This is a genomic window from Helicobacter valdiviensis (assembly GCF_003245365.1).
Taxonomy (GTDB): Bacteria; Campylobacterota; Campylobacteria; order Campylobacterales; family Helicobacteraceae; genus Helicobacter_D; species Helicobacter_D valdiviensis.
Map to the genome: position 1 here is coordinate 1 of NZ_NBIU01000001.1, position 57,671 is coordinate 57,671.

At 31.6% G+C, this 57,671-nt stretch carries 50 protein-coding genes (1 of these 50 running past the window's edge); 29 read left to right on the top strand and 21 right to left on the bottom strand.

The genetic code is table 11. The features are described 5' to 3' along the window. Positions 1–2,603: hypothetical protein (locus B6S12_RS10970; protein WP_111228767.1), on the top strand; the 2,603-nt coding region annotated here is incomplete at its 5' end. Between the two features lie 1,196 nt (positions 2,604–3,799). Here B6S12_RS10970 and B6S12_RS00010 read toward each other — a convergent pair. After that, entirely contained in the window at positions 3,800–5,356 is a 1,557-nt protein-coding gene (locus B6S12_RS00010) for a multicopper oxidase family protein (RefSeq protein WP_111228768.1), read from the bottom strand. Positions 5,357–5,542: 186 nt separating this feature from the next. Between B6S12_RS00010 and B6S12_RS00015 the strand changes: the two genes are divergently transcribed. Next, complete coding sequence (locus tag B6S12_RS00015) at positions 5,543–6,826, top strand: coproporphyrinogen III oxidase family protein (protein ID WP_111228917.1); 1,284 nt, start codon at positions 5,543–5,545, stop codon at positions 6,824–6,826. A gap of 12 nt (positions 6,827–6,838) precedes the next feature. On the opposite strand, the gene B6S12_RS00020 is transcribed toward B6S12_RS00015, so the two are convergent. Continuing rightward, a complete protein-coding gene (locus B6S12_RS00020; protein WP_111228769.1) occupies positions 6,839–7,135 on the bottom strand; it encodes a hypothetical protein in 297 nt (98 codons plus the stop codon). Positions 7,136–7,210: 75 nt separating this feature from the next. On the opposite strand from B6S12_RS00020, the gene pseI reads away from it, so the two are divergent. The 3 genes from pseI to B6S12_RS00030 all read left to right on the top strand — a co-directional run bounded on the left by pseI (position 7,211) and on the right by B6S12_RS00030 (position 8,580). Further along, on the top strand, positions 7,211–8,233 hold the full coding sequence (gene pseI / locus B6S12_RS00025) for a pseudaminic acid synthase (protein WP_111228770.1): 1,023 nt from the start codon (positions 7,211–7,213) through the stop codon (positions 8,231–8,233). A 76-nt stretch (positions 8,234–8,309) separates the two neighbouring features. Next, a complete protein-coding gene (locus tag B6S12_RS11370; protein ID WP_245892429.1) occupies positions 8,310–8,399 on the top strand; it encodes a Rha family transcriptional regulator in 90 nt (29 codons plus the stop codon). Then, positions 8,377–8,580, top strand: a complete 204-nt coding sequence (locus B6S12_RS00030) for a hypothetical protein (RefSeq protein WP_111228771.1) — start codon at positions 8,377–8,379, stop codon at positions 8,578–8,580. Before B6S12_RS11370 ends, B6S12_RS00030 begins: the two co-directional genes overlap by 23 nt. A gap of 1,178 nt (positions 8,581–9,758) precedes the next feature. On the opposite strand, the gene mnmE is transcribed toward B6S12_RS00030, so the two are convergent. From mnmE to B6S12_RS00065, 7 genes are all read right to left on the bottom strand, one after another. Then, on the bottom strand, positions 9,759–11,132 hold the full coding sequence (gene mnmE / locus B6S12_RS00035; protein ID WP_111228772.1) for a tRNA uridine-5-carboxymethylaminomethyl(34) synthesis GTPase MnmE: 1,374 nt from the start codon (positions 11,130–11,132) through the stop codon (positions 9,759–9,761). Next, positions 11,129–11,869: a Jag N-terminal domain-containing protein gene (locus B6S12_RS00040; protein WP_111228773.1), complete on the bottom strand. Its 741-nt coding sequence runs from the start codon at positions 11,867–11,869 to the stop codon at positions 11,129–11,131. The genes mnmE and B6S12_RS00040 overlap by 4 nt, the downstream gene beginning before the upstream one ends. Before the next feature lies 1 nt (position 11,870). Next, the gene (yidC, locus tag B6S12_RS00045) at positions 11,871–13,481 is read right to left on the bottom strand and encodes a membrane protein insertase YidC (protein WP_111228774.1); all 1,611 of its coding nucleotides are present in this window, start codon (positions 13,479–13,481) and stop codon (positions 11,871–11,873) included. Then, the gene (gene yidD, locus B6S12_RS11785; RefSeq protein WP_111228775.1) at positions 13,475–13,870 is read right to left on the bottom strand and encodes a membrane protein insertion efficiency factor YidD; all 396 of its coding nucleotides are present in this window, start codon (positions 13,868–13,870) and stop codon (positions 13,475–13,477) included. Before yidD ends, yidC begins: the two co-directional genes overlap by 7 nt. After that, positions 13,863–14,192, bottom strand: a complete 330-nt coding sequence (rnpA, locus tag B6S12_RS00055) for a ribonuclease P protein component (RefSeq protein ID WP_111228776.1) — start codon at positions 14,190–14,192, stop codon at positions 13,863–13,865. Before rnpA ends, yidD begins: the two co-directional genes overlap by 8 nt. Positions 14,193–14,201: 9 nt before the next feature. Beyond that, positions 14,202–14,336 carry a 50S ribosomal protein L34 gene (rpmH, locus tag B6S12_RS00060; RefSeq protein WP_111228777.1) on the bottom strand — a complete coding sequence of 45 codons (135 nt, stop codon included), beginning with the start codon at positions 14,334–14,336 and terminating at the stop codon, positions 14,202–14,204. Positions 14,337–14,406: 70 nt separating this feature from the next. Beyond that, a complete protein-coding gene (locus tag B6S12_RS00065; protein ID WP_111228778.1) occupies positions 14,407–15,831 on the bottom strand; it encodes an acetyl-CoA carboxylase subunit A in 1,425 nt (474 codons plus the stop codon). 146 nt (positions 15,832–15,977) lie between these two features. Between B6S12_RS00065 and B6S12_RS00070 the strand changes: the two genes are divergently transcribed. Continuing rightward, complete coding sequence (locus B6S12_RS00070; protein WP_111228779.1) at positions 15,978–16,757, top strand: undecaprenyl-diphosphate phosphatase; 780 nt, start codon at positions 15,978–15,980, stop codon at positions 16,755–16,757. Between the two features lies 1 nt (position 16,758). Here the strand turns inward: B6S12_RS00070 and dxr are convergent, their stop codons facing one another. From dxr to B6S12_RS00085, 3 genes are read right to left on the bottom strand one after another with little or no spacing between them, the layout of a single operon-like run. Then, on the bottom strand, positions 16,759–17,871 hold the full coding sequence (dxr, locus tag B6S12_RS00075) for a 1-deoxy-D-xylulose-5-phosphate reductoisomerase (protein WP_111228780.1): 1,113 nt from the start codon (positions 17,869–17,871) through the stop codon (positions 16,759–16,761). After that, positions 17,871–18,662, bottom strand: coding sequence for a phosphatidate cytidylyltransferase (locus B6S12_RS00080; protein WP_111228781.1), 792 nt, complete (start codon positions 18,660–18,662; stop codon positions 17,871–17,873). The genes dxr and B6S12_RS00080 overlap by 1 nt, the downstream gene beginning before the upstream one ends. A gap of 46 nt (positions 18,663–18,708) precedes the next feature. Further along, positions 18,709–19,215 (bottom strand): metal-dependent hydrolase, encoded by a 507-nt coding sequence (locus B6S12_RS00085; protein ID WP_111228782.1) that lies wholly within the window; start codon positions 19,213–19,215, stop codon positions 18,709–18,711. Between the two features lie 111 nt (positions 19,216–19,326). On the opposite strand from B6S12_RS00085, the gene B6S12_RS00090 reads away from it, so the two are divergent. Continuing rightward, positions 19,327–20,220 carry a DMT family transporter gene (locus B6S12_RS00090; RefSeq protein WP_111228918.1) on the top strand — a complete coding sequence of 298 codons (894 nt, stop codon included), beginning with the start codon at positions 19,327–19,329 and terminating at the stop codon, positions 20,218–20,220. A gap of 99 nt (positions 20,221–20,319) precedes the next feature. Here the strand turns inward: B6S12_RS00090 and B6S12_RS11620 are convergent, their stop codons facing one another. The 4 genes from B6S12_RS11620 to zupT all read right to left on the bottom strand — a co-directional run bounded on the left by B6S12_RS11620 (position 20,320) and on the right by zupT (position 24,547). Continuing rightward, positions 20,320–20,448, bottom strand: coding sequence for a hypothetical protein (locus tag B6S12_RS11620; protein ID WP_281267870.1), 129 nt, complete (start codon positions 20,446–20,448; stop codon positions 20,320–20,322). Positions 20,449–20,880: 432 nt separating this feature from the next. After that, positions 20,881–21,837, bottom strand: a complete 957-nt coding sequence (corA, locus tag B6S12_RS00095) for a magnesium/cobalt transporter CorA (RefSeq protein WP_111228783.1) — start codon at positions 21,835–21,837, stop codon at positions 20,881–20,883. A 79-nt stretch (positions 21,838–21,916) separates the two neighbouring features. After that, positions 21,917–23,125 (bottom strand): phosphoglycerate kinase, encoded by a 1,209-nt coding sequence (locus tag B6S12_RS00100; protein WP_111228784.1) that lies wholly within the window; start codon positions 23,123–23,125, stop codon positions 21,917–21,919. Positions 23,126–23,671: 546 nt separating this feature from the next. Continuing rightward, the gene (gene zupT, locus B6S12_RS00105; RefSeq protein WP_111228785.1) at positions 23,672–24,547 is read right to left on the bottom strand and encodes a zinc transporter ZupT; all 876 of its coding nucleotides are present in this window, start codon (positions 24,545–24,547) and stop codon (positions 23,672–23,674) included. A 162-nt stretch (positions 24,548–24,709) separates the two neighbouring features. On the opposite strand from zupT, the gene B6S12_RS00110 reads away from it, so the two are divergent. Further along, the gene (locus tag B6S12_RS00110) at positions 24,710–24,937 is read left to right on the top strand and encodes a flagellar basal body rod C-terminal domain-containing protein (RefSeq protein ID WP_111228786.1); all 228 of its coding nucleotides are present in this window, start codon (positions 24,710–24,712) and stop codon (positions 24,935–24,937) included. A gap of 203 nt (positions 24,938–25,140) precedes the next feature. Then, positions 25,141–26,160 carry a cytochrome-c peroxidase gene (locus B6S12_RS00115; protein ID WP_425454647.1) on the top strand — a complete coding sequence of 340 codons (1,020 nt, stop codon included), beginning with the start codon at positions 25,141–25,143 and terminating at the stop codon, positions 26,158–26,160. Positions 26,161–27,148: 988 nt separating this feature from the next. Here the strand turns inward: B6S12_RS00115 and B6S12_RS00120 are convergent. Continuing rightward, the gene (locus B6S12_RS00120; protein WP_484083245.1) at positions 27,149–27,445 is read right to left on the bottom strand and encodes a phBC6A51 family helix-turn-helix protein; all 297 of its coding nucleotides are present in this window, start codon (positions 27,443–27,445) and stop codon (positions 27,149–27,151) included. Positions 27,446–27,552: 107 nt separating this feature from the next. On the opposite strand from B6S12_RS00120, the gene B6S12_RS00125 reads away from it, so the two are divergent. The 19 genes from B6S12_RS00125 to B6S12_RS00215 all read left to right on the top strand — a co-directional run bounded on the left by B6S12_RS00125 (position 27,553) and on the right by B6S12_RS00215 (position 50,325). Continuing rightward, entirely contained in the window at positions 27,553–29,769 is a 2,217-nt protein-coding gene (locus B6S12_RS00125; protein WP_146239337.1) for a capsular polysaccharide export protein, LipB/KpsS family, read from the top strand. A gap of 10 nt (positions 29,770–29,779) precedes the next feature. Continuing rightward, entirely contained in the window at positions 29,780–30,340 is a 561-nt protein-coding gene (locus B6S12_RS00130; protein ID WP_111228790.1) for a glycosyltransferase, read from the top strand. A gap of 65 nt (positions 30,341–30,405) precedes the next feature. After that, entirely contained in the window at positions 30,406–31,113 is a 708-nt protein-coding gene (locus B6S12_RS00135) for a hypothetical protein (protein ID WP_111228791.1), read from the top strand. Positions 31,114–31,224: 111 nt separating this feature from the next. Further along, on the top strand, positions 31,225–33,078 hold the full coding sequence (locus B6S12_RS00140; RefSeq protein ID WP_111228792.1) for a menaquinone biosynthesis decarboxylase: 1,854 nt from the start codon (positions 31,225–31,227) through the stop codon (positions 33,076–33,078). 80 nt (positions 33,079–33,158) lie between these two features. Beyond that, complete coding sequence (locus B6S12_RS00145) at positions 33,159–33,710, top strand: hypothetical protein (RefSeq protein ID WP_111228793.1); 552 nt, start codon at positions 33,159–33,161, stop codon at positions 33,708–33,710. Further along, the gene (locus B6S12_RS00150; RefSeq protein ID WP_245892431.1) at positions 33,703–34,524 is read left to right on the top strand and encodes a CvfB family protein; all 822 of its coding nucleotides are present in this window, start codon (positions 33,703–33,705) and stop codon (positions 34,522–34,524) included. The genes B6S12_RS00145 and B6S12_RS00150 overlap by 8 nt, the downstream gene beginning before the upstream one ends. A 182-nt stretch (positions 34,525–34,706) precedes the next feature. Continuing rightward, a complete protein-coding gene (locus B6S12_RS00155; RefSeq protein ID WP_181450906.1) occupies positions 34,707–35,921 on the top strand; it encodes a tetratricopeptide repeat protein in 1,215 nt (404 codons plus the stop codon). Between the two features lie 131 nt (positions 35,922–36,052). Further along, the gene (locus B6S12_RS00160; protein ID WP_111228795.1) at positions 36,053–37,144 is read left to right on the top strand and encodes a polysaccharide deacetylase family protein; all 1,092 of its coding nucleotides are present in this window, start codon (positions 36,053–36,055) and stop codon (positions 37,142–37,144) included. Positions 37,145–37,948: 804 nt separating this feature from the next. Further along, entirely contained in the window at positions 37,949–38,653 is a 705-nt protein-coding gene (locus B6S12_RS00165; protein ID WP_111228796.1) for a response regulator transcription factor, read from the top strand. 96 nt (positions 38,654–38,749) lie between these two features. After that, entirely contained in the window at positions 38,750–40,684 is a 1,935-nt protein-coding gene (locus B6S12_RS00170) for a transglycosylase domain-containing protein (protein ID WP_111228797.1), read from the top strand. A gap of 13 nt (positions 40,685–40,697) precedes the next feature. Beyond that, positions 40,698–42,404 (top strand): ABC transporter ATP-binding protein, encoded by a 1,707-nt coding sequence (locus B6S12_RS00175; RefSeq protein ID WP_111228798.1) that lies wholly within the window; start codon positions 40,698–40,700, stop codon positions 42,402–42,404. Positions 42,405–42,452: 48 nt separating this feature from the next. Next, positions 42,453–43,412 carry a chemotaxis protein gene (locus B6S12_RS00180; RefSeq protein WP_111228799.1) on the top strand — a complete coding sequence of 320 codons (960 nt, stop codon included), beginning with the start codon at positions 42,453–42,455 and terminating at the stop codon, positions 43,410–43,412. A gap of 189 nt (positions 43,413–43,601) precedes the next feature. Further along, complete coding sequence (napA, locus tag B6S12_RS00185; RefSeq protein WP_111228800.1) at positions 43,602–46,382, top strand: nitrate reductase catalytic subunit NapA; 2,781 nt, start codon at positions 43,602–43,604, stop codon at positions 46,380–46,382. A 3-nt stretch (positions 46,383–46,385) separates the two neighbouring features. Continuing rightward, complete coding sequence (gene napG, locus B6S12_RS00190) at positions 46,386–47,159, top strand: ferredoxin-type protein NapG (RefSeq protein ID WP_111228801.1); 774 nt, start codon at positions 46,386–46,388, stop codon at positions 47,157–47,159. Between the two features lies 1 nt (position 47,160). Next, the gene (gene napH, locus B6S12_RS00195; RefSeq protein ID WP_220083637.1) at positions 47,161–47,976 is read left to right on the top strand and encodes a quinol dehydrogenase ferredoxin subunit NapH; all 816 of its coding nucleotides are present in this window, start codon (positions 47,161–47,163) and stop codon (positions 47,974–47,976) included. Continuing rightward, positions 47,966–48,493 carry a nitrate reductase cytochrome c-type subunit gene (locus B6S12_RS00200; RefSeq protein ID WP_111228803.1) on the top strand — a complete coding sequence of 176 codons (528 nt, stop codon included), beginning with the start codon at positions 47,966–47,968 and terminating at the stop codon, positions 48,491–48,493. The genes napH and B6S12_RS00200 overlap by 11 nt, the downstream gene beginning before the upstream one ends. Next, a complete protein-coding gene (locus B6S12_RS00205) occupies positions 48,493–48,999 on the top strand; it encodes a 4Fe-4S binding protein (RefSeq protein WP_245892433.1) in 507 nt (168 codons plus the stop codon). Before B6S12_RS00200 ends, B6S12_RS00205 begins: the two co-directional genes overlap by 1 nt. Next, complete coding sequence (locus B6S12_RS00210; RefSeq protein ID WP_111228805.1) at positions 48,996–49,958, top strand: WD40 repeat domain-containing protein; 963 nt, start codon at positions 48,996–48,998, stop codon at positions 49,956–49,958. Before B6S12_RS00205 ends, B6S12_RS00210 begins: the two co-directional genes overlap by 4 nt. Position 49,959: 1 nt before the next feature. After that, the gene (locus B6S12_RS00215; protein WP_111228806.1) at positions 49,960–50,325 is read left to right on the top strand and encodes a chaperone NapD; all 366 of its coding nucleotides are present in this window, start codon (positions 49,960–49,962) and stop codon (positions 50,323–50,325) included. Between the two features lie 125 nt (positions 50,326–50,450). Here the strand turns inward: B6S12_RS00215 and B6S12_RS10975 are convergent, their stop codons facing one another. The 4 genes from B6S12_RS10975 to typA form a co-directional block, all read right to left on the bottom strand. Then, positions 50,451–50,615 carry a hypothetical protein gene (locus tag B6S12_RS10975; RefSeq protein ID WP_181450907.1) on the bottom strand — a complete coding sequence of 55 codons (165 nt, stop codon included), beginning with the start codon at positions 50,613–50,615 and terminating at the stop codon, positions 50,451–50,453. A gap of 321 nt (positions 50,616–50,936) precedes the next feature. After that, a complete protein-coding gene (locus tag B6S12_RS00220; RefSeq protein ID WP_245892435.1) occupies positions 50,937–52,346 on the bottom strand; it encodes a PhoH family protein in 1,410 nt (469 codons plus the stop codon). Then, the gene (locus B6S12_RS00225) at positions 52,328–54,691 is read right to left on the bottom strand and encodes a ribonucleoside-diphosphate reductase subunit alpha (RefSeq protein WP_111228807.1); all 2,364 of its coding nucleotides are present in this window, start codon (positions 54,689–54,691) and stop codon (positions 52,328–52,330) included. Before B6S12_RS00225 ends, B6S12_RS00220 begins: the two co-directional genes overlap by 19 nt. A gap of 10 nt (positions 54,692–54,701) precedes the next feature. After that, complete coding sequence (typA, locus tag B6S12_RS00230; RefSeq protein WP_111228808.1) at positions 54,702–56,501, bottom strand: translational GTPase TypA; 1,800 nt, start codon at positions 56,499–56,501, stop codon at positions 54,702–54,704. A 149-nt stretch (positions 56,502–56,650) separates the two neighbouring features. Between typA and fliK the strand changes: the two genes are divergently transcribed. After that, positions 56,651–57,671, top strand: the 5' end (the start) of a protein-coding gene (gene fliK, locus B6S12_RS00235) for a flagellar hook-length control protein FliK (protein ID WP_111228809.1). 1,052 nt of this gene lie beyond the right edge of the window; only the first 1,021 of its 2,073 coding nucleotides appear in the window; it begins with the start codon at positions 56,651–56,653; its stop codon lies beyond the right edge, outside the window.

The following is a 57,671-nucleotide window of genomic DNA, read 5'->3' on the forward strand; positions in this document are numbered from 1 at the left end:
TTATTGTTAATCCTAGTGGGGTAATAGTAACAGAGAGTGGAAGTATTAATGCTAATAAGTTTGGTATTTCTACATCTCCTATTGATACAGATACACTTAATGCTTTTAAAGAAGCTAATAAAGCTAATAATGGTGTAGGTGTATTAGCGCCTTTCTCTCCTGTGTTTAAATCTAATAGCACTAGAGGAGATATTATAAACAAAGGAAGTATTCAAGCTAATGAAGTAGTAATGGTGGGGAATAGAGTAATACTAGAAAAAGCTTTTAATGATAAGGGGGAATTTAATCAAATTAATACAAATAATATTAGTATAGAGGGAAAAGATATTAGTATTGATGTAGCAAGTATTAATGGCAATACTCTAAATTCTTTAAGTGCTAAAGCTTCTAATAAAGCCAAAGCTTATTTAGATGCTACTGGATATTATTATAATACAAGTTCTTGGAATGTATTTGATAAAACAAGTGGAAATAATCTCACAAAAGATAAATATGTAGGAATAGGTAGTGATAGAGATTGGTGGCATTTTGCAAAAGGAACTAATGAAAAAGAAGATTTTAGAAATACTGCAAAGGAATATAGACTTACAAGTGATATAGACTTTGGGGCAAAGCAAGGTAAAAATTATGCTAATTATTGCATTGAAGGACTTGGTTGCACTTCTATGATTGTAGGGGATAGTTATGCCTTTAGCTCTTTTTTTAATGGTAATGGATATACACTGAAAAATATTAATATTGATACGACCAATTTAGTAAATAAACCTCAATATGTAGGGATTTTTGGTAAAGCTAGTAATGCTAATTTTGGTAATATTATTGTAAATTATGGCACTGGAGGAATAGAAGCTGATTTTCAAAGCAGGAAAGAATTTGGAGTAGGTGGTTTTGTGGGGAGTGCTAGGGATTCTGATTTTAATAATATTTCTTTAGCTTTGGAGGGTATTAGAATTTCTAGCATTGAAGATTTTAAAATAGGTGGATTTGCAGGAGAGATAGATGGTGGTAAATATAACTCCATAGAAGTAAGCATTAAAGATGTTATTGGAAATGGAGAAGCGTGGGGATATTCTGGTGGATTTGCAGGAGAGATAGATGGTGGAAAGTTTGAAAATATAAAATTATCTAATATGAATAATATCATTGCTGTTAGTGGTAGTAATGCTCAGACTGGAGGATTTGCAGGAATGATAAGGGAAGGCGAGTTTAGTCAAATTTCTCTAGGAGATATCATCAAAATAGAAGCAAGTAGCAATGCTTTGTTTGTAAGTGTAGGTGGCTTTGCTGGGAAATTTACAGGAGGAGGTATAAAGTTTACAAATATCTCTTTGGGTAATATTCAAGAGATATTAGGCTATTCTAAAAAAGAACAAGTTCATGCAGGAGGTTTTGTGGGCGATGCTTCAGGAGAGATTACATTTGAAAATATTTCTATTGCTGGATTAAATAAAATAAGTGCAACAACGGAAGGTGATAATTCTAGAAATACGGCTGTGGGTGGTTTTTTAGGTTATATTTTTGATGGAGAAGACAAAATAGATTTTAAAAAGATTTATTTATTTTTTGAAGAGGGGACAACAATGAGCGTTTCTAACGATTCTAAAGAAATGGGTAAATTCTATGGAGGCAAAATAGGAGGAGGTAAATTAGCATTTGAAGATATTTATATCTATCATAAACAGGGTGAATTGACAAATGCTACCGAAAATGAAGGCATAGTAACACCATATACCGATAGGGATAATGCTTATAAAGACTTTACAGGAAAAATTAAAGATATACAAAAGCCCATAATTAGTAATATCACTCCTCCAAATAAAGAGCCAGAAGTCCCAGAGAGCGGTTTAGATGAAAATGGGCTAACTAAAATTACACTTAATGAAAATGATTTTAGTAAAGAGTTGGTGGAACAAATTATTAATGAAATTTATTCTATGAATTTTGTTATTGATTTGCAAAAGCATTTTGATAAAGAGGGTAATTACATTTATCCTGAATCTTTAAAGCAAACCCTTTCATTTTTAAGAGCTTTTAATGGAGAAGATGGAGCTTTACAAGAACTCTTGCATGATAAAGACTTTGCAAACTCTCAAAAAGATATTGTCCATATTGATAAAATGGCATATGATTTTGTGGAAGGAATGAAAAAGATAGAAGAAAGGGTAAAGTTTTTAAAAGAATGTGAAGAGCTTATCAAAGAATATAATGAGGTTTTAAAAGAAGAACAGAAAATGAGTATTGCAAAGAAGATTGAAGAAAAATTGGCAAAGATGAAGCAGTATCAGCAAGATTTGCTAGCAATCGTAAATCATGGGGAAAATAAGCAATATGATATTTATAAGGCTAATGGAGATAATGTGGGTGGATATGTGAAATTTACAAATCCATTTAATTTGGTTTGGGAGGAAGATAATAGAAACGATAATCAAACTATAAATGCACCTACTGCAAGCATTGTTTTTAGAAATCAAATCAAAGAGGTTTTTGTAAAACCTGCCGAGGAGGTTGCAATTGATGAGGAAGAGGGGAGGTTAAATAGAAAAACTTGCTATGTTTCAGATAATTTTAAGACAAATAATCCTTGTATGGCACAAAGAATATAGAAGAAATTCGTATTTAAGATATCTAGCATATAGATTTATAAAATTTCAAGAGGCACGGACACTAAGTCCGCTAACCTCTTAAAATTTCATAAAAGCTAAAGCTATATACCGTAACTACTAAAATTTATTTAATTTCTTAGATAGCTAACTTTTAAAAAACCTTTTAAAACTTTTATTCTATTCTTAGCTAATAGAATTTAACACATTGTCATTGCGAGAGTTCGTAGAACTCGTGGCAATCTCTTTTAAAGATTTAAAAATATTCTTCTTTTATTGTAAAGCTTTTTAAAAAACTCAAATATTCTATTGTTTTACCTTTAGATTGTTTTTTTGGACTGCCACATTTCGCTTCGCTTCGTTCGCAGTGACAAAGTTAGAATATCATTATAGGTATTTATCTGTCATTACGAAGCTCTTTAGAGCTGAAGCAATCTGAAAAATAATCAAGAAGCTTAAGTAATTTCATTAGACTGCCACGACTTACTAGCGTAAGTCTCGCAGTGACATTTCACCTTGTTATTATTGCAATAAAAAGTTGTTTTGTTTCGCTCAATATAATAATAAATTTTGTAATAAAAATTTTTAAACTAATCTTTTTATGCTATAACTGCAACGCTTTAAGCTTTGTTTTTATTGTCTTTATAGAAGATGTAAAAAGGAGCTAGTATGGAATTAATAATTTTATTTATAATTTCTTTAATAGTTCTCATTCTAGTTTCAAAAAGAAACTAGAAAAATACAATCTAAAAACTCAATAAGTTTCTAGTTAATACCTGCTTAACTTAGACTTAAAGTATTTTAAAAAATTCTTCTAAAGGCAAAGAGCGAAGCTCCCCGCAAGCGTAGCGTAGTGGGACGGAGGCTTCAGGTAGGTGCAGGGAGTGGAACTCCCGCTCGCGTAATGAGGAATTCACAACCCCAGCAAAGTTAAAATAAGCAGGTTAGAATCTTTTCTTTTTGCCTTTTTTGAAATCTTGCAATATTTATTATGCGGATTATCATAGTTTGATTTTGCCTTTGTGAGTATTGGATTGTCACATTTAAAAATTTGATGGATTGCTTAGAATGTATAATAAGAATATAAATAATAAAAATAAAGTCTATTTTTAGACAAAATAAAAGATAAATTCTTTGTAAAATACTATAAAGATATGGAAAAAGCATTGAGAAAGTTTATGAAAACTAAAAGTGGAAAACTATTCCACTTTTAGTGTAGCCATCATTCCTAAATCTTCATGCTCTAGAATATGACAATGATACATTCTAAGTCCTTTGAAATCTTGTTTCATTTTAAGTTCTAAAGTTTCATTAGGACGAACATTAATGGTATCTCTTAAAGCTCTAAAAGGAGCTTTGGTTTTTTTGCCTTTAAAGGTGGAATTAAGCACTTCAAATTGTGTGCCATGGATGTGGAATGGATGATCCATATGGGATTTATTGGTAATTTTCCATATTTCTACTTCGCCTAGTTTTGAGGTAAGTTGGGCTTTATCCATTGAGAAAATCTCTCCATTTAACAAAAACATACTAGCAAGTGCATTTTTAATCTCTTTATTGCTTTTTTTGCCTATGCCATGCATTTTAGAATGATCCTCACTCATCACCACTTCTTTAAAGGCGACAGGCTGTCCCAAGTCTTCTAATTTTCTTAATGAATTTGGAATTTCTTGTTGTATGTTTTTAATATCTAAAGTTGCTAAGAGAGTGTCTAGCTTTTCTTCTTGAACCATCATTTTATCTCTATCATAATAAGTGCTAATGAGTTTAAAATCGCCAATTTTGCTTGGTTTTATGATAACTTCAGCGCGCATTGCAGGAGCTAAAAAGAGTTCTTTTAGCACAACAGGTTTTTCTATTAGCCCTCCATCAGTGCCAACAAGAATAAATTCTGCGTTTTCTATTTTTAAATTTAAATATCTAGCAGAGCAAAAATTATAGATTCTAATTCTTTGGGCTTTGTCTATGGTGATTTGTGGCTTATGCTCTCCATTTATTAAAAGTGTATTGCCTTCTCTTCCATTGAGCCAATCAATAAGGTTATTTGCAGGAATTTGAGCGGATTTGTCAAGTTTAATATCGCTAATCACCCAATCTTGCTCTTTTAAATGAGAGAGTGCATCATTTTTAGATTTAACAACAAAAACACCCGCTAATCCCATATATACTTGTTTTCCTGTGATGTAGTGAGGATGTGGATGGTACCAATAAGTTCCAGCAGAATTTAAAGGAAGCTTAAAGCTATAAATTCTCTCTTCTCCTGCTAAAATGGGATCATGTGGATTGCCATCTTGTTCAGGTGGGACAGGTAAGCCATGCCAATGAATGGTTGTGGGTTCTTTAAGGTTATTTTGGACTTTGATTTCTACAAAATCGCCCTCATAAACTTCAATTTTAGGAGCGGGAATAGAGTGGTTATAAGCATATACACGCGTTTTTTTCTCATCAATAATATTCAATTCCACTTCATCAATGCTTAAAGTTGCTTGGAAAGTATTTTTTTCTTTGCTTGTATTTTTTAAGAGTGGTAAGGGCTTTAAAGCTTTGTTTTGTGGAAATTTACTAGAATCTAGCAAAGGCAGATTAATATCTTCTAGAGTAATGAAACTTGTGTCTATATTAGTGTGATTGCTCATATTATGGTGATTTGTGTGGGAGTTATGCATCATTGTGTGTTTGCTGTGATCCATAGCATAAGTGCTACTAATTGCAGCTAATCCTAAAGCATTAAATTGTAAAAATTGTCTTCTATTCATCTTTAATCCTTAAAAATTAGTAAGAAATTGAGGTAAAATTATAAAAATAAAAGAGTAAATGAATAAAAAATGATACGCATTATTATAAAAGAATACTAAAAAACTAAGTTTTTTTAAAAGAAAAAAGATTATAATTCCGATATTTTTTAAAAAGTGAAATTTAATTTCTTAATTTTGGGGATTTTAGTGATACGACAAAATTTTTCTACCAAATTAGTCAATAATCTTATGCGTTATGCTACTAACAATTATTTGCATCTTGAGCCTGCAAATTTAGACAAGTTGCCTCCTCCTTTACCTCATAAAGTTAAAAATAAAAGTTATCTTTTATATATCCATGTTCCTTTTTGTATGACGCTTTGCACTTATTGTTCTTTTAATCGCTTTTTGTTTCAAGAAGATAAGGCGAAAAAATATTTTGAATCTTTGCGTCAAGAAATGCTTAAGGTAAAAGAGCTGGGTTATGATTTTAGTTCTATTTATGTGGGAGGTGGGACAACCTCTATTATGCCAGATGAGCTTTGTAAGACGCTAGACTTGGCTAAAAGTCTTTTTGGGATTCAAGAGGTGTCTTGTGAGTCTGATCCTAATCATCTACAAAAGGAAACTTTAGAAAGTTTTAAAGGTAGGATAGATAGGCTTTCAGTGGGGGTGCAAACTTTTGATGATGGAATTTTAAGGAAAATTGGAAGATATGAAAAGTTTGGCAGTGGAGAAGAGACAATTAAGAAGCTAGAAGGGGCTATTGGTATTTTGCCTATTTTGAATGTAGATTTGATTTTTAATTTTCCAAATCAAACCCAAGAGATGTTAGCTAGAGATTTAGAGATTATTAAAAAATTAAAACCCAATCAGCTTACTACTTATCCTTTGATGTCTTCTCCTTCTGTAAAAAGTATTTTAAAACGCTCCATTGGGCTTGTTAATCTGGATAATGAAGCAAAGCTTTATGAGCAAATTTTAGATACTCTAAAAGAAGATTTTACTCCGCTTTCAAGTTGGGCTTTCTCACATAAAGGAAGTGAGATTTTTGATGAATATGTGGTGGATAATGATGAATATGTGGGGATTGGTTCTGGTTCTTTTAGTTTTTTAAATGGAACTTTGTATGTAAATACTTTCTCTTTAAAAGAGTATTCAAAACGCATTAGCGAAGGTAAAATGGGAGTGGTAAGGCAAAGAAAGTATTCTAAAAAGTCTCAGCTCCAATATCGCCTTATGGTAGAGCTTTTTGGAGGCAAGGTGAGTGCAAAGCAATTTAGGGAAAAATATAATAGCAATCTTGAATGGGATTTATTTAAAGAATTACTATTTTTAAAATTAACAAAAAATATTTATAAAAAAGGAGAGGATTATTATCCTACAAGAGAGGGTAAATATCTCTTTTTGTCTATGATGAAAGAATTTTATATAGGTATGGATAAAGTAAGAGAAGAATCAAGAGCTATGTTAAAAGAAGAGGATATGTAAGCTTAGGTAAAGCTACCTAGTAGAATTTGCCTCTTTTTCTTCTTTTGAATTGCTTATATTGTCTTGTAGATAGTTTTCTAGCTTTTTGGTTTGATTGTAAATAGGTTCTTGAATATCTTGAATAAATTCTTGAGTTTTATTGCTCTCTAGAAAATCATTTACCTTTTGTGTGCCTTTTTGTAAGCCTTCTTTTCCGCTTTCTAACGCATTTTGTAGGGTTTCTTCACTTTTTTGTTTGAGATTATCTATTTGGGAATCACAACCCATAAGCAAAAAGATAAAGCCTAAAAAAAGTAGATGTTTTTTCATTGAGCTATTCTCCTTATGATTATCACAAATTTTTATAATGAGCTATAATTATAATGAAAACTTTTTTGCAAAGGAATTAAATTGGAGAATTTTAAAGAAGTTTTTTTAGTGGCAGAATTATCAGCAAACCATAATCAAGATAAAAAGTTAGCATTAGAAACTATAAAAGCAGCAAAGTTAAGCGGAGCTAATGCAATCAAGCTCCAAACTTATACGCCAGATTGTATGAGTTTAGATTGTGATAGAGAGGATTTTAAAATTAAAGGCACTTTGTGGGAGGGGAAGAATTTTTATGCGCTTTATAAGGAGGCAATGACGCCTTGGGAGTGGCATGAGGAACTTTTCTCTTATGCAAAGAGTTTGGGACTTGTATGCTTTTCTTCGCCTTTTTCTAAAAAAGGTGTGGATTTTTTAGAAAGTTTAGGAAATCCAATTTATAAAGTAGCTTCTTTTGAAATAGTAGATTTGGAGCTTGTGGCATATATGGCACGCACAAAAAAGCCCATCATTTTATCTAAAGGAATTGCAACTTATGAAGAAATTTGTGAAGCCATTAAAGTGTGTAAAGAAAATGGGGCAAGTGATATTACACTGCTCCAATGCACAAGTGCTTATCCAGCACCTATAAATGAAGCAAATTTATCTCTTTTACCTAAGATGAAAAAAGACTTTGGAGTAAAGGTGGGGCTTTCTGATCATACTTTGGGGAATCTTGCAGCAATTAGTGCAGTAGCATTAGGTGCTAGGGTGATTGAAAAACATTTTATTTTGGATAGAAAGTTAGGGGGGGTGGATAGTGCCTTTTCTATGGAGCCACAAGAATTTTTAACTATGAGTAAAGAGATTAGAAATGTGGAATTGCTTTTAGGAAATGGAAGTTATGAGCTAAGCCAAAAAAGTAAAGAGGGTAGGGCTTTTATGCGTTCTTTATATGTAATAGCACCTATTAAAAAAGGGGAGAGGTTTAGTAGAGATAATATTGCATCAATCCGTCCAGGATTTGGTCTAGCGCCTAAGTATTTGTCGCAGATTTTAGGAAAGGTTGCTAAAAAGGATTATGAGTTTGGAGAAGCCTTGGGGAATGAGGAGATTGAATAGTGTGTTTTAGTAGCTATACTGATAGCACAGGAAGGGCTTTGCCTTGTTTGCAACCTAAATCTGTGATGGTTTTTTATTGCTTGCTATAGATTTTAGAGGTGAGAAAGTTTATAAATGGAAAGTTGAATTTATTAAGGTATTTAATGCAATGGAAAAAATGCTTTGAAAGTAGTAGTTTTAATGATTTATCTTTGATTGATGTGCTTAAAAGTTCTAATCCCATCAAAGATGAATGCAAAAGAGAAATGACAAGACAAAATGATAAGGGTTTAAGTTTTGGTAATATGGCTGTAAGGGTGGGACACAGTAAATCAAACATTGGAAATTATTGTTTAGCAAGGAGATAAAATGGTAAATTGCAAAAGTGTTGATGAGCTGTGAGTTTGAAAGTATTATTGATTTGCTAGATTTTGTTTGTAATTTAATAATGCAGAAAGTAGCGTGTATATGCTAATTTCAAGCTTTCTTGCTTTGATAAAAATAAAATTCATACTATGCTTGAAAATAAAAATATTTCTTTAAATGCTTAGATTTCTTGCCCTTGCTTGCTAGAATATCTTTTAGTTTTTCTGTAGTTTCTTCCATATAAATGTAGCTTAGAATGTTTTAGAGTTTGCATAAATACTCCTTATTTGTTTATAAAAGTAATAAAAAGCATAAAATTTCAAATTGTAAGAAAAGTTTTTAAAGCAAAAGGAAAATAAAAACAAAAGAAGAATATTTGCATTAGAAATCAAAGTGAAAATACTAAAAATATTTAAGAATATTCTTAAAAACTTAAAAACGATAACTACATATATTTTTAGAATAAAAGGTGGTTAAAATAAGATTTATAGGTATTTAAAAATAGCTATTCAAAACAATTTATAAGATTATTTTAAGTAAAAATGTAACTATCTCAAGAGTTTTTATTATTTTAGGATAAGAAATATTGGGCTCTAAATTGTATTTAATCAAGCTTTACAAGGCTTTTAAACACTTATTTGGGATAAAACAGACATTTTGGGATTTTTTGCACTTGGTAGAAATTATAAATGGCACTTTTTTATGCGTTTAATATCGTATTTGCAGGATTTTATTAAAAATATCTTGAAATAGTTACACCTCTTTTTAAAATACCCTTCATAGCTATAAAGCTTAAACGCTTCTAATAAAATTGGTATTAATTGCATAAAGTAGTATAAAATTTCAAAGAGAGTTTTTGTTTTTATTAAAATTAACTAGGTATCTATTTTAAAAAAGAAACGAAGATAATTCAGGCTTTAAGAGTGGAAAATCAAATCTTAGGAATTAAAGTAAAAAATGACTTTGAACCAAAGTGGTGTTATTAAGTTTTTTATAATGAAAGTAGGCCATTTTAGTATAAAGATTGCAATTTATAAAAAATCTTTAGAGATAAAAAATGAGTTTTAGAGATTATTTGTGAAATAAAACAAAGTGGCAGGTTAGTTAAAAATATTAAATAAGGCTTTGCCTTGGAGGTTATAAGAATTATTGAAAGGCAATTTTAGTTTTTAAGGGCAAACTATTTTCCTAAACAAAAATCGCCAAACATCACATCAAGCATTTGTGAATATTCATAAGGTTTTGTAATTGAAGCAATAGCTTTAATAGCCTCGTTAATGTGAAAACTAAAAATTTCTAGCTCCCCATTTTCTAAAGGAATTTTAGCTTCTTTTAGAGCCGTGATACAAGAATTGACTGCTTGGAATTGGTGCTGTGAGGTAAGGAGTAGAGCTTCATTTTCTTCTTGTGTGTTTAGAATACTTTCTAGTTTTTGCTTAAAAAGCGAGAGAGAAGAATTTTTATCCTCTTTATTTTCTTCTTTAAGACTTAAAAAAAGAGGGTTAAAGATTTTTAGCATATCCATATCTAATTTTTTTTCCAAATCGGTTTTATTGATTAAAACGAGAATTTTTTTCTCATTTTTGTATTCCTGTAATAAAGAGATGATTTTTCTATCTTCATCTTCTAAGGGCTTGCTATAATCAAAAAGGGCTAGCAATAAATCACTTTCTTTGGCGTTTTGGATACTTCTTTTAATTCCTTCTTTTTCTATAATATCTTCACTTTCTCTAATTCCTGCAGTATCAATAAGTTTTAAAAGATGTCCACCTAATAGAAAGTTTTCTTCAATGCTATCGCGTGTAGTTCCCGCAATATCGCTAATAATAGCACGGTTTTTACGCAAAAGTGCATTTAAAAGTGAACTTTTACCAACATTGGGCTTTCCGATGATGCAAAGCTTAATGCCAGAGAGGAGCATATATTTTTGTTGGGATTGCTCTAAAAGATTAGAAAGTGTTCTTAAAATTTTATCTAAATTTTGGTTTAAATTTTCCACAAGATTAGAAGGTAAATCTTCATCTGCATAATCTATAAAAACTTCACTATGTGCTAAGATTGTGATAAGCTGTGTGCGAAGCGATTCGCAAAAATCTTGCATTTCTCCTTTTAGATGACGCATAAGCATTTTATGGGCAGTTATATTTTGAATTTCAATGAGTTTGGCAATAGCTTCTGCTTGAGAGAGATCTATTCTGCCTCCCAAAAATGCTCTTTTGGTAAATTCTCCAGGATTTGCAAGTCTTGCACCTAAAGAAATACATTCATTAATTAGGCTTTGGGCTATGAAAGTTCCACCATGGCATTGGAACTCTATAACATCTTCTGTAGTATAGCTATGAGGAGCTTTAAAATAAATAACAATGCAAGTATCCAATAAAGAGTGATCGCTAAAATATACATTGAGTAAAAAGGCATGGCGAGGAGTAAAAAAGCTCGTTTCTTTATGGGTGAGTTTGGAAGCAATTTTTAAAGCATTTTCCCCGCTTAATCGTAAAACATTAAGAGAAGATTTCCCATAAGTTGTAGTGGGAGCTATAATGGTTTCATTCATGGCTTAGTATAAAAATCATTGACAATAATAAAACGCTCGCCCTCATTATTTAATCTAAAAGAAACATATTTATTGGGAAATTCTTCTCTTAGTTGTTTTAGAGCTATATGGGCTAAAACTCCATCTAAGGGTTTGGTTTGCGCTTTGCCGGTATTTTTAATAGTCTCAATAATAGGTAAGAGATAATTTGCAATCATTTCTTCTTGATTTTTTAAAAACTCTGCGATTTCTAGGCGTATCATTAAGCCATAAGCATGATTAATCCAATTAAAAATTAAATAGGATATTGCTTTGTAGCGGTAACCCTCTTTGCCGATTAACAATGCTGAATCTTCTCCATCTAGCTTAATATAAAGCGTGTTTGTATCATAAGGTTCAATGGTGGCAATTTCAATACTATAAGGAAGGAGTGATAAAAGTTCATCTAATTCTTGTTTGATGGTGGGTATTATGCTAAGGAATGAAGTTAGAGGGTTCTGTTGGCTTTGTATTGGTAAGGTTTCTTTTTCTTGTGGAATGTTTGGAGTGATAGAATTTTGTGTTGCAGTTTGTGGGGCATTGTTGGCAATAGAAGGCTTGATTTGGGCACATATAATTGCCTTCTTTTTACCAAAACCCAAAAAGCCATTTGAGGCATTTTGTATGATTTCATATTCTAAATCTACAACCGAGCAAGCAAGTTCACTAGATGCTAGAATTAAGGCTTCTTCTAGTGTGTGTGCTTCAAACTTCTTCATTTTACTCCTTTGTGTGTTTATGTTGTGCTATTTCTCTTGCTTTTTTGCGTTCTAAAGATTTGTTGATAATAAGTTGTTGCAAGATAGAGAAGATATTATTTACAAACCAATAAAGAACTAAACCTGCTGGGAAAGTTACAAAGAAAATCGTAAAGATGAGCGGCAAGAATTTAAAGATTTTTTCTTGCATAGGATCGCTAAAGGTTGTTGGTGTAAGATGTTGTTGTAAATACATTGTGATACCCATAAGAATAGGTAATACAAAATAAGGATCCATAACAGATAAATCCTCAATCCATAAAAGCCATTCTGCACCTTTTAGTTCAATGGCATTGTATAAAACACGATAAATTGCAAAGAATACAGGCATTTGTAGAAGTAGTGGCAGACATCCGCCCATAGGATTTGCACCATGCTTTTTGTAAAGCTCCATCATATGTGCTTGGAGTTTTTGGGGTTCTCCTTTGTATTTTTGTTGTAATTCTTTCATTTTTGGAGCAAGATCTTTTAGCTTTTGCATAGAAACCATACCTTTATAGGTGAGTGGATAGAGCACCACTCTAACAATAAAAGTTAAAAGAATAATAGCCCATCCCCAGTTTCCACAAAGATTATAAAGATAGTCTAAAAGCAAAAAGAGAGGCTTTGCAAAAAAGGTAATAATTCCATACTCCACTACATCGCTAAGTGGTGCATAAATGCTTTCTAATAAGCGATAATCTTTAGGCCCTATATATCCATAAAGTTTTAAAGGAGTATTTGCACTAATAAAAGGCATAGGATCTTCACTAGAATTGTTTAAAATCACAGAATTTAAATCATTATTTTTGCTAAAAAGTAAAGTGGTGTAATAGCGATCTACACTTGCTAAAATTGCAGAATTATTGAAATTTTCTTGTTTTGTAGCTTCTCCATCTTCTATTGTTGTAATAGTGCCATCTTGTTCTTTGATAATTACTCCTTTAAATACATAAGTATCGTTTTCTACTTTAGGACGCATACCAGGAGAGATAAAATATTGGTAATTGTTTGGAAGATTGATAGCGACTTCATAAGAACCATTGCTATTAAATGTGATGATTTTTTCTATTTTAAAATCTCCTAAATCTTGTGTTAAAGTAAGAGTTTGCGGAGAATCTTTTATGATAATCTCTGAGCTTGAAGCACTATAAGGTGTATTGAAAGCCTTTTGGTTTAAAATATTATCACTAAAACGAATTTCAAGAGGTTTAGGGTTGTTTGGAGAGGCAATGTCTTCGCTAAAAAGACTAAATTTGTGCGAACTTGCATCTTCTTTTGGGGTTTTTAAATAGCTTTGTGAAATTCTACCTAATCTATCAATTTCAAATTCAAAATCCTTTGCCTTGATAGTGGCAATGATTTGTCTTTGATTTGTTGTGCTATCAGTATTTTGATTGTTTAGTAGCGCAACTATATTGGCTGTGCTAATTTGTGGAGTTGTTGTAGCTTGTTTTTGTGTATTATTGATGGAAGTGGCATTGTTTTCTTTTGAAGGAAAGAAATAGCCATAGGGTATAAAAAAAGCTAACGCAAGAGCTACTGCTAAGATGATACGGGTTTGTGAACTAAGATTGTCAAGTTTATTTAACACGGAATTGCCTTCTTGAAAATTTTTGATTGGATTGGATAGGATTTGACTAGCCAAAATGTTTTTAAGGGATAGAAATTCTTGCCTAAACGAAAGTGTTTTTGAGGAATTATTTGGGTAGGAATGAGCCAATATTCAAAAACACAAGGTTTGGAGAAAATAGGTGTGATTTTCTTAGAAATTTTAGGATAATCTACACCGCCCTTAAAGAATTGGTTGCAACTTAAAAGCCTTTGTAGTGTCTTTAAAGAAGCAACAAAAGGATTTGTAAATAAAAAAAGCTCTTTAGAATATTCAGAACAACTAGGATAATACCTGCAATTATTGCCTAGTAATTTAGAAATATAATGTTGGTAAAAATCCAATAATAGAAGTGCTGGAGCTTTAAGCATTTTGTAAAATCCCTAAACGATGTATAGCTTTTTGATAGCCTATTTTAAGAGTTTGAAAAGGCACTTTTGCAATATCTATTTTAGCTAGCAAAATCATATCGCCACTTTTTAAAAAAGGCAAACTCTCTTTGTAAAGATGTCTAAAACGCCTTTTGATAAGATTTCTGCACACTGCATTACCTATTTTTTTAGAAACACTAAAGCCGACTTTATTTGTGGAGTTGTGATTTTCTTTAAAAAAAATGGCAAAATGCTTGTCATGCCATTTTTTATTGCTTTTATAAGTGTTATCAAACTCTTTTTTAGTTTTTAGGGTAAGCAAGGGTTAGCCTTAGATAGCTAGTTTTTTTCTACCTTTTGCTCTTCTTGCGTTGATTACTTTTCTACCATTTTTAGTTTGCATTCTCACTCTAAAACCATGAGTTCTTTTTCGTGGTGTGTTATGAGGTTGATAAGTTCTCTTCATAGTAAAACCTTAAAATATAAAATAAAACGAGACAAGATTATGCCAAAATTTTACTTAAAACTATCTAATTTTAGTCTTCTTCAAAATGTTTCACTAAAGCAACGGCAATAGCAGCCACAATTTCACTTTCATCTTTTGTGATTTCTGGCATAAGCTCTTCTAGTTTATTTTCCAAATAAGAAGTGTCAAAATTCCCTTTTCTAAAGTCTTTGTCATTGCAAATATTGATTAAAAACGGAATAGTGGTTTTAATGCCTCTTATTTTAAATTCATTTAATGCACGATAGAGTTTATTGACTGCTAAATCATAGCTAGTTGCTTTTACAATCACTTTAGCAATCATAGAATCATAAAAAGGCGGAATAGTGAAATTTTTATACATATAGCTATCCACACGCACAAAAGGACCAAGAGGTGGATAATAAGTGCTAATTGTTCCAGGAGTTGGGACAAAATCATTATGCACATCTTCAGCATTGATTCTAGCTTCAATAGCAAAGCCTTGTGCTTGAATATCGTTTTGGCTTAAATCTAGAATTTCTCCATTAGCAATGCGGATTTGTCTGCCAATTAAATCAAAGCCAGTAATCTCTTCTGTGATGCCGTGTTCTACCTGTATTCTTGTGTTCATTTCCATAAAATAAAAATTATTATAATCATCTACTAAAAATTCAACAGTTCCAGCATTGGTATAATTTGCAGCCTTAGCAGCAGCCACTGCAACTACTCCCATTCTGCGACGCAAATCTGTGCTCATCGTAGGGGAGGGTGCAATTTCTATAAGTTTTTGATGGCGTCTTTGGATAGAGCAATCTCTTTCTAGTAAATGGATTGTATTTCCATAATTATCTGCTAAAATTTGGAATTCTATATGGCGAGGATTTTGGATATATTTTTCCATAAAAACATCATCGTCTTTAAAGAAAGTCAATGCTTCTCTTTTACAAGCTTCAAAGGAGCTTTGCAAATCTTCTTCTTTAAAAACAACGCGAATCCCTCTACCTCCGCCACCACTACTGGCTTTTAAAATTACAGGATAGCCTATTTTTTGTGCAATTTTTTTAATCTCATAAAGACTTAGCGAGTTTAGTGGTTCAGTTCCTGGAACTACTGGGATACCATTTGCTATCATTAAATTTCTTGCTGCATTTTTATCTCCCATCTTAGCAATAACTTCGTGGCTTGGGCCAATGAAGATAAGTCCTGCTTCTTCTACTTTTTTAGCAAATGTAGCATTCTCGCTTAAAAAGCCATAGCCTGGGTGGATTGCTTCTGATTCTGTTGCTTTGGCTGCTTGGATAATCAAATCTGCATCCAAATAGCCTTTAATAGGATCTTCGCTAATGGCATAAGTATGTGTTGCCATTTTAACATGTAAGCTATCTCTATCAGCTCTTGAGTAAATAGCAACCGATTCAATTTTTAAATCATTACAAGCACGGATAATACGCACAGCAATTTCACCACGATTTGCAATTAAAATTCTTTTAAACATATAAGACTCCATATAATACTTAAGACTTATTTTATACTTTAAAATTTAATTTTTGGGTTAGTTATCTAAAGATTGTCTAGAAATATGATAAAATCTAGCATTTTTTACACATTTATTATTGAAAATATAAAGTAATAAGGAAAACTATGGATTTTATTTCTGCTATTATTTTGGGAATTGTAGAGGGACTTACAGAGTTTTTGCCTATTTCTTCAACAGGGCATTTGATACTTACTTCATCACTTTTAGGCATTAAACAAGATGATTTTTTAAAAAGTTTTGAAGTAATTATCCAGCTTGGTTCAATTTTGGCGGTGCTTTTTGTATTTTGGAGAAAGTTGTTTCAAAATAGTCTTTCTTTATGGATTAAGCTTGGGGTAGGGTTTTTGCCTGCTGGAGTTTTAGGATTTTTATTCCATTCGTTGATTACAAGGATTTTTGAGGAAGTTATTACAATAGCAATTATGCTAGTTTTGGGTGGAATTGTATTTATTTTGGTGGAAAAATTTTACAAAGAAAAAGAGCATCATATTAGAGAAGTAGAAGAAATTAGTTATAAACAGGCTTTAATGGTAGGGTTTTTTCAGGCTTTGGCAATGATACCTGGGACTTCAAGAAGTGGGGCAACAATTATTGGTGGCTTGCTACTTGGTTGTTCTAGAAAAGTTGCTGTAGAATTTTCTTTTCTATTGGCAGTGCCTACAATGATTGCAGCAAGCGGTTATACAGCCTATAAAAATTATGCAGTATTTAATATGGATAATCTTTTGATTTTGGGTGTGGGCTTTATAGTGGCATTTTTTAGCGCACTTTTGGCTATCAAATTCTTTTTAGGTTTTATTTCAAGATTTAATTTTGTTCCTTTTGGGATTTATCGTATTATTTTGGGTGGAATTATCTTCTTATTTTATTTTGGAATTTTTTAGATTAAAGTAAGCTAGAGCTAAAAGCTCTCACTTCTTTATCTAGCAATAAAAGTTCTTCAAGTGAGCTAAAATTAGAATTTTCAAATCTTTCTAAGGATTGAAAAACTATCTTGCTGATTTCTCCAAAAAGAATTTTATCTTCTAAAAAAGCTGCTACTGCTATTTCATTGCTAGCATTTAAAATAGCACCATATTGTGGATTTTCTAAAAGGGTATTTTTAAGTTCCCATAAAGGGTATCTTTGTGTGTTGATTTCTTCTAGTTTATAGTTAGAATTTGTGATTGTAAGGGGTGGAATAAGTGGAGATTGTAAGTTTTCTAGGAAATTTTGCTCTAGTCCTAAAGAGAGTGCATAGGCTATAGGGAGTTGCATATTGGCATTTGCAAAGTGTGCGACTAAGCTTCCATCATGAAACTCTACAAGTGCATGGATATGAGAGTTTCTTTCAATAAAAGCATGAATGTTTTTGCTTTTAAACAGCCAAAAAGCCTCCAAAATCTCAAAAAGCTTATTTACCATACTTGCCGAATCGATAGTGATTTTATTTCCCATTTTCCAATTTGGGTGTTTTAGGGCAATTTCTGCTTTTTGGTTAGGAATTTTAGAGATTTCAAAATCTCTAAAAGCACCCCCGCTTGCAGTAATATAAAGATTTTTAAAAGGACAAAATACATTATGGTTTAAAAGATAGCTTAAGCTAAAATGCTCACTATCAATAGGGATGATATTTTGGGTATCTATCAAGCTTCCACCCACTACCAAACTTTCTTTGTTAGCAAGTGCTACTTTTTTATTAAGTTTTAATGCTTTTAGTGTGGGTTCTAGCCCTAAAAATCCTACGAGCGCATTAACTAAAAGTGTGCTTTTACTAGCTTCTATTGCCTCTATTAGTCCGCTCTGCCCAAAAAAGATTTCGCCTTTAAAATCTTTTGTAATTTTTTCTTTATCTTTTTTATCTGCTATGATAATGTTTTGTGGTTTGAAAATGGAAATTTGCTTGTTTAAAAGTTTGATATTATAGCCAACACCTAATGTCTCTATGGGGAGTTGGAATCTTTTTGCGATTTCTAGGGTGTTAATTCCAATAGAACCGCTAGCTCCTAGTAATATCATTAAAAGTTACCTTTAAAAATTTCTAACAAAATATACATTAAAGTTCCTCCAAAGAAGTATCCATCAAGTCTATCTAAGATACCTCCATGTCCTGGGAAGATTTTCCCACTATCCTTGACACCTGCTGTGCGTTTAAGATAACTTTCATAAAGATCTCCAAAAACACTTGCAAGACTGACTAAAATGCTAATAAAAAGAGAATAAGAAAAGCTGCATACTCCAAGCCCACCTAAAGTTCCAAAGATAGTTGCACAACTTATTCCTATTAGCACTCCTTCTTTAGTTTTATTAGGAGAAGTTTTACAAAAAGTGCTGTTTGCAAAAAATTTCCCTCCAAAGAGTTTCCCGCCAAAATATGCTGCACTATCACTAAGAGCTACAACAATAAGCAACCAAATAATGCTATTTATTCCATAGTTTGCATAAAGATAAAAAAGAAAAATAAAAGGCACACAAGGATATAAAAAAGGCATAAAATGCTTGATTTGTCCTTTTTTGGTGTAAGCTTGATAGGAAGCAAGCAAGATAGCTACTAAAAAGATAAGCTCTAAAGGATTTGGGTAAAGATAGACACCTATCCATAAAAACATCATAAGACCTAAAGCCCATAGAGGTGCTTTAAAACCGCAATAAAGTTTATAAGCTTCATAAAAGCCTATTATTAAGGCAATCCCTAAAATCATCCAAATAAGCATTAGATTGTGAAAAACAATCACAAGCAAAATAAAGATTAACATTAAAATAGCGGTATAAAACCGTGTAGGCTCTAAAGTTTTAATTTTCTCTAACATAAAATTTCCCAAAAAAGATTTTAATGCTATTATAAAATAAATAACTTTAGATTAAAATGAGTTTATTAATAAGGATAAAAGCAATGATAGAAAGTAAAGCAATGCTTTTATCTACTATTCCCCCTGTTTTAAAACGCATAAAAAGAGGTAGGATATAAAAATTCTTTTGGCTAAAAGGGAGAAGAATAGGCACTCCACTTGGCGTCATCATATCTCCTAGAAGATGTAAAAATATTCCAAGAGTAATCCCTATCATTAAAGTCTCAAAATTTGGAATTAAAAAAGTTAAAGCAAAGAATAAAGAAACAAAAAAGAAGCTATGTGTAAGTCCTCTATGTCCAGTAAGTATTTTTAGAATATGAGAGATAAAAAATGTCTTTTTACCAAGAAGAGAATTAGGCTCGTCAATATCAGGTAAAATTGCACCAAAGCTTACGCCTATATAAAACTGCCAAAGAAGTATTGAATCTAGAGGAGCATAAAAATGATTATAGGCTAAAGCAGAGAGTGAAGAGAGACTAAGACTAAAGGCTATATGGGTTTTTCCAAGCATGATTTTCCTAAAAATTTTAAAAAATTTAAGGGAGAATTATACTTTATTTTTGGAAGTTTTAATAACCTAGTTTGTATAATGATATTTACTTTGTTTTTGGGAATGTATAGAATGCAAAAGGCAGTTATTTTTTCTATTTTAATGGTTGTAGCAATGATATTTTGGGGAAGTTCATGGCCAGCTGGAAAGGTTTTAACCCAATATACTAGTGCAGATATTATTACTTTTTGGCGTTTTTTCTTTGCCTTTTTTGCTTCGCTTCCGCTGATAGTTTTTCTAAAAATCTCTTTGAGAATTGATACAAATGCACTTAAATTTCTATTTTTGGCAGCTATTTGCAATGCGCTCTATTCTATTATTTATTTTATGGGATTGCGTTATGGAAGTGCAGGTAAGGGAGGAGTTCTTGTTACTACGCTAACTCCAGTGTTTGCATATTTGTTGATGTATTGTTTTAAACGCATAAGACAAGAAAAAGCCAAAATTAAAAAGAATGAGATTTTAGGGATTATTTTAGGTATAGTTTCAGGATTTTGTTTGCTTAATTTAGGGAGTTTGGAAGAGCTATTTGGTAAGTTTAATATTATTTTTATTTTTTGTGCATTTGATTGGGCACTTTTAACAATTATTTGCCAAAGAATCCGCATCCATCCTTTAGCAATTAATTTTTATATTACACTTTTAAGTTTGATAATGTATGCGCCACTTTTTTTGTTTAAAGGTGAAGAAATGGTGCAAATTTTTAGTTTTTCTTATGAGTTTTGGACAATGCTTTTTGTGGTCTCGGTGCTTTCTACTGCAATTGGGACAAGTATTTATTACATGGGGATTGCTGCAGTGGGTGCGACTAAGGCTAGCACTTTCCCTCTTTTAGTGCCTGCTACAGCATTAATTAGTAGCTATGTGATTTTAGGAGAGATACCTAGCGTTTTGACCCTTTTTGGAGGAAGTTTAGCGATTTTTGCAACCTATCTTATTAATATCTATAAACCAAAAAACAATTAATCTTTATTATAAAATATAGCAAAAGATGTGAGTAAAATTTTAAAATGTCGCATTTTGCGACTTTTTATCTTTTTATATCTTGATCTTAAATATTTTATTTTAAAAGTTTGGATGAAAATCTTTATTGTATTGTCTTTTATTATTAAAATAATGTAAGTATTTTTGAATATATTTTCCTAAAAGATTGCTTTTTAGTTTAAAGCTTTGTAAAATATAGATAGTTTTCATTTTCTAAAATCTTGTATTTATCACTCACAAACTTATGGTTTTTAACATCTATTGTATAAGCTAGTTTAGATAACCTCTCTTTAAACATTTTAATACCTAATAATTTTTTTGATTATTTTTATAAATTACCCATTACAAACTATTAATAGCTCTTTTATAGAAATATTTTAAAAGTGAAATTGATAATAAGTTTTCTTTGAATTTTTTATTTTATGAAAGGTTATTATTTAGAATGCAACAACCAAAAAAGTAAAAATGTTAAAGTTCTCTATGCGACTTTCTGCAAGGAGACTTTAAAATTTTTAGAGTAGAGTTTATAGCGTCTAAATATTGTATTAGCTAATCTTAGTATAAGCATTAATAGGAATTTTGCTAAAAATTTCTAAGATGGTTGGTAATTGCTTTTTAAAACTTCTCTTGTAAAAGATGGCATTAAAGCCACTTTTTCTTTTTGAAATAAATAACAGGAAAGATGGTAGAAGCAATCATTACAGCAAGTGCTACTGGATAGGAATAAGTCCATTCAAGTTCTGGCATATGGGTGAAGTTCATACCATAAATTGTTGCAATAAGAGTTGGGGGCATCATAGCTACAGTTACCACTGTAAAAATTTTAATGATTTTGTTTTGTTCTATATTGATTTGGTTGGAAAAAAGCGTTTGGATATTGTCTAAAATCCCCATATTAACATTAGTAAATTCTACAAGAGAATTAATATCTTTTAATACAATGCCTAAATCTTTTCTTACATCCTCATCGGCTTTTCTGGTTCGGATAAGAGCAGCAATTGCAAGACGCTTATCAAATAGGCTATCACGCAAACTAAGATGCATTTCTTGCAAAGTGGAGAGCTTTTCTAAGATTTCATCTCCTAATTGCTTCTCGCCCACAACCATACGACGCAAAAGGCGTGTTTCTCTAGCAATGCTTTCTAGCATATCTGCATCTTTTTCTACGCGTAGTTCAAAGATTTTGCTGATTAAATCAAAGCCATCTTCAAAGTTTTTTGGACTTGCTAAAACGCGTTGCTGTATCTCATCAAATACGCGGAATTCACTATATCTTACTGTAAATAAAATTCCTTGTGCCACTAGAAATGTAACAGTTTCATTGTGGAGTAGATTTTGTTCATTGGGGCGTGTTAGAAAGTAGGTATTTATCGTAACTGTTTCACTATCTTCCCAATAGCGTGCAGATTCTTCAATCTCTTCCCTTTCTTCTTTGGTAGGGATTTCAAGCATGTAGGTTTTAGAAATATAGGCAATTTCTTCTAAACTTGGATGTAAAAGATCAATCCATAAAATATCTATATTGGACGCTATGGCTTCAATAGAGAGAACACTCTCTCGCACTACTAATCCATTGCGTTTAATAAAAAAATTCATCATTTAAGCCTCCTAGCTTTGGAGGCTAAAGCCTCCTTTAAAATGTATTTTGGGGTGGTTCTCCCATAAATTATCCTTAAAATTAATCTCTTTTATCTAAAACTTCAAAAGCTGGTAAAACAATACCTTCTAATAGCTCTAGACTTGCTCCACCACCTGTTGAAGTAAAACTCATACTGTCTTTATTGCCTGCTCTATCTACAGCATCCGCTGTATCTCCACCACCTATAACACTATAAGCATAGGTATCAGCAATAGCATGGGAAATGCTAAAGGTTCCGCGTGAGAATTTTTGCACTTCATAAACGCCAAGTGGTCCATTCCAAATAATTGTCTCACTATCTCTAATGACTTCATTAAAAAGCTTTACAGTAGCAGGTCCAATATCTACTGCAGCTAGATTGTCAGGTATATCTTGTGCAGGAGTGATTTTGATAATTTGAGGATTTTTAATATCATCAGTTGCTACCACATCTACGGGTAGATAGATTTTTACACCTTTTTCTTTAGCGGATCTTAAAATATTTCTAGCTTCTTCTAATAAATCTTCTTCAATGAGAGATTTTTTGGTATCGTAGCCGACAGCTTTTAAAAAAGTATTGCTCATTGCCCCACCAATGATGATTTTATCTACAACATCTAAAATGGAATTTAACAGTGTAAGTTTAGAGGAAACCTTAGAACCTCCTACAATCAAAAGCAAAGGGCGAAGAGGGTTAGATAAAGCAATGGCAAAAGAGTCAATTTCTTTTTTAAGAAGAAGTCCAGAAACTTTTTGTTTGGCAAATTGAGCAACACCATAGGTAGAAGAATGCTTTCTATGAGAGGTTCCAAATGCGTCATTTACAAACACATCACAAAGAGAAGCTAGTTTTTGAGAGAGAGCAGAATCGTTTTTCTCTTCGCCCTCATAAAAGCGGATATTTTCTAATAAAATCACACTGCCATCTATAAGTGTATTTAATACAACTTGTGCGTTCTCTAGGCTATCTACAAAAACAACATCTTTGGATAAAAGGCGTTCTAGTCTTTTTAGAATATGCTTTAAAGAAAAAGCATCACTTTTGCCTTTTGGGCGTCCTAGATGGCTTACAAGAATGATGGATTTTGCACCATTATCAATACAGTAATTAATCGTAGGGATAGCCTCTCTAATCCTTGTATCATCGCTAATGTTTAGCTCATCATCCATAGGGACATTAAAATCAACACGGATAAGAATTCTTTTATCTTTGATGTCAATTTCCCTAATGTTTTTTACATTTTGCATGATTTGTATATTTTTACTCATTTTTTACCTTGCTTTTTATGAAATTTATTCTAAAAATTCTAACTTAAAATGGCTTAATTATCAATATTAACAAAGATTTTTAGAAATAAAATAAAAATAAAATTATTTAAGTAAAATACAAATTTAAGTCTTCTAGCTATTTGCAATTATGGAGTTGTGAAAAGCTATTTTTGTGCAATATGTTTAAAATCTTGGTTATTATGGATATGAGCCTTATTACACAAATTTAAAGCGGTATTTAGACTTACTAAAAGCGGATTTTATAAAGCTTTGCCCTTTTAATGTGAAACTTGATGTGTTTTTTTGTTAATATAGCTTTGCAATCTATATAATTTTAAGGAATGGTTGTAATTTTTCGTTTTTAAAAGTTTAATAATTCTTTATATTATTTGGGTTTATTTCTTGGATAAAATCTTTTATGTATCAAAGGTGTAATTTTAGAAGTATATAGCTAAATCTTATTTTGTTTAATGCTTTATAATAAAGAGTGGTTTTTATACTCCTAAAAATTACTAATTTACTCAAAAATTAACCTTTGAATTTTATTTAAGGATTTAATAAAATAAGACTAATAGCCATAACCCCCATTCCTAAAACCAAACCATAAAGACTATCATGTGCTTTATCATAAGTGCGAGCTGATGGTAAAAGTTCATCAAAGGAGATAAAAACCATAATTCCTGCCACTACTGCAAAAGTAATAGCAAGAGTTAATTCGCTCACAAAAGGTAGTATCAAAAAAGCCCCTACAAATGCACCAATAGGTTCTGCAACTCCTGAAAGTGCAGAATAGATAAAAGCTTTTTTCTTATCTCCTGTGGCGTGGTAAATAGGAAGCGAAACTGCCATTCCTTCTGGAATATTATGAATAGCAACGGCAACTGCTATGGCAATTCCAAAAGATAGATTATCAAGGCTTGAAATAAAAGTAGCAAAGCCTTCAGGGAAATTATGGATAGCAATTGCAAGAGCTGTAAAAATACCTGTGCGTTTTAAAGCGTGTGTATTGATTTTGGCTAAAGGAACTCCTAGGTGAAAACTAGGAATTTTTTTGGGATTTTTGGGGAGAGGGCAGATTTTAAGTTCTGAATAGTCTTCTTTAGGTTCATGAGGATTGACATCTTCGGGAATTAATTTATCAATAATTGCGCTTAAAATTATTCCACCAAAGAAACATAAAAGTGCTAGAATTTCTCCAAAATTTGAATGATAATATTTTCTAAAATCTAAAAAAGCAGAAGGTAAAATCTCCATAAAAGAAATATAAATCATAACTCCTGCAGAAAACCCAAGCCCAAAAGAAAGAATTCTTAAATTATCTTTTTTAGAAAAGAAAGCGATTATGGAGCCAATGGCAGTGCTAAATCCTGCTAGAAGTGTTAAAGTCATTGCATAAAAAATTTGTGTCCAAGTAAAATCCATAAAATAAAAACCTTTATTAAAAGATAAAAATTATTAAATGATAGCACAATTTTTTAAATGAATGATTAAAAAGGCTACAAACTATTAAATATAATTAAATTTTTAGGATAATTTTAGCATATCATTATATAATACCCTTATATTTAAATAGGGAGTTAGTTTATGGAAATTTCAAGCAATTATAATTATGGAAATGCCTTTAATAACGCACAAAATGGAATGCAAACTAATATGCAAAATCTCCAAAGTGGTATGGTAGAAACTTCTAATACTGATTTAGCGCAAAGTAGTGTAGAGACAATCACAGCACAAAATGGTGTGGAGGCAAATGCAAAGGTTACACAAAGCCAAGATTCTATGATGCAGAGTTTATTAGATATAATGGCTTAAAATGTAAAATAAGGGCTAAAAGTATTAAATTTTAGCTCTAAAAAGCTTGCTAAAACTTAGAATAATAAAAACTATTATTAATAAGTAAAAATTATATTTTATTAAAATATAAGTCAATAAGGGCTAAACTTCTTTCCTGTCGTCTCTTTTTAGCGTTAGAGCGACATAATTTTTAAGGAGGCTTTATGAAAATTAGCTCTTTATTGTCAGTTTCGTCTATTTTGTTGGCTTCGACATTAAGCTTAAATGCAGCTAGCTCTCTAGTGCAAGAAGCAAAAAATGCAGGCTTAGCTCCACTTCCAAAAAATCAAAAAGAAGTAGAAAAAATTTTAAAAGATATGGGTGTTAAATTTAGTCCTTTTACAGAGGAAAAAGCAGAACTTGGAAAACAACTTTATTTTGAACCAAGACTTTCAAAAAGTGGATTGATTTCCTGTAATACCTGTCATAATTTAGGACTTGGCGGTGCAGATGGTATTTCTGCAGCAGTAGGACATAAATGGACAGCAAACCCTCACCATTTAAATTCTCCTACAGTATATAACTCTGTGTTAAATGCTACACAATTTTGGGATGGTAGGGCAGGTAGCTTAGCAGATCAAGCTAAAGGTCCAATTGAGGCAGAACCAGAAATGGCAACTCCTGCAAAATTAGCGGTAGAAAAAATTGCTTCTTTGCCAGAATATGTAGAGGATTTCAAAAAAGTATATGGTAGAAGTGGTGTAACTTTTGATAATATTGCTGATGCGATTGCTACATTTGAGCGAACTTTACTTACTCCATCAAGATTTGATAAATTTATGGAGGGAGATGAAAATGCACTCTCTAAAGCAGAAAAAGAGGGGCTAAAATTATTTATGGATAAGGGCTGTACTGCATGCCATAGTGGTGTAAATCTTGGTGGGACAATGCAAGCTTTCCAAGTAGCAGGGCAATATAAATTTGCAAATTTAGGGGACTTTAAAGGTGATGCAAATGGTATGGTAAAAACTCCTACTTTGCGTAATGTAACTGAAACTGCTCCATATTTCCATAATGGTGCATTTTGGAGCTTAACAGATGCAATTAAAGAGATGGGAAGTATCCAACTTGGAATTAGCATTTCTGATAAGGAAGCAAAATCTATTGCTACTTTCTTAGAATCTTTACAAGGAACAAAACCACAAGTAGTGTATCCACAACTTCCAGCTTCTACAGAGAAAACTCCTAAGCCAGAACTTTAAAAATTACCACCTTTTGGGTGGTGGTTTAAATAAAAATTTCATATTTATAAAAGATAACTTAGATTAAACAAATATTAATAATAAAGTAGAAATTCATAAATTAAAGCCTTATAGTAAAAATAAGGGTGTATAACTCTCTTAGAATTTTAGTAAGGGGATATAAAAAGCAAAAAACAATTCTTTTAAGAGTTTTTGGCAAAATCCTATAGTGCAATTAAGCATAGAAAAAGCACTATTCTAATTTTTGCAAACAAGCACAAAAAACAAAAATATCTGTTTTGTTTCAAATAAATGTTTGCAAGCTGTGTAAAGCCCTTTTAAATGCGATATTGGGAGCTATAATCTAATCTAAAATATAAAAGCATTTTAAAGATAGTTGCATTGTTGTTTGGAATAATCTTGCTAAAAGTTTTTTCAATCACTTTTTTAAAAGCTTATTGATTGTATTAAATATCGTATGCAATTATCTAGGGTTTTAAATTTTAAAAAGAGTTGTATGCAAAACTTAAATATTTTTAGATAGTTTTTATTAAATTGTTTGAACTTTTCTAAAATATTTTTTGAATAAAAACCAAAATCACGCTTGCTTTCTTTAAAAATTTTATCTTATCTTTTTAAAGAAAGGTTGCAGATATAAAATGATAGCTTTTTGTATAGCTATATAAGGCTTGTTGTCATAGTATTTCCATATATATATGATAGGTTTGCCTAAAATTAGTGGAGCAATAAAATTACTAGTCTTGTAATAATTTCTTTTTTGTTTTTACTGTGCTTAAGCATAGATACCTTATAGAAATAAATTGTTAGCGTCTTTGCTTTTTTGTTAAAAAATATGTCTTTAAGCGGTAAATTTATGTAAGTGCATTTATTGTGGTTGGTAATAGAAACTCTATGAATTTATTGTTTTTATAATGTATTTAAGTAGTTTGTATTTTAAGGTTGGTTGATAATATTGTGCTAAAAAGAGCAGATTGAAGATGGATAAAAACTAATTAAGATAGCGTTTGGAATGTGGCTTTTGCAAAATCTCTTCATAGAGTTGTTCTAGTTCTTTTGTATAATTTTTTTGGGCTTCAAGAAGTGCTTTAAATCTAAATCCAAGCATTACAATTTCATAGAGTTCGGGTTTATTTTTCTTCCAGTTATAAAGAGTTTTGGTATCAATTTTTAAAATCCCTGCTATATCTCTTTGCGAGAGTTTTTGTGGATTGTTTTTTAACAAAATTGCTTCTCCTTTATGGAAATTTTTGTAAAGTGTATTATTTTTGATAATAAAAATAAACAAAGGAATAATTGCAAAATATATGAAAATAACAAGAAAATATTACTTTGTTTTTTAAAAAGCAAATTTCAAATAGCATTCCTCGCTTATTTAAATTTTGTGAGGTTTTTATGGCTTTATTATCAATTATTATTCCATTTGGGACAAGCAAGGAACGCCCTTATATATTAGATAGAGTGATGCAAAAGGCTAGAGAATTTGCAAGCTATCAAGTAGAAGATGAAGTGGAATTTATCTTTGTAGAAGGGTATTCAAGCTTAGAGCATTCGCAAATCCCCCTTATAATCGCAGAATGCGGACATCAGTATTATAAAGACACAGAGCAAAGTAAATATTCTATAGGGGCTTGTAGAAATTTGGGGGCAATTTGTGCAAAAACTCCTGTGATTATGCCTTTAGATGTGGATTGTTATTTATCAGAGAAGAATCTTAAAAAATTATTAGAGTTTATAAAGCTTAAGCAGATTGCTAAAAATCCTAATGCATTCTTAGTTTTTCCTTGTGTGTATTTAACAGAGCAAGGAACAAATATTATAGAAAATATGGGATTGGAGGATATAGATTCTTTAATTCTTTTTGAATTAAGCAAGGGAAAATCTAATTTAATTAAATTTTATACACCTGCTTCTAGTTCTTTAGTAATGCATAGACATAAATTTTTAGAGCTTGGTGGGAATGATTTTGGTTTTGTAGGGCATGGATATGAAGATTTTGAGTTTATGAGCAGAGTTTTTAAATTTTGTGCAGAATTTGAGAGAATGCCAAGAGAGTTGAGTTATGATGCTAGAAACTGGGCTTTTAATGATTTTAGGGGATTTAGAGCTTGGTTTTCTGTTGTGGGTGCTGAAATGCAGGCTTTAGGGATGTATTTGGTGCATTTTTGGCATATTGAGCCTAATCAAAATGGATATTCAGATAATAGAGAATTGAATCATCAAAGGTTTTATAAAAGATTGAAAGAGATTAAAGAAATTAGTGAGGGGCCTGAGTATTTAAATAGCCTAGAAGCACTAGGTAAAAAGGTGCTTTTACTTGATGGATACAATTCTCCAGTTATTAGATGCGTAAGAGGTGTTGGGGTTTATCTTGGGGATTTTATTTGTAAAAGAGAGTATGAATTTTATGAAAATGAGGTATTTAATGAAGCTAAATTTTTAAAATTTGTAAAAGATTTTGAAATTTCTTCAATTGTGTTTCCTAATCCTTATGGTAATGAGCAAAGAAGAGAAATTTATAATTTTGTAAGAGAGAGAAAACTGCCCTTTATCTGCTTTGAGAGAGGAGCATTGCCACATTCTTGGTTTTTTGATAGAAATGGGTGCAATTATGATTCAAGCTCTTATGAAGAAAAGTTTTGGAATAAGCCTTTAGATAAACAAAAAGAGGAGGAAATAAAAGAATACATTGCAACCCTTTTAGAAGGTAATGAGAGCTTAGAAGCACAAGGGGATAGGCAAAATGCAATAGAGATAAAAAGAAAATATGGCATAAAACATAAAAGAATTATTTTTGTTCCTCTGCAAATGCATACAGATACGGTGATTAAGTATTTTACTAAAGAGCCTTTTAGTTTTTTTGGTTTTTTAGAAATTTTAGATGAAATTGCAGGAGAATTGAAAATTGATGATATTGTATTTTTGTGCAAAAAGCATCCTTTAATGCTTGAACTAGATAAGAAAAAATATCCTAATTTAATTTTTGTGGCAGATAATCTTAATTTTATAGATTTACTTTTGGTAAGTTCTATGGTTGTATTAATAAACTCTGGAGTAGGTGTGTATGCGATGATGGCAAATAAGCCTTGTGTGATTTGTGGGGGTGCATTTTATGCAATTAATGGAGTTAATAGAGTAGTGATGAGCAAAGAAGAACTAAAAAGAAGCATTATAGAAATTGTGGAAGGGAGATTTGAGGTAGATTATGAGAAGGTTTTAAGGTTTATTGCATATTTGTATTATGAATTTTATAGCTATGGAAAAAGCACAAAAGAATTGCTAAAAGATGAGAAAAATAATCGCATAATCCATAGAACCCAACAAATAGATTTTTATAAGATTAGAATAAATGGAGTAAGTTATCTAGAAGCACAAAGTGTGGAAAAATATACTTATAGACTAGAGGGAATGGCATATAAAAATTATCTTTATGAGATTAAAAATATAAAAAATAATCCCAAAATTGTAGAAAAAAATAAAGAAAAGTTTTATATCAAATTATCACATACAAAGTTTTATAGATTGTTTAGAAAGCTAGTTACAAGACCTAAGGATTTTGTAATGGATTCTAAAAATCCATTGATGAAGCCTATTAAAAAGATGGTTGGCTAGGAGAGTGGAGATGAAAAAGGTTGCAGTATTTTTATCAAGCAATGAAAACTATGCTTTTGCTTTAGCAAATGTAATTATTGGATTAAAAAGATATGATGAAGATTTGATAGACAAAATTATTATCTACCATGATATTTTAGAAAACACACAAGAAAAGATTTCAAAAATTTGGCATGGCAAAATTAGCTTTATAGAATATACCCATGAAGATTTTTTGAAAGACTTAGGAGGAGATGTGGGGAAAATCCCACTATCTTCTAGGTTTGGAGAACGATTTGTTTATGCTAAATTTCATATTTTTAGGCTTTTAGAAGAATATGAAAATGTAATTTGGCTAGATTGCGATGTGCTAGTGTGTGGAAATATTTCTGATTTTTTATGTGAAAATGTGGATTTTAAATGCGATTGTGGTGGGAGAGTTGATGGCATACAAAAATATTTGGAAATTAGAGGAATAACCCAAAATAATCAAAAAGTATTTAAGCCGGTTGGTGGAGTGTTTTGTATAGGTAAAAACACATTAAAAAATAAAAAGGGAGAACAATTAACCAAAGAATGCTATAAGATATAAAAGAGCTTTATGAATATGGGGTTTTACAATATGTAGCTACAAGTGATGAAATACCTTTTGGAGTTTTGGCACATCTTTATAGATTTAATGTAGAGAATGTTAAAGGAAATTATAATACTTTGCCATCACATTCTTTTAAAAGCAAAATTATACATGCAATGGGTAAAAATAAATTTTGGGAATCTCCTTTTGCATTTAGTGCTTTTTATGAGTGGAATATTAACCATAAAATTTGGGTAGATTTGCTAGGTGGTGATAGTAAGAATGTGCCTAATTTAAGAGAGACAAATTTTGGTAGAATAGATACTCCAAGCAGTTTGCATAATTTTTTAATCCATTATCATTTGTTTTGTCCTCTTTTGCCTATTATGCAAGAATATATTAATCAAAATTTATTTTTTGGACTTTATTTGAAACTTCCTATTAAAGATAGATATTTAGACATTTATTCAAAGAAAATCACAAAAGATATTTTTTATAGATTTGCACTAAACCTTGATAGTGGAAAGCCAGAGAGTGCTTCAAAATGTGAAGTGCAAATTGTATGCAAAGAAAAAGAATATTTAAAAGAATTTCAAAAAAATTTTTTGGAATCTTTAAATCAAGAAAACTATATTCTTAAAAATAACAAAAATGCTAAAGGTGATGAGATAGTTTTGTATTTTACAAAAAATATGGCTTTAGATTATAAAGAGGTAGCTTATCAAATGGATAAGTTAATTAAATTAACTTTTAAAAAGCTAAAGAAAAATAAGAGATTTTTTGTTTTTTAAAATAAAAAGAGGATTTTCTCTCTTTTGTAAGCTTAGTATGAAGTTAAATCTAAAATATGGTATTATGCGGAAAAATTTCCATACAAATGGATTTTAGGAGAAATCTTTAAGATGAGAAAAGCAATTGATTTATTAAAAATGCATAATGAAATAAAAATCATCTCCACCCCTTTAGATATTGAGCTTGAAATACCACATTTAGCTTATTTGGAAGTAAAAAAACAAGAAAGCAAGGCATTGCTTTTTACAAATCCTATTAGCAAAAGATTGGGTAAAAGTTATGAAACACCAGTTTTAATGAATTTGTTTGGGAATTTTAAACGCGTTGAACTTCTAATAGGAGATACACAAAACATTGCTAAAGAAATTGGCTATTTTTTAAAAATGAAACCCCCTAAAGGCGTTGGTGAATTTTTGAGATTTTTGCCTAAAATTGCACAGCTTAGATTTTTAGCACCGCGTGTGCAAAAAGATATTAATTTAGCACAAGAAGTTGTGTATGAGGGAGTAAATGTAGATTTATTGAATTTGCCTATTCTTAAGACTTGGGAAGAAGATGGGGGAGCATTTATTACCATGGGGCAGTGTTATACGCAAAGCCTTAATGGAGAGATAAAAAATCTAGGAATGTATCGTTTGCAAGTTTATGATAGAAATCATCTTGGTTTGCATTGGCAACTCCATAAAGATTCTCTTTCGCTTTTAAAAGAGTATAAAGAAGCCAACCAAAAAATGCCAGTAAGTATTGCAATAGGCGGAGATCCTCTTTATACTTGGTGTGCTACTGCACCTTTGCCAAAGGGGATTTATGAGCTTATGCTTTATGGCTTTATCAAAAAGAAAAGAGCAAAATTAGTAAAGTGTATTAGCAATCCTTTAAATGTTCCTTATGATTGTGATTTTGTGATTGAGGGTTGGGTGGAGCCTAATGAATTAAAAGAAGAAGGAAGATTTGGTGATCATACAGGATTTTATACGCCTATTGAGCCTTATCCACTTATGGAAGTGAGTGCAATTACTAGTAAGAAAAATCCTGTATTTTTAGCCACAGTTGTGGGTAAGCCACCTTTGGAGGATAAATATTTAGGTTATCCAACAGAACGCATTTTCTTGCCACTTTTGCAAACGACAACCCCAAATTTAATAGATTATTATATGCCAGAAAATGGTGTATTCCATAATCTAATCTTAGCAAAGATAAAAAGCGAGTATGAAGGGGAAGCAAAGCAAAGTATGCACGCTTTTTGGGGAGTGGGGCAGATGAGTTTTGTAAAGCATGCACTTTTTGTAGATAAAGATGCTCCTAAATTAGAAAGTGCCACAATTATCCCTTATATGCTAAATCGCTTTAGCACAAAAGAATGTGTGATTAGTGAGGGGATTTGTGATGTGCTAGATCATTCCTCACCTAATTATGCTTATGGTGGAAAGCTAGGTATAGATTTAACAAAAGAGCTAAAAGAAGCCAAAAAAATGGTGCTTTTAAAAGATGAAATACTAAAAGATAAACTTTCTAAAGTATTTCCAAATTTAAGTGTTTTAAGGCAAATTTATAAGGACACTTTAAATCCTATTGTATTGCTTGGTGTTAGAAAACAAGTGAGTATGCAAGAGATTTTTTCTAAAAAAGAGTTAGAAGAGCTTTTGGAGCATTTAAGAATTGTGGTTGTGCTAGATGAAGAGAGTAATGATTTGGATAATCTTTATATGGTGCTTTGGAGGGTTGTTAATAATATAGACGCTAAAAGAGATGTAAAGATTTTAGATGACACGATTTTTATAGATGCGACTAATAAGAGCAAAATAGATGGACATACAAGAGAATGGCCAAAAGAAACAGATTGCACAAGAGCGATTTTAGATGGGTTAAGAGCTAAAGGGCTTTTGGAAGATTTTAGTGATGAAGAGCTAGAAGAGTTTTATAGAAAGTTTCATATTGATAAGTCTTATGCTACTAAAACTTGACAAAAACTTGACAAAATGCAGATTTTATTTTGACAAATTTTTGGCAGAATTTCTAAAAATAAAATTTATAGAGGTGAAAAATGGAAGCACAAACTCTAAGTAGAAAGGCTTGGATTAAAAATCTTGGTGGCTACATTGCTCAAAAAAGAGAAGAGGGATTAAGTGAGAGTGCCATTAAAAAGCATATTAAAGAAGAATTTAGAAAAAGAACAAAAACAGGCGAAAGTATTGCATTTTTACTAGCTTCAATTTTGCTTTTTGTGCTTGTGGGATTTGGAATACATTTTAGTAGCGTGATGTTGATGTGGGAAGCAGATATTCATGCAGTAAATTTAGGATTTTCTCCTACCTATTCTTTGCTTTTAATGTTGCTTTGTGGAGTGTTGATTTTAATCATAGTTGTATCTTATGCGAAGTTTTTTGTAGATTGGTTTAAATACCATAAAAGCTTAGATGAAAGCCTAGATGAGAGTTTTTATTTGAGATTGTTTAGAATTATAGCTTTATTAGGGCTTATAGCATTTGTGGTTATAATGGTAGTAGTGATAATGGCAAGTATGCAAATTGCTAGAGAATATGGCGTAGATTTTAGTGATGTTTTAATAAGAGCAGTGGGAGAGATTTTTGATTGATGTAGGTAGAATTTGTAATCTAGAGATTGTTAAAATTGTAAAAATTGGAGCTTATTTGCAAAAAGGAGATAAGGAAATCTTACTTCCTTTAAAATATCTACCAAAAGAAGCAAAAGAAGGGCAAAATATTGAAGTTTTTCTTTATACAGACTCAGAGGATAGGTTAATTGCAACGACTCTAAAGCCTTATGCTTTGCGTGGGGAAATCGCACTTTTAAGAGTGGTGGATAAGAATAATTGGGGTTGTTTTTTAGATCTTGGTATTGCAAAAGACTTATTTATGCCTACAAAGCAAAATTATCCACTTGGCAGTAATGTGGCTGTGTTAATTAGCACAGATAAAGAGGGGAGACTCATTGCTAAAAATGATATAAAGCCTTATTTAAAGGATTTAAAGAGGAGTAATCTTAAAGTTTTTAGTGAAGTGGAAATTATTCCTTTTAGGGTAACAAATCTTGGCTATGAATGTGTAATTAATGGAGAGTTTTTAGGGCTTGTATATAAAAATGAAGTGTTTAGTAAGGATTTTTTAAACAAAAAATATAAGGCGTATATCAAAAGAATTTATCCAAATGGTAAATGTGATTTAAGCTTAAAGCCTCCTATGCAAAAATCAGATACTAACAAAGAAGCTTGCAAAGTTTTAGAAATATTAAAAGAAAAAGGAGGAGAAATGAAGTTTAATTATGATAGTTCTCCACAAAGCATTTTAGAAACTTTTTCTTTAAGTAAAAAGGCTTTTAAAAGGGCTTTAAGTGAGCTTATTAAAAACAATCAAATTCTTTTGGAAAATGGGATTATTAAAATTAAGTAGTTTGGATTAGGAGGATAGGGGTTGTTAATTTTGGTTTCAAAACAAAATAAAAAGCCCTATTAAAATGAGGATAAATTAGTATTTTTTAGAAAATAAAAATAAGAAATAATTTTAAAAGAGAATTAAATACTTTAAGAAAATTTCCACTAAAATTAAGCTTTATTTTAATTTTGGAGTGAATGATGAGAAAAGTATTTTTTGCACTTCTTTTTTGGGTTGGTTTAGCACAGGCTGAAATTAGTGTAAGTGTGCTAGATGCGACGATAAAAAATAAAAGCCTAAGCGGCGTGGAGCTAACCTTTCAAAAAGATGGCGAATCTTCAAGTAAGGCTTTCACAGATAGCAAAGGAAGCGTGAGTATCCCTACGCCTTTTGGCAAAGATGATTCTAGTGTTACAATGATCTTAAAAAAAGAAGGCTATGCAAGTATGGCAGTAAAATGCCCATGTGATGGCTTTGTGTATGCGATGAGCCCAAATCTCAAATCGCTAGATTCTATGCGTGTGGTATTGCAATGGGATAATGAGCCACTAGATATGGATTTACACGCATATTTTAAAGATAGCCATATTTATTTTCAAAATAAAGAGGGTATAGATACAAATTTAGATGTAGATGATACAAATGGCTATGGTCCTGAAACTATCACAATAAACAAACGCCATAATGGAGAAAAATACATTTTCTTTGTGCATAATTTTAGCTCATGGGCTAGGGAAGTTGGCAATAAAGAGGGCAAATACACGCTTCCACTTACAAAGCTAAGAAATGTTAAAGTGCATGTATATGTAGGCTCTTCGCTTATCCGCACCTATGCTATGCCACCAATTCCACAAGATTTGCAAGATGCGAGAATTTGGGTGCCATTTTATGTTGATGAAGAGGGTAAAATCATTGATAAAAATATTATCATAGATGATAAAAATGCGCGTGCAGGCAGTGATTTTGGAAGCGATTTAGAAAAAGTTATTGCTAAAAACTTTAATCTCACCTATACACAAGCTATAAGCACAGATGATAAAAAACAAGCTAAAATTTTGGATAATTTAGGTGTGGAAGCCTATAAAAATAAAGATTATGAAAGTGCAATCTATCATCTAAAAGATTCTATAACTCTTAATCCAAATGATGCACAAGTGTATTCTAATCTAGGTTTAGTGTATCAAAAAGCTGGAAATTTAGCTGAAGCAAACTGGGCAAATAGAAAGGCAATCGAACTAGCAAGTGGCAATAATGCCAACACCATTAAAGCAAGCTCATACTATAATATCGCGCGAATCTATGAAGAAAAGGGCGAGTATCAAAATGCACTTGATAACTACAAAAAAGCCCAAAACTATAAAGCAAACGCGGTTTATACTAATGCTATTAAAAGAATGGAAGAAAAGCTAAGATAAAATTAAAGCCTTTTTGGGCTTTAAAAATCTAAAAAAATTGTGATTTTTGTTTTTAAAACAATATTTTAGTCTTTAATGGAATATTTTAAAAATATAAACTTTGTTTTAAAAATTAAAATAAGGAGCTTTTAATGCCAAAGATAAAAAATAGCGTTTTTTGTATGATTTTTGTATTGTGTTTTGCTTTAAGCGGTGGATTGATGGCAGCTACAAAAAATCCAGCTAAAAGTGATAGAAGTCTTTATCCTTATGTAATTAATTCTAAAGAAAGTTTTGATTTTGCTTCAAAATTAGAAAATTTAGCATTTTTAGAAGTCTTAGATAAAGCAAATAAAAATTTAGATTCTTATGTGAGTGTAAAAAATCCCAATAAAAAATCTATGGAGAAATATTTGGCATATATTACTAATATTGTTTTAAAGAATACTCAAAAATTACAATGCGTAAAATATGAGAATAATTTTTTACCTTGTTTTAAAACAGATAAGGAAGCTTTGGAGTATTTTCAAAATAATCTTCCAAGTGAGTTAAGGGCATGGCATGAAAATGCACTGCAATTTTATGAAAATTATTTAAAGGAGCAATTACGCTTAAGTGCGCTTTTCCCAAGAATTACAAGTGAAATTTTAACTCTAAATGATAATGAAATACGCGGAGATGAGAGTAAAGACTTTTTAAAAGAGGGAGAATTTAAACTTACTTTTGATGATGGACCTACGAAAAAAGGGGGCAATACAGATAGACTTTTGAAGCTTTTAGGAGATTTGCAAGTCCCTGCGAGTTTTTTTATTTTAGAGGAGAGCAAAAAGAAGCGTGGGGGGATAGAAAAAGAGCTTTATAGAGGATTTATTTTGGGCTATCATGGAGAGGTGCATAAACCTCACACTAAAAAAGAGATTTGGCAAAATGCACCCAAAATGGCAAAAGAACTTTCAGAATTTAATGGCAACTCTTGCGTATTTCGCCCACCTTATGGGCAAAGGAGTGAAGAATTTTCACAAGCTTTGAAAAATGAGGGGTGTAAATTGGTGTTATGGAACATTGATTCACAAGATTGGATGAAAGAAATGAGTGCAAAAGAAGTGTATGATAGGGTATTAAGCCTTTCTTTGCTTTATCGTAAAGGAATTATTCTTTTTCATGATATTCACCCAAAATCTTATGAGATTTTACCACAACTTATAAAAACGCTTCAGAGCGGTGGAGCTAGTTTTGTGGAATAAAATAGTTAAATATTGTATCTGTAAATTTTAAAAGTTTTGGTTAATAATAGAGAGTTGTGATAAAGAATTGATAAAGATAAAATAAAAATATATTTTTACTGCAAAAAGTTTTTATTCTTTATGATGGACTTTTAGGGGGAGAGTGCTGTCTTTTAAGGGATTGCAAAAGAAATAATAAAGAGTTTGCTAGATAAAAAATCATAATGAAAACTAAGAGCAACCAAATAAAAATTGTAATATTATTGCATTTTATATTTTTTTATATTGCATTGCAATAAAATTTATTTTATTTTTTAATAAAATAAACTTAGATAAAATTAATCTTTTTTGCATAATAAAGAATAAAATTGATAACTGTAGGTTTTTAAGAATTGTTTTTTAAAAATGAAAGTATAGCCTTATAACTTTATAAAAGAATTATATTTTTAATATAAAAGTGTAGAATTTACACATAGAATTTATAATAAAAGTATTAAGGTAAAAATATGTAATCTTGTTTCAAAAATAAAATTTTGAAAATATTTTTTTAAAGAAATTTTTGGAGACTACACCTAGCAAAACTTAGCTATTACAGAGTATTGTAAAGATTATAAAATTTTAGTTAAATATATGTAATTTTAATCATAAATTAGTGATTTAATATAAAATATAAAATTACTTTTATTAATATAATTTAACAAAAAATCTATTACTTTATAATTATTTAATTATAGATAAGCGAAAATACGAAAATAAATTTTAGAATTTCAATTCTAAAAGATTAAGACATTATAAAAATTTATATTATTTCTTAAGGAAGAAGGAATGCTACAAGAACTATTAGAGCCACTAGGCAATTTAACTGTATTGATTGTGGAAGATGATCCTTTAGCATTAGAGCTTTTGGAGACACCTTTAGCAAGAAGATGTCATAAAGTATATACTTGCAAAAAAGGGGATCAAGGGCTAAAAATATTTAAAAAAAATCCCATTGATGTAGTAATTAGTGATATTAGCCTAGAAGGCAAGATGGATGGTATTGAGATGGTGCAAGCGATTAGGAAAATATCCCCTAATGTGCCTGTTATCTTTATGACAGCATATAGTGATGAAGATAAACTTACAAAGATAGTAGAGTTAAACAGTGCAGCTTTTATTAAAAAACCTATTGATTTAGAAGAGCTTTTTGTTGTGCTTTTAAATATTAATCGTCAGTTGCATAAAGATACTACAACTAATTTAGGCAAGGGAATTTTTTATCGCAGAAAGGATAAAGTAATTTTAAAGGGTTATGCTATTTTTGAATTAACAGATCGCGAGATAAGCATTTTAGAACTTTTATTAAAGCGTGAGGGAGAAGCAATTCCTTATGAGGATTTCCAAGCACATGTGTGGAAAGAGGGTAAAATGACTATGGATTCTTTAAGAATGCATATTAATAGTTTAAGACGCAAAACTTATTATGATATGATTAAAAATCATTCAAGAATAGGCTATAAACTCCACATTGCTCCAGAGCATAAAAAATAAGCTTATTTTCAAAGCTTTTGTCTCTTTAAAGAGACTTTATGCTACAATTCAAACTTTTAAAAACCAAAAACCTAAACAAAATTATCTAGGAAAACGATGAGATTTTTTTTAAAAATACTATTTATGCTATGTGTTGTAGGTGCGATTGTAGGCATTATTTTTGTAGGTATGCTTTATAGTGAAATAGCAAGTGATACAGATGAAATAGTGCATTATAAGCCTAAAGTTGCTACACAGGTTTTTGACAGAAAGGGCAGGTTAGTTGCAAATTTATTTGATGAAGAGTTCCGTTTTTATGCAAAATATGATGAGATACCTCCAAGATTGATTGAAGCACTTTTGGCAATTGAAGATACTTTGTATTTTGAGCATCCTGGTGTGAATTTAGATGCGATTATGCGGGCAATGTTAAAAAATCTAAAAAGTGGGCGTTATGCAGAGGGGGGAAGCACAATCACGCAACAACTTATTAAAAATCTCGCACTTACACGCGAAAAGACAATTAAAAGAAAAATTAAAGAAATGCTTTTGGCTTTTAAATTAGAAACTATTTTAAGCAAAGAAGAAATTTTAGAAAAATATTTAAACCATACTTATTTTGGACATGGGTTTTATGGGATAAAAACTGCTTCTGTAGGTTATTTTAGAAAAGATATGCAAGAGCTTAGTTTAAAAGAAATTGCAATGCTTGTTTCATTGCCTAGAGCTCCAAGCTTCTATGATCCGACTAAAAATTATGATTTTTCACTAGGTAGGGCAAATAATGTCTTGCAAAGAATGTTTGAAATAGGCTGGATTAGCAAAGAAGAGCTTGAGAAAGGTTTGCTAGAGCGACCAAAAACCTATGATGATACTCTTACAAAGAATGTAGCCCCTTATGTTGTGGATGAGCTTTTAAGAGTGTTAAAAGATTTAAAAGATGTAAAAAGCGGAGGCTATAAAATCACTTTAAACATTGATTTAGATTATCAAGAGGTAGCACAAGAGGCTTTATATTTTGGTTATGAGCAGATTTTAAGCAGACATACAAAAGATGAGAGTTTAAAAGATAAGCTAAATGGTGCTTTTGTTGTGTTAGAAAATCAAACTGGAAAAATTTTAGCACTTGTTGGGGGGGTAGATTATCAAAAAAGTAATTTTAACCGTGCTACACAAAGTAAAAGACAAATTGGTTCTAGCGTAAAACCTTTTCTTTATCAAACGGCTATTGATTCAGGACTTTCTCCAAATCATAAAATTGCAGATATTGCAAGAACTTATGAATATAGGGTAAATGGCGTAAGAAAAGTATGGCAACCTAAAAATTATGTAAATTCTTTTAGGGGGCTAGTGAGCATGAAAGATGCGCTGACTAAATCCCTAAATCTTGCTACAATTAATCTAGTGGAGGAAGTAGGATTTGATAGGATTTATTCTGATATTTTAAAATATGGTTTTAGTAATGTGCCAAAAGATATGTCTATTAATTTAGGAAGTTTTGGGGCTTCTCCATTGGAAATGGCGAGAAGTTTTACGCTTTTTTCAAATTATGGAAAGATTGTGGAGCCACAACTTATTGCAAGTATTCAAAATTATGAGGGTAAAAGCATAGATTTTGAAACCAAAGAAACACAAATTACAAGTGAAGCACAGAGCTTCTTGCTTGTAGATATGCTAAGAAATGCTGTAAATAGAGGTAGTGGAACGAGAGCGAGAGTAGAAGGGATAGAATTAGCAGGAAAGACAGGAACTACAAATGATAATGTAGATGCTTGGTTTTGTGGTTTTTCTCCTAGTATTGAAGCAATTGTATGGTATGGCAAAGATGATAATACACCTATGGGTTATAGCGAGACAGGTAGTATTGCACCAGCACCTGCTTTTTCTTACTTTTTTGAAAGAATGCTAAAGATAGATCCAGCTTTAAAGCGAGAGTTTTCTATACCTAAAGGAGTACAAAGCAGAAAGATTAATGGGGAGATTGTATATTTTACAGAAAAATCTCCTTTACGCGAAGATATTAAAGAACAAAATGAAAGTATTATGTTTTGATTAAGCAGGAAAAATGAAAAACTTTTTTAAACGATTAGCGCCTTATATGAAAGAATACAAGTTGTATTTTTTCTATGCAGTTTTAGGAAGCATTATGGTAGCAGGTGCAAGTGCTTATAGTGCATATTTGGTTAAACCGGTTTTAGATGAGATTTTTATCAATAAAGACACAACTATGCTTAGTTTTTTGCCATTTTTGGTGGTTATGGCTTATTTTGCAAAAGGGCTTGGAGCATATATTCAAGTGTATTATATGAATTATATTGGGCAAAATATAGTAATGTCTGTTAAAAATACACTTTTAGATAAGCTTTTGAGCTTTGAAATGGCGTTTTTTAACCGTTATAGAAAAGGGGAGCTTATTTCAAGAGTTGTTGGGGATATTGGTGCAATACAGAGTGCGGTTTCTAATTATTTTATTGAAGGTATTAGAGATGGTTTGACAATTTTTGCACTTATTGGAGTTGTGATTTATCAAAGTCCAGAATTGGCTTTTTATGGGCTTGTTGTAATGCCGCTCTCTTTAATACCTATTGTAATGATTGCCAAAAGAATGAAAAAAGCTTCTAAAAAAATGCAAGAAAAAAATGCAGATATTTCTTCAAAATTGGTAGAAATTTTTAATAATATTGAGCTTATTAAAGCAAGCAGTGGTGAGAAGATGGAGCACCAATATTTTGTAGAACAAAATAGAGATTTGGTAAAACTCTCTATCAAAACTATTAGAATTTCAGAGCTTACCTCTCCACTAATGGAAACTTTAGGAGCGATTGCTATTGCAATTGTGATTTTTGTTGGTGGATTTCAGGTGATTAATGGAGAGTTAAGCACAGGTGCATTTTTCTCTTTTACAGCGGCACTTTTTATGCTTTATACTCCTTTTAAAAAAGTTAGCTCGCTTTATAGCAAGATTCAAGTGGCGCTTGCTGCAGGGGATAGAATCTTTGAAATGTTGGATAGAAAAGAGGAAATTTGTGATGGTAACAAAACACTAAAAGAAAAGATTGATAGCGTAGAATTTAAAAATATAACTTTAAGCTATGATGGAGAGAAAAAAGCATTAGAAAATGTAAGTTTAAAGTTGCATCATGGAGAGAGTGTAGCATTTGTGGGTAGTAGTGGGGGCGGTAAAAGCTCGCTTGTGAATTTGCTCTTGCGTTTATATGATCCTCAAAATGGAGAAGTGTGTATTAATGGTAAAAATATTAAAAATTTTACCCAAGAGAGTCTAAGGGATAAAATTTCAATTGTAACACAACGCATTTTTATTTTTAATGACAGTATTGCTAATAATATTGCTTATGGTCTAAAAATGGATGAAGAAAAAGTAAAAGATGCTTTAAAAAAAGCTAGAATTTTAGATTATGTAGAAAGCTTAGAAAATGGGATACATACACTTTTAGATGAATTTGGTGCAAATCTTAGTGGAGGGCAAAGACAGAGGATTGCTATTGCAAGAGCAATTTATAAGAATCCAGAAATTTTGATTTTAGATGAGGCTACAAGTGCTTTAGATAACAAGACAGAAGAGGAGTTTAGAGAAGCATTAAGTGAGGTGATTAAAGATAAAATTACTATTATAGTAGCCCATAGATTTTCTACAGTATCTTTGGCTAAAACTCTCTATTTTTTTAAAGATGGTAAAATACTAGATAAAGGCACTCATCAAGAATTATTAGAAAAATGTGAGGAATTTAGAAGCTACTATAAAAAATCTTAAAAATAAAATATGATATAATAAGCTAATTTAACAATAAGGAATTTTGCTATGTCTAATTTATCAAATGTTGATCAAATTACCAATCTTCATAGGAATAATGAGCTTCAGTTGCTATGTTTTAGGCTAGAAAAAGATAAAGACTTGTATGCAGTAAATGTCTTTAAAATACGCGAAGTTGTGAAATACCGCGGAGATATTACAGTGGTTTCACATGAAGGAAGTTCTTTGGTGGAAGGGCTTATTACTATAAGAGAGCTTACAATCCCGCTTATTGATTTAAGAAAATGGTTTTATTATGATGCGCGTGATAAAGGTAGAGATTTAGAAGGATATGGGATCAAAAGAGAAGAGGGCGAAGATGAAGTGATTATGATTTGTGAATTCTCTAAATGGACAGTTGGAGTGAGAATTTATGAAGCAGATAGAATTTTAAATAAAAAATGGACAGAGATTGAACAAAGTGCAGGAATAGGAAATTCAGGACTTAATACGAAGCTTGTAAGTAGAACAAGATATTTTGATGGAAGTTTGGTGCAGGTTGTAGATATTGAAAAAATGCTTGTAGATGTATTTCCTTGGATTGAAGATGAGAAAAATGATGAGATTACAAGGATAAGACAAATTAATAGCTCTAGAGAAATACTTTTAGCAGATGATTCTCCAAGCGTGATTAAGACTATGCAAAATATTTTAAATAAGCTTGGTGTGGAATATAGAACTTTCGTAAATGGACAACAGCTTTTAGATTATATTTTTGATGATACTACAGAAATTTCTCATATAGGTGCAGTGATTACGGACTTAGAAATGCCAGAGGCAAGTGGTTTTGAGGTTATTAAACAAGTAAAAGCAAGTCCTAAAACTTCGCATATTCCAATCATAGTAAATTCTTCTATGAGTGGAAGCAGTAATGAGGATATGGCAAAATCTCTAAATGCAGATGAGTTTATCTCTAAATCCAATCCTATTGAGATTGAAGAAGCACTACATAAATTTATGATTAAATAAAAAACTTCAAATGTTACAAAAAGTGAAACTCAAAATAAATTTTTATTTTGGGTTTTAAATTCCTAAAATCTTACATTTTAAAAAATACTTAAAAATATATATTGACTTATATCAATGCTTTAAAATTTTAATCCTCCTAAAATCTTATATAGCATTTAATGCTATTAAAAATCTTAGGAGGTTTTGCTGATGGATAGACGGTCTTTTCTTAAAACAGCAGCAGCTGCAAGTGCTGCAAGTGCAGTTGGTATTAGTGTGCCTACTTCAAGCTTGGCTAAGGCAAAAAGTGCGGAGGCAAATTGGAAATGGGATAAAAGTGTATGTAGATTTTGTGGAACGGGCTGTGGAATTATGGTTGCCACTAAAGATGGACAGATTGTAGCGGTTAAAGGAGATCCATCTGCACCAGTTAATAGAGGATTAAATTGTATTAAGGGATATTTTAATGCAAAAATTATGTATGGAGAGGATAGATTAAGAGTTCCTTTGATGCGTGTAAATTCCAAAGGCGAGTTTGATAAAAAAGGTAAATTCCAACCAGTATCTTGGCAAAAAGCTTTTGATGTGATGGCACAAAAGTTCAAAGAGGCTTATAATGAGCTTGGTCCTACTGGAATTGGTGTGTTTGGTTCAGGACAATATACTATTCAAGAAGGATATGCAGCAGCTAAGCTTATAAAAGGTGGCTTTAGAAGTAATAATTTAGATCCTAATGCTAGACATTGTATGGCAAGTGCTGTTGTGGGCTTTATGGAAACTTTTGGAATTGATGAGCCAGCAGGTTGCTATGATGATATTGAGCTAACGGATACAATTGTTACTTGGGGAGCAAATATGGCAGAAATGCACCCTATTTTATGGTCAAGAGTAACAGACAGAAAACTTTCAAATGCAGATAAAGTTAAGGTAATTAATTTAACGCCTTATACTAATAGAACTTCAGATTTAGCTGATATTGAAATTGTTTTTACGCCTCATACAGATTTAGCAATTTGGAATTTTATTGCTAGAGAGATTGTTTATAATAATGAAAAAGCAATAGATTGGAACTTTGTTAAGAAAAATTGTATTTTTACGACAGGTTATGTGGATATTGGCTATGGAATGCGAGGAGATATTACACATAAAAAATACAAAAAAGAAGAACTAGATACAGCAGCTAAAGAAAAAAGCAAAGTTATTAGTGAAAATGAAGGAGTAACTTTAAGGTATTTAGGGCTAAAAAGTGGCGATGTTATGGAAAATAAACATAATGCACAAGCAGGAGATCATTGGGAGATTACCTTTGAGGAGTTCAAAAAAGCATTAGAACCTTATACGCTTGATTTTGTAGCAAAGATTGCTAAAGGAGATGAGAGCGAGAGCTTAGAATCTTTTAAAGAAAAATTACAACAACTTGCAAATTATTATATTGAAAAGAATAGAAAAATTGTGAGTTTTTGGACGATGGGAATGAATCAGCATACAAGAGGAACTTGGGTGAATGAGCAAAGCTATATGGTGCATATGTTGCTTGGAAAACAAGCAAAACCTGGAAGTGGAGCATTTTCTCTCACAGGGCAACCAAGTGCTTGTGGAACTGCAAGAGAAGTGGGGACATTTTCTCATAGATTACCCGCAGATATGGTAGTGGCAAATCCAAAACATCGCGAAATTAGTGAGAAGATTTGGAAACTCCCAAAAGGCACTATTAATCCACAAATGGGTTCTCATTTTATGCAAATTATGAGAGATTTAGAAGATGGGAAAATCAAATGGGCGTGGGTGCAAGTAAATAATCCATGGCAAAATACTGCTAATGCAAATCATTGGATTAAGGCTGCAAGAGAGATGGATAATTTTATTGTAGTTTCTGATGCATACCCAGGAATTTCTGCAAAAGTAGCGGATTTGATTTTACCAGTTGCTATGATTTATGAAAAATGGGGTGCTTATGGAAATGCAGAGCGAAGAACACAGCATTGGAAACAGCAAGTATTGCCACAGGGTGAAGCTATGAGCGACACTTGGCAGATTTTAGAGTTTTCTAAACGCTTCCAATTAAAAGAAGTATGGAAAGAGCAAAAAATTAATGATAAGCTAACCTTGCCTAATGTGTTAGAAGAAGCTAAAAAGATGGGCTATAGCGAAGATAGCACACTTTTTGAAGTATTGTTTGCAAACAAAGAAGCACAAAGTTATAAAGTTAATGACAAGCTTTTAAAAGATACTTTAAATTCTGAAGTTCTAGGAGATACTAGAGAAGTAGTAGGAAGCGATGGAGAAGTCTTTAGGGGTTATGGATTTTTTGTGCAAAAATATCTTTGGGAAGAATACAGAAAGTTTGGTATAGGACATGGGCATGATTTAGCAGATTTTGACACTTATCATCGTGTGAGAGGTTTAAGATGGCCAGTAGTAGATGGTAAAGAAACTCAATGGCGTTTTAATGCAAAATATGATTATTATGCTAGAAAAGCAAATAATGGAGATTTTGCATTTTATGGAACTTTTGGCAAAGAGGTGTCTAGGGGAGATTTGATTGCTCCAAAAACACAAGAAAAATATTCTTTGAAAAATAAAGCTAAGATATTCTTCCGTCCTTATATGGATCCACCAGAAATGCCAAACAAAGAATATCCTTTTTGGCTTAGCACAGGAAGAGTTTTGGAGCATTGGCATAGTGGGACGATGACTATGAGGGTTCCTGAGCTTTATCGTGCAGTTCCAGAAGCATTGTGTTATATGAATCCAGCAGATGGTGAGAAGTTGGGCGTTAAGCAAAATGATGCGGTATGGGTAGAATCAAGAAGAGGAAAGGTAAAAGCAAGGGTAGATATGCGTGGTAGAAATCGTCCTCCTTTGGGATTAGTGTATGTTCCTTGGTTTGATGAGAAAGTGTATATTAACAAAGTGTGTCTTGATGCTACTTGTCCGATTTCTAAGCAGACAGATTTTAAAAAATGTGCTGTTAAAATCTATAAGGCATAAAGCGTGGAAGAGCTAACAAGAAGAAAGTTCTTATTAAACGGTGCTAAAGCGATTGCACTTACTCTGATGGGTGGGTTAGTGTGGAGTGCATATTTAAGTGAAGCAAAAGCTAATGTTTTTGTTTTGCGACCACCAGCAGCCCTAGATGAAGAAGAGTTTTTAAAACATTGCATTAAATGTGGTTTATGTGTAGAAGCTTGCCCTTTTGGAACTTTGAAGTTAGCAACACAAGGAGAGGCAATAATAACAGGCACTCCTTATTTTACGCCAAGGGAAGTCCCTTGTAAAATGTGTGTGGATATTCCATGTGTGCCAATATGTCCCACAGAAGCTTTAGATATTAATTTAGTAAGCAATGAAAAAGGTTTACTAGATATTAATAAAGCTAAAATGGGGGTTGCTATTGTGGATAGGGAGCATTGTGTCGCCTATTGGGGTGTGCAGTGTGATGCATGTTATCGAGCTTGTCCTTTAATGGGTGAAGCAATTATCCTAGAATTAAAACGCAATGAACGCACTGGAAAACATTCTTTTTTATTGCCAGTAGTTATGAGTGAAGTTTGCACGGGTTGTGGAATGTGTGAAAATGCTTGTATTACCAAAAAAGCAGCTATTAGGGTTATGCCACGCCATTTAGCCTTAGGAGAAGTGGGAGAGAATTATATTAAAGGTTGGGAGAAGGGCGATGAAAAACGCCTAGAAAATCTAAAAACTAGAGATTTGTCTTTGGATAAAAACAAACAGATTCAAGATTATTTAAATGGTGAGGAATTTTAAAATGAAAAAATATAGATTTTTGATTTTTAGAAGGATTATCCAAATAGGTTTATTGTTTTTGTATATATTGGGGACTTATCAAAGTTTTTGGATTTTAAAAGGAAATCTTAGTTCATCTTTAATCTTTAATACTATACCCTTAAGCGATCCTTTTGCTATTTTACAGTTGGTTTTTAGTGGAGCTATGGTAGGAGCAAATGCTTTGATTGGAGCGTTGATTGTTTTGCTTTTTTATGGTTTGTTTGCAAGGAGGGCATTTTGTGCTTATGTGTGTCCGCTAAACTTAGTAACTGACTTTGCAAATTTTTTAAGAAGAATTTTGAAGATTGATGGGCTAAATAGTTCATTAAGCTTAAAGAGAAGTTTGCGTTATTATATCTTGGCTCTTTCACTGATACTTTCAAGTATTTTTGGCTTGGCAGCTTTTGAAGCAATTAGTCCTATTGGAATATTGCATAGAGGGTTGATATTTGGTTTTGGGCTTGGGATATTTGGTGTTTTAGTTGTGTTTTTGTTGGATTTGTTTGTGGTAAAGAATGGTTTTTGTGGGCATTTGTGTCCGCTTGGAGCCTTTTATTCACTAATAGGGCGTTTTGCACTTTTAAAAGTGCAATATGATTTGGAAGCCTGCACAAACTGCTTAGAATGCAAAAAGATTTGCCCAGAAAAGCAAGTATTAAGCTTGGTGGGTAAAAGAAGCGGTATTGTAAATGCGGGTGAATGTATAGTGTGTGGTAGATGTATAGAAGTGTGTGAAGATAATGCACTAAAATTTAATCTAATAAATTTTGCTAAAAGGAAAAACAATGGTTTATAAAAAAATGTTATTAGCCTCCATGGCTTTGGCGTTAGTATTTTTTGGTTGTCAAGCAGACAAACAGGGAATAGGTGAAGATGAGCTTGGGCTTAGAAAAAGCACGCTTTTTAACGAAAATGCAAGTATTCAAGCCTTTGATTATGAGGGTGCAAAAGCAGCAGGAGAATCCACACTTTTGCAAAGGTCTTTTGAAAATGCTCCTCCTTTGATTTCTCATAGTTTAGAAGGGTTATTACCTATCACAAAAGAAAACAATTCTTGCACCTCTTGCCATTTACCAGAAATTGCAGAAGCAGTGGGTGCGGTTGCGATGCCAAAATCGCATTTTTATAATTTTAGAACCCATAAAGATTTAAAAGGGCAAATGGATGAAAATCGCTTTAATTGTGTAGCTTGTCATGTGCCACAAGTGGATGCACAACCTTTAGTGAAAAATAATTTTTCACCAGAGTTTCGTCAAAAAGATGGTATTTCTAAGTCTAATCTTTTGGATGTTTTAAATGAGGGAGTAAAATAATGTTAAAAAGGAGAGAGATTTTTTCTATTTTTACTTCAAAAAATAAAAAAGAGATTTTAATTCTCCCTCCTTATAATAATGATAGAAGTCTTTTTGATAAAATTTGTAAAGAATGCAATCAAGCTTGCAAGGAAGCTTGTAAAGTTTCTAGCAAGATTTATCAAGAGGGTATTATATGGCAAAAAGATGGGAAGCCTTATATAGATTTTACAACTAGAGGTTGCACTTTGTGTCAAGAATGTGCTAAAGCTTGTGAATATGATGTTTTGAAGGTTCAAGAAGAGCCAAACTGGAATATAAAATTTTCTATTGATGTGTTAAAATGTTTATCACATCAAAAAACTATGTGTTTTACCTGTAAGGATGTGTGCCAAAGTATTACGGGCAAAAAAAATGTGATTGCATTTGTGGGTATGTTTTATCCTAAGATTGAGAAGGATTGCATAGGTTGTGGATTTTGTGTAAGTGCTTGTCCAACTTATGCAATAACTTGGAGTGAGAGATGAAGATTATTTTATTGTTTTTATGTATGATTGGGCTACTTTTTGGGGTGAGTGCTACACATAAGATAGAATTAGAAGAAAATATTACTTCTATGGTGAATTTTGATAAAGAATTGCTTGTTGCTACAGATAGTGGAAGTGTCTATGCTATAGAGTGGAAAGAGGATTTTTTAGAATTAAAAGTAAATAAAATTATTCAGCTAGAAAAAATCCATAATTTTTTTGGTGAGGATGTTTTGCCAAAAATTTTTTCACTAGATAAATTAGAAGATAGACTTTTGATATTATCTCAAGGAGATGATGGAGGGAAAAATCTATTGATTTACAAAGAAAGTCTAAGGCAAGTTTTTTCTTCTAAGGATGCCCTCAATATAAAAAAAGCAAGTTTTTTAGATAAAAAGCATATATTTTTAGCTCTTGCTAGTAATGAAATTATTCTTTATGACTTAGAAGATAAAAAGACAAAATACCAAAAGCAACTTTCAGAAGCTAGTTTTTCAGATTTTTCTTTAAGCGAGAATAGAAAAGAATTTATTTTAGGCTGTGAATCGGGGATTTTATATTATGGAGATACTTATAGTGGAGAGATTTTAAAAACTTATGAAGGGATTAATAAAGATAATGTTTATCAAGTAAAAATGGCACAAAATAAGCAAGGAGAGAAGGTGTTTGTAAGTGCTGGACAAGATAGAGTGGTTGGGGTTTATACAGATAAAAGCAGTAAAAAATTAGAAGCTGATTTTTTGGTTTATAGTATAGGAGTTGATAAGGAGGCTATAAAGGTTGCTTTTCCTTTTAATGAAAAGAGTGATATTAGGGTTTATGATCTTATAGAGAATAAAGAGATAGAAAAATTACAAGGGCATCAAAATTTGCTAAATAGCATTATTTTTCTTAATGAAGAGTGGCTAGTGAGTGCAGAAGATGGAAAAAATATTTATTTTTGGAAGTTAGGGAGATAAAATGCAAGATTATAATGTTTCAAGTGTAGTGGTGATGTGTAAGCCAAAAGATATGTTGGATTTATGGGAGAAGCTACCTAAAATTGTAGGGGTTGAATGCCACTATCAAGATGAAAGTGGGAAAATTGTTATTACAATAGAGGCAAGTTGCATTGAAGAGGAGATTAAGATTTTAAAGCAAGTAGAAGCACTAAAAGGAGTAATTGTTGCACAAATGATGTATAGCTATCATCAAAAAGAACTAGAAAGTTTGGAAGAAAAAATGCAGCAAAGTTTTCAAGTTCCAGATATTCTAAAAGAAAAGGTGGATGCAAAAAATATTGTCTATGGGGGAAATGTGGAAGAGCATTTTAAGAAGATAAAGTAGAGTAAATATTAATAAATAGGCTATTTGGGACTTATTTAAAACTATAAGAAATAGAAAAACAAAAAAGTTTTAAATGTTTTAAAAATAAGATTTTAGATTGCTTTGCTAATTGTTGATAATTTTTTCTATTGTTGTAAGAGTATAGGTGTGCTAACTTTATTATTGTTATTATATGTAAAGCAAAGTGTGGTAGTTTCTTTTGTGTTAGCATAAGGGTTTAATTTGTAGCAGTCCAAAGAGTTGCCCTTAATAGATTGTGCTTCTTGTAGAATGCCATGTAAATATTGCATATTAGCTCACAACGATGAGAGAGGTTTATAATGACATTTTGCCCATCATTATAAGTAAAACACAGTGTTGCGTGATAATCTAAAGGAATTACCATAATCTTATATTTATAATTGCCACAGTCTCTTATGAAGCCTTGTAATAACTTTAGATTGCTTTAGAGCTAAACTCCTTGTAACATGGGGAGATAAGCAATGACACTCTGTTAAGTCATTGTATGAGTTAATGCAGTGTTGCATGGCAATCTAAAATGTTAAATTCTTTGCTATTGAAGGCCTCTTTTGAAGATAGATAAGTGATGGATAGACTTGTTAGTTATTTATTTAGAAATTTTCTTCAAACCAGCCTGCAATGTCGCTTCTAATTGTTTGCTTAAGTGCAATTCCAGCTAGAAAATCATCTGTTTTGGCTTTTTTCAAAAGCGTGGCAAGTCCATTTCTGAATTTAGAAAGATAGGGGTGATCTATTTGAGTGCAATCTCCTAAAAATACAATTCTAGAATCTTCAGCCATTCTTGTCCCAATAAGCTTTACAATGGAATTTGGTGCATTTTGCACTTCATCAAAGATGACAAACTTTTTAGAAATACTTACACCTCTTGCATGTGCGATATCCATAACTTCAATATTGTGTTTTTGTATAAAATATTCTGTGGCCTCTTTGCTTTCTATGCTATTGGCATCGCCTTTGTATTCAATTCTTTTAGCAAGCGATTCTTTTTGCATTTTGGTTATCATAAAATTAATAGCACTAAAAAGCGGATACATAAAATAATTTAGTTTTTGATTTTCATCACCTTTTCTAAAGCCAAGTTCCGCTTCTTTATCATTTGCAGTAATAGTGTTGCGTAGATAGATAATCCCGCTTACAGCACCCTTTTTTAAAAGATGCAAACCAGCTTGAAGAGCAATAAGCGTTTTGCCACTACCAGTTGCACCACTGCAAATGGTAATTTTGTTTTTAGGATGGGTAAGAAGAGTGTAGAAAAATTTTTGCTCCAAATTGATGGGATTGATATAGAGTTTATCTTCTTTGATTTTTTCATCAAAATTAATAAGCTCTAAAGTATTGTCTATTTTAATACCATAGTGTTTTTTACCTGTTAAATAAAGAGAACTTTCGGTATTATCAAGTTCTGTAATTTCTAATAAACTCCAATTGCTCAATGCTTTAAAATCATCATTATTGTGTAAATCCTCTAAAATGCTATTTTGATGTGCGCTAAAGCTGGAGAGAAATTCTATTTTTTGTGGATTTTCTATTTTATCACGCATAAGAGATTGGGAGGGAAGGTTATTAGAAATTGCATAGACTTTTAAGGCAATATCATTAGTTAAAAGAATACAATCATAATCTTTAGCAATTTCAAAAATCCTTGCATCATTTAGCCCATAATCTAAAGATTGTGTTTTATAGTGTGTGCGATGGATAATGTGTAGAGGGATTTTGCAATGGTTATATTCTAAAAAGATTTGTTGGAGAGTATCTCTTTGCTTTGGAGCAAAAATAGAAGGTAAGCTCATCTCATCTAAGACATTACGGAAAAATTCCCTTGCAAAATAGCCTCTTTCATTCTCTAAAGTTTTTTTGCTATCAAGCTCATGGAGAGTAATGTCGCTAATAAAGATGTGGTTTTCTCCATTTTGATAAAGAAAATAGAGATTTTCCACATCATCTAAGATAATGGAAGTGTCAATTAAATAACGCTTAGTCATTATTGACAGTTTAAACATTCAATGGATCTATCCATTGTTTCTTCTGCTTCTACACTTTGTGAGCGTAAGTAATAAGTAGATTTTAAACCTAGTCTCCAAGCTAGTGAATAAATATCATTTAAGTATTTTCCGCTTGCTTTATCTAAGGTGATAAAGATATTTGTGCTTTGCCCTTGATCAATCCATTTTTGTCTAATAGCGGCAGCTTTTATGATATTTGTCTGATCTACCTCATAGGCTGAAGTGTAATAGTTCCAATTTTCTAAACTTAAATTTGGTGCTACAACTGGTATTAAACCGCTTAGATTTTCTTCAAACCATTTGCGTTTATAGATGGGTTCAATGGTTTGTGTGGTGCCTACTAGAATAGAAATGGAGCTTGTAGGAGCGATTGCCATTAAATAACCATTTCTTATTCCTTTTGTTTTAACTTCTTCTCTTAAGATGTCCCAGTCATATACATAAGCAAACAAACCGCCTCTATCCACCAATGCTTTAGCTTCTTGGTTGGCTCTGTCAATAGGCAAGATACCTTGCGACCAAGAAGAGCCGACAAAATCACTATAAACGCCTTTTTCTTGTGCAAGATCACAACTTGCTTTAATAGCATTGTAGCTAATCATTTCCATAAGTTCATCAATGGTTTCTAGGTGTTTTTGGCTACCCCATTCAATCTTTTTTTCTGCAAGCATTTGTGCTTCGCCCATTACACCAAGTCCAATAGCACGGTTATCTAGATTTGTAACTTTTACTTTTCTATTAGGATAGAAGTTTAAATCTACTACATTATCTAGCATTCTAATAGCAATAGGCACAATGCGTTCTATATCTTCTTTGGTGTGAATTTTAGAAAGATTAATAGAAGCTAAATTGCATACAGCAGTTTTGCCTTCATTTGCTTCTCTTTGGGCGATAAAGACTTTTTTGCCATTAATGCTATCTGTAGAAGTGATTTTATTAGAAACCTTTTTGATTCCTAAATCTGTAATAATTTCTTGATATTCTGGATAATCACAAATTGTGCCATCTTCAAACTCTACTCTAATAAAGCAATCATTTGGGGCAGTGTTTTGGAAAATCTCTGTGCAAAGATTAGAGCTTCTAATAATGCCAGAATGGGAATTTGGATTTGCTCTATTTGCATTATCTTTAAAGCATAAGAAAGGAGAGCCCACCTCAAAATAATTAGTAAGGATTTTTTTCCACAATTCTTTAGCTTTAATGGTTTGTTTAGGAATGTTTGGATCTTGCTCGTATTCTTTATATCTTGCCTCAAAAGCCTCTCCATAGAGTTCTGTTAAATCAGAACAAGCCAGTGCATCAAAAAGATTCCATAATCCATCTTCAGCTACCCTTTTCATAAACAAATCTGGAATCCATAAAGCAGGGAAGAGATCGTGTGTTCTTCTTCTTTCTTCTCCGCTATTTTTCTTAATATCTACAAAATCAAAAATATCACTATGCCAAGGCTCTAAATATACTGCTATAGCACCTTTTCTAGTGCCTAATTGATCTACTGCTATTGCTATATCATTAGTGATTTTTAAAAAGGGAATTACCCCTCCAGCTGCATTTTTGTGTCCATCAATAAAGCTACCAAGTCCTCTAATTTTAGAAAAATCCCAGCCAATACCACCACCATATTTACTTAAAAGTGCCATTTCTTTATAAGAGTCAAAAATTCCTTCAATATTATCAGGGCAACTCCCAACATAGCATGAGCTAAGTTGGTGGCGTGGCGTTCTAGCATTAGAAAGAGTGGGGGTAGCAGCCATAACCTCAAAGCGTGAGAGTAAATCATAAAATTGCTCAGCCCAATGGTTAGGATCTTTTTCATTTTGTGCTAAAAACATAGCAATTCCCATAAACATATGTTGTGGTAATTCTATGGGGTTACCTTCTTTATCTTTTAGTAAATATCTATCATAGAGGGTTTTAATGCCTAAATAGGTAAATTGCAAATCTCTGCTAGTATCAATTTTTTTATCCAATCTTGCAAGATCAAATTTTTCTTTCATTCCTTTGATAATGCGATTTTCTTTTTCTCCAAGTTCTAAATATTCTTTTAAGGTCTTATAACCATTAAAGCCATTTACTCTATGGTAAAGATCGTATAAAAAAAGTCTTGCAGCCACATAAGTCCAATTAGGACAATGCACATCAATCTTATCTACTGCGGTTTTGATAAGTGTTTGCTGGATTTCTTGAGTGGTGATTTTATCTCTAAATTGCAATTTTGCATCCACTTCTAGCTCACTTTGTGAAACACCTTCTAAACCTATTACAGAATCTTTGGTGTATTTTTGGATTTTGGTTACATCTAGTGGTTCAATTCTGCCATTTCTTTTGATAACTGTTAGCATAACCCCTCCCTTATTTATTCTTTCTTTTTCTTTGTGTTGGATCGAGCACTTTTTTTCTAATTCTAATATTTTTTGGAGTTACTTCTAAGATTTCATCTTCTTCAATCCATTCTAATGCACGCTCTAGATTTAAATCTCTAGGTGGAGTGAGCTTGATTGCATCATCGCTCCCACTAGCACGCATATTTGTTAAATGTTTTGCTTTAACTGGATTAACATCTAAATCATTTTCTCTTGAATGCTCACCTATAATCATACCTACATAAACCTTAGTTTGTGGTGGGATAAATAAAACTCCTCTTTCTTGAATATTACCTAAAGAAAAAGGTGTGGCTTCACCATTTTCCATAGAAATTAAAGCACCATTGCTTCTAGTTTCTACACTTCCACTAAAGGGGCGAAATTCCAAAAAGCTATTATTCATAACGCCTTCCCCTTTGGTATCTGTTAAAAATTCACTTCTATATCCAATTAATCCACGAGCAGGAATCTCAAATTCTAATCTTGTATATCCTTCTCCCATAGGATTCATGGCTTTTAATTCTGCTTTTCTTCTACCTAATTTTTCAATAACACTTCCAGAATAATCTTGTGGGGTATCAATTACTAAAGATTCAAAAGGCTCGCATCTTTGCCCCTCAATTTCTTTTACAATTACTTCAGGACGCGAGATACTAAATTCATAATCTTCTCTTCTTAGGTTTTCAGCCAAGATTGTAATTTGTAATTCCCCTCTACCGCTTACTTTAAACTTACCTTCTCCTAATTCCTCTACTTTCATGGCAATATTTGTTTGCATTTCTTTTTCTAGGCGTTCTTTTAGCTTATTGGCAGTTACATGTTTGCCTTCTGTCCCTGCAAAAGGAGAGTCATTTACAGCAAAATTAACACTCATTGTAGGTTCTTCTAAATGCATAGGATCTAGTGGGATAGGATTATTGGGATCTACAATAGAATCGCCTACATTAATAGAGTGAAAACCAGCTAATGCTACAATATCGCCAACTTTTGCTTCATCAATTTCAGTCCTTGCTAAACCATAAAATCCAATGAGTTTTGTTATTTTTCCAGTAACTTTCTCACCATTGCTTTTTGCAAGCATTACATTTTCACCCTTTTTTACCTTGCCATTAAAAATTCTAGCAATTCCGATTTTCCCTACATAATTATCATAATCTAGTGTGAAAATTTGGATTTGAAGTGGGCTATCCTCTGTGCCACTAGGGGTTGGGACATGCTCTAAAATCGCATCAAAAAGAGGTTCTAAATTCTTTTTCTCATCTTCTAGGTTTTTAATAGCATATCCATCGCGTGCTGCTGCATAAACTACAGGAAAATCAAGCTGTTTTTCATTAGCACCCATAGCAGCAAAAAGATCAAACACCTCATCTACTACTCTATCAGGTTGTGCTGCGGGTTTGTCTATTTTATTAACAACAACAATAGGGCAAATGCCAAGACTAAGTGCTTTTTTAACAACAAATTTAGTTTGTGGCATTACCCCTTCTTGTGCATCTACTAAAAGCAATACTCCATCTACCATTTTTAAAACACGCTCAACTTCTCCCCCAAAATCAGCGTGTCCGGGAGTATCAATAATATTAATTTTTGTATTTTTATAAGTAATTGCAGTATTTTTAGAAAGGATTGTGATACCTCTTTCTTTTTCAATATCATTGCTATCCATTACGCGTTCATCTACTTGCTCATGGCTTGCAAATGTTCCAGATTGACGCAATAAACCATCTACTAAGGTTGTCTTGCCGTGATCTACGTGGGCTATTACTGCGATATTTCTAATCTCTTGCATGGATTGTCCTCTAACAAATTTTATAAAAGGTGGAATTCTACAAAAATAATGCTTAAAAAATAAGCGAAAATAAAAGGAATGAAATTTGCTTTTAGCTTTTTAGTTAAAGTTTTTTATTAAACATAAAATACAAGCAATGAGGTTTTATAATGCTTCCATTTTTAGATATATCTAGTAATATTCAGGAAATTAAAAATAGCAAAACTAATAAAAAATCTTCTTTAGACACAAAAGAGGAAAAGTCAGATTTTGGGGATTTTTTAAATAATTTTTTAAGCATTTCTAAAGAGGAGAAAGGAGAACTTAAAAAAGATGTTAAAATAAACTCTAAAGAAAACTTGCTAAGTCCCCATAAAGAAAACAAAGAAGTAAAAAATGGCTTTTTGCAAACTTTAGATGAAAAATATAATTTGCTAGATAATTTTAAAGCAAAAACCACCAAAGATATTAATTTTAAAAAAGAAGGATTAAAAAACACTAAAGAGGATTCAATAAATTTTAAGGAAGTAAAAAGTAATCCTCATAAAGAAGTGGAATTAAAGTTAGACTTAAAAGAAGTTAAAACAAGAGATTTGAAGCAAGAAGCACAAAATTTGCAAGAGAAGGTTAAAACTCTAAAAGATGTAATAGGGGTAGCAGAGGAGTTAAAATTAAACCTTAAACAAGTTAAACTGGAAAACAAACAAGCACAAAACACTAACCAAACGCCAAATATTAGTGAAAAATTTTTTGTGAATATTAAAAAAGAATTACCAAAATCTACCAATCTTTTTAATCAAATTTTGCAAGATAAAGAACTTACAAAAGACAATAAAGAAGCTAAAAAAGATAATAAAATCCTTAAAAATATACAAGAGCCTTTAAATATTAAAGAAATGGTTGAAAAAAAATATGATAAAGATTTAAAAGAAATCAAAGAAAGCAAAAAACAAGGGGGAGAAAATATTAATAAAGATGTCAAAAAAGAAATTAAAGAAGAAGTGCAAGTTGTAGATAATAAAACTATAAGCAATAAAAAACTTTCTAAAGATCAAGATAAAAATGAAATGGAAATTAAGGAAGTAAAAAAGCCAGATGAAAATCTTAAAGAAAATAAAGAAATAAATCTTCCCCAGCAAAAAGAGATGAAAAATAAAGAAGTAAAAGAAGAAAAGAGTAAAAAAACACAGA

Coding starts and splice junctions, on each gene's coding strand:
- B6S12_RS00155 (WP_181450906.1), top strand. CDS start 34,707: ATGAGAAAAGTATTTTTTGCACTTCTTTTTTGGGTTGGTTTAGCACAG.
- yidD (WP_111228775.1), bottom strand. CDS start 13,870: ATGCTTAAAGCTCCAGCACTTCTATTATTGGATTTTTACCAACATTAT.
- B6S12_RS00070 (WP_111228779.1), top strand. CDS start 15,978: ATGGATTTTATTTCTGCTATTATTTTGGGAATTGTAGAGGGACTTACA.
- mnmE (WP_111228772.1), bottom strand. CDS start 11,132: ATGAATGAAACCATTATAGCTCCCACTACAACTTATGGGAAATCTTCT.
- B6S12_RS00215 (WP_111228806.1), top strand. CDS start 49,960: ATGCAAGATTATAATGTTTCAAGTGTAGTGGTGATGTGTAAGCCAAAA.
- B6S12_RS00140 (WP_111228792.1), top strand. CDS start 31,225: ATGAGAAAAGCAATTGATTTATTAAAAATGCATAATGAAATAAAAATC.
- B6S12_RS00065 (WP_111228778.1), bottom strand. CDS start 15,831: ATGTTTAAAAGAATTTTAATTGCAAATCGTGGTGAAATTGCTGTGCGT.
- B6S12_RS00130 (WP_111228790.1), top strand. CDS start 29,780: ATGAAAAAGGTTGCAGTATTTTTATCAAGCAATGAAAACTATGCTTTT.
- B6S12_RS00010 (WP_111228768.1), bottom strand. CDS start 5,356: ATGAATAGAAGACAATTTTTACAATTTAATGCTTTAGGATTAGCTGCA.
- rpmH (WP_111228777.1), bottom strand. CDS start 14,336: ATGAAGAGAACTTATCAACCTCATAACACACCACGAAAAAGAACTCAT.
- napA (WP_111228800.1), top strand. CDS start 43,602: ATGGATAGACGGTCTTTTCTTAAAACAGCAGCAGCTGCAAGTGCTGCA.
- B6S12_RS11620 (WP_281267870.1), bottom strand. CDS start 20,448: ATGAAAACTATCTATATTTTACAAAGCTTTAAACTAAAAAGCAATCTT.
- B6S12_RS00040 (WP_111228773.1), bottom strand. CDS start 11,869: ATGAAGAAGTTTGAAGCACACACACTAGAAGAAGCCTTAATTCTAGCA.
- B6S12_RS00110 (WP_111228786.1), top strand. CDS start 24,710: ATGGAAATTTCAAGCAATTATAATTATGGAAATGCCTTTAATAACGCA.
- B6S12_RS00085 (WP_111228782.1), bottom strand. CDS start 19,215: ATGCTTGGAAAAACCCATATAGCCTTTAGTCTTAGTCTCTCTTCACTC.
- B6S12_RS00200 (WP_111228803.1), top strand. CDS start 47,966: ATGGTTTATAAAAAAATGTTATTAGCCTCCATGGCTTTGGCGTTAGTA.
- B6S12_RS00020 (WP_111228769.1), bottom strand. CDS start 7,135: ATGAAAAAACATCTACTTTTTTTAGGCTTTATCTTTTTGCTTATGGGT.
- B6S12_RS00205 (WP_245892433.1), top strand. CDS start 48,493: ATGTTAAAAAGGAGAGAGATTTTTTCTATTTTTACTTCAAAAAATAAA.
- B6S12_RS00100 (WP_111228784.1), bottom strand. CDS start 23,125: ATGAGTAAAAATATACAAATCATGCAAAATGTAAAAAACATTAGGGAA.
- dxr (WP_111228780.1), bottom strand. CDS start 17,871: ATGATATTACTAGGAGCTAGCGGTTCTATTGGAATTAACACCCTAGAA.
- corA (WP_111228783.1), bottom strand. CDS start 21,837: ATGATGAATTTTTTTATTAAACGCAATGGATTAGTAGTGCGAGAGAGT.
- B6S12_RS00080 (WP_111228781.1), bottom strand. CDS start 18,662: ATGTTAGAGAAAATTAAAACTTTAGAGCCTACACGGTTTTATACCGCT.
- zupT (WP_111228785.1), bottom strand. CDS start 24,547: ATGGATTTTACTTGGACACAAATTTTTTATGCAATGACTTTAACACTT.
- B6S12_RS00160 (WP_111228795.1), top strand. CDS start 36,053: ATGCCAAAGATAAAAAATAGCGTTTTTTGTATGATTTTTGTATTGTGT.
- B6S12_RS00030 (WP_111228771.1), top strand. CDS start 8,377: ATGCAATGGAAAAAATGCTTTGAAAGTAGTAGTTTTAATGATTTATCT.
- B6S12_RS00180 (WP_111228799.1), top strand. CDS start 42,453: ATGTCTAATTTATCAAATGTTGATCAAATTACCAATCTTCATAGGAAT.
- B6S12_RS00145 (WP_111228793.1), top strand. CDS start 33,159: ATGGAAGCACAAACTCTAAGTAGAAAGGCTTGGATTAAAAATCTTGGT.
- B6S12_RS10975 (WP_181450907.1), bottom strand. CDS start 50,615: ATGCAATATTTACATGGCATTCTACAAGAAGCACAATCTATTAAGGGC.
- B6S12_RS00225 (WP_111228807.1), bottom strand. CDS start 54,691: ATGCTAACAGTTATCAAAAGAAATGGCAGAATTGAACCACTAGATGTA.
- napH (WP_220083637.1), top strand. CDS start 47,161: ATGAAAAAATATAGATTTTTGATTTTTAGAAGGATTATCCAAATAGGT.
- B6S12_RS00125 (WP_146239337.1), top strand. CDS start 27,553: ATGGCTTTATTATCAATTATTATTCCATTTGGGACAAGCAAGGAACGC.
- B6S12_RS00220 (WP_245892435.1), bottom strand. CDS start 52,346: ATGTTTAAACTGTCAATAATGACTAAGCGTTATTTAATTGACACTTCC.
- B6S12_RS00170 (WP_111228797.1), top strand. CDS start 38,750: ATGAGATTTTTTTTAAAAATACTATTTATGCTATGTGTTGTAGGTGCG.
- B6S12_RS00090 (WP_111228918.1), top strand. CDS start 19,327: ATGCAAAAGGCAGTTATTTTTTCTATTTTAATGGTTGTAGCAATGATA.
- B6S12_RS00210 (WP_111228805.1), top strand. CDS start 48,996: ATGAAGATTATTTTATTGTTTTTATGTATGATTGGGCTACTTTTTGGG.
- typA (WP_111228808.1), bottom strand. CDS start 56,501: ATGCAAGAGATTAGAAATATCGCAGTAATAGCCCACGTAGATCACGGC.
- B6S12_RS00165 (WP_111228796.1), top strand. CDS start 37,949: ATGCTACAAGAACTATTAGAGCCACTAGGCAATTTAACTGTATTGATT.
- B6S12_RS00175 (WP_111228798.1), top strand. CDS start 40,698: ATGAAAAACTTTTTTAAACGATTAGCGCCTTATATGAAAGAATACAAG.